The sequence below is a fragment of the Telluria sp. ZB4P34 genome, assembly GCF_059686055.1.
This window is the reverse complement of record NZ_JCASIF010000005.1, coordinates 166799-223451: the sequence shown is the minus strand read 5'-3', so window position 1 is coordinate 223451 and position 56653 is coordinate 166799. Positions and strand designations below refer to the sequence as shown.

Here is a 56653-nt window from a genome sequence, read left to right as displayed (position 1 = left end):
GTAACGCGGGTCTGGAGCTGCGACAGCACCAGCATCTGCCTGCCGTTCAGGTTCATGGCCGCTTCCTTCATCTCGCACGGCCAGTATTCATCCATGAAGCGCAGGCGCGACAGCTCGCCAAAGTAGTTCCGGGTGAACTCGCCGTACGAGCGGGTGTCGAGAATGCTGCGGTCCCAACGCTTGGCGATGTCGGCGGGCAGGACGCTCGCCTTCAGGTAGTCGTTCTCGACCTGGTAGTAAGGGAACAGCTCGTTGAAGCGGCCCACCGAATGCAGGGCCACGGTCTGGATGTCGACCGTGTCCAGGTCCTTGTAGCTGATGATCTTGTAGGCGGCGCCGTAGACGGCCAGCGAGGGCGACTGCACGTTGACCAGGTAGTTGCCGTTCGCATCCGCGTAATCGTTGGTGCCGTTGAAGTGCATGTGCCCGCCCACGTGCCAGCGCAGGCCAGTGGCCGCCACGCCCGCCGCGGTGGCGGCGTCCGGCACGCGCGCCGTCTGGAAGGCGCCCGGCTTGAAGGCCGCCTTCATGGCCTCGGTCTGGTTGGCATAGAAGTCCATGGTCGGGTAGTGCGAATAGGCCATCAGCTGCTTGCCTTCCGCCTTGGCGCGCGCGGTGACCGACTTGATCCAGTCGACCAGGTGCATCTTGTGGGTCAGGACCTTGTTCCAGCCCGCGTTGCCGGCGCCGTCGTAGCCGCTGAATTTCTTCGGGTTCAGCGGGTCGAACTTTGCGTTCGGCACGAACACGTTGGCATCGATCGCCAGCAGCCACAGACCCTTGACCGGCTCCACCAGGTAGCTCGAATCGACCATGGTCGCGCAGCGGGTATAGGGCTTGCCCAGCCTGGCCTCGCCGGCGGCCTTGTAGCTGCCGCCCGAGCCTTCGGCGCAAATCTCGAACTCGCGCTTGTTCGCGGCCGACTGCGCCGCGGCTTCGTCGTAGTTGTACTTGTTGCCCGTGTACTTCGTGAACGGCGTCTCCCAGTGCAGGTCGGCCTTGTTCGGGTTGAAGCCGAATTCGCCCAGCTTGGCCAGCAGCTTGTCGTAGCCCTGTTCCATCAGCTGGTCGGTGCAGACCACGGTCGGGTCCTTGGCGACGCAGGCAGGGTTCGAGGTGCCGTAGACCTTCTGCTCCTTGCCGTCCTTGGTAAGAAAATCGTTCTTGCCCGCCTCGAGGTCGTCGAAAGGCTCGTTCGGATCGTGGTTGCCCGGCGCCAGGAAGAAGCGCATGCCCTTGGCCTGGTATTCCTTCAGCACCTCGGCGATGCCGTCGATGTTCATCGGCTGGGCGTCGTCCGAGTAGTCGCCGGGGAAGGCCACATGGCGGATGCCCTTCGCATACGCGTCGTCGAGCGCGGCGCGGAAGGCGAAGTAGTTTTCGTTGAACAGCCGGGTCGAGGTCAGCTGCGCATACATCGTGCGGATGGTGGCGTTCTTCCCGTCCCTGGTGGGAATGCCGGCGAACTGGTTGCTCTTGAAGTCGCCGTACACGTTGTGGAAGTGGACGTCGGACATGAAGGCGACAGCGGTGTTGGCCTCGGCCACCGGCGGCGGTTGCTGGACGATGGGTGCGGTCTGCGCCGGGGTTACGGGATCGTCGCTGCCGCAGGCGGACAGCAGGGTCAGCACGGTGGCGCCGGCGAGTGCGCGGAAGAGTCGGGACATGCATTGCTCCGGTCATTGAAAAGTGCCGGCATGGTGGCACTCGAGAATGACCGGAACGTGACAGTTTCGACCTCTATGGAAACCTTACCAAGTTGACTGTTCCTGGCGCGCCGCGCGGATCCGGTCGCCGAACGATTCCTGCTCCAGCGCCTCGATGGCCTCGGCCAGCACCTGCGACAAAGGGGTGGGCAGTTGAGCATCCAGACGCGACGCCGCCGCCGCAGTCGCCTTCCAGCACGCCTCCAGGCGCGGCAACATGGCTTGGCCGGCCTCGCTCAGGCTGATCAGCCTCTGGCGTCCATCGTGCTTGCCTGCGCTGGCCTGCAGCAGGCCTTCCTTGACCATCAGCGCCACCGTCTGCGTGGCGGCTGGCTGGGTGATGCCCGCGTGCGCCGCGATCTCGCCGATGCTCAAGGGCGCGGAAGCTTGCAGGGCGCGCATCACGGGCGTGAAGCGCGGGCGGTAGGCCAGGCCAGCCTCGGCGTAGGACTGCTCGACCGCGCCGTCGAGCAGTTCGATCAGGTGGCGCAGCTGGGTGCCCAGTCCCTGTTTCATGCGCGCTTCTCCCTTGCCTGGCGACGCGTCACGATGTGGCCGGCACGGATCGCATGGCGCAACAGCAGGACGGCTGCCAGGCTCCACAGCGCGAAACTCACCACGGAGGCTTCCAGCCCGTAGACGCCCCCGGTCAGCCACTCCGGCCCGCTGAGCTGGCCCTGGATCAGCCCGCGCGCCGGATGGCCCGAGGTCGGCAGCGAGAAAACGCCGTCAGAAAGGAAATTCCAGGCGAAGTGCGCACCGATGGCCAGCCACAGGCGCCGCGTCGCCAGGTAGGCGGCCGCGAAGGCCAGGCCGGCGATGGCCGTGTTGGCGACCGCCAGCAACGTGACGCCTTCGTTCGGCAGGTGGGCCAGCGCAAAGACCAGCGAGGACAGGACCAGCGCCGCCCAGGTGCCGAGCGAACGCTCGGGAATGCGGAACAGCACCCCGCGGAACAGCACTTCCTCGATCAAGGCCACGAACACCATCTCGGTGAAGGACTTCACCAGCACGGTCCAGTCGCCGGCGCCGGTAAAGCGGTAGGCGCCGCTGGCGATCAAGATGCCGACCGTGGCGAGGAACAGGGTGGCGCCCAGCGCCAGTCCCATGCCGAGTTCGCGTACGGCGCGGGGGCCGCGCAGTTCGGACGGCGCGCGCGCCTCGATCCGGCGCAGGTACCACACATAGCCGGCGTAGCCAGCGACGGCAGCCAGTAGCGGCGGCCAGAACGCACGCAGCGACTTGTCCGGAATCTGGTTCGAGAGTATCAGCACCAGGGCTACCGGAAGACAGGTGGCAAGCAGGGCCAGCAGGGTGCGGACGGCCGTAAAACGCGCAGGTCCTTGGGAAGACGTGGAGACGTGTACAGGCAAGGCTGACGGGATAGGCATGGACTTCATGGTGGGCTCCTGGTAGCAGCCGGAACGACCGGCAAGGAAAGTATATAAGCACTTATATATTTTTCATAGCCCTATTTTTAATGCATGGGTTCCCGATAACTTCAAAAAATAGACCTGCCGTATGGGCTTGCAGTTCGCGCGTCATCGCGCTTATCATTGGCCGCTCAATCCAATCTGTTACCAATCAGACACTACGGCACACCTCGATAAACCTGCTGCGCGTTGCATTTTCGCTCTGCGATGCTCGCTGTACAGTCGTACAGCTGCGCTTCTCGACCGAAACCGCTGCCGCTCGCAACGGTTTCTCGAGGTGGCCTTCGGTTTTGACAACCGTCAAGTCCGCAAGCATGTATGATGCGCGGGCAAAAGCCACTTATATATAGAGCACCCGAGAAACACTATGACCAAATCCCTCATCATCGCCGAGAAGCCGTCGGTCGCGAACGACATCGCGAAGACGCTGGGCGGCTTTACCAAGCACGATGAGTATTTCGAATCCGACGAATACATCCTGTCGTCCGCCGTCGGCCACCTGCTCGAGATCGCGGTGCCCGAGGAGTACGACGTCAAGCGCGGCAAATGGAGCTTCGCGCACCTGCCGATGATCCCGCCGTACTTCGCGCTGAACCCGATCGCCAAGACCGAATCGCGCCTCAAGGTGCTGAACAGGCTGATCAAGCGCAAGGACGTGACGACCCTGATCAACGCATGTGACGCGGGGCGTGAAGGTGAACTGATCTTCCGCCTGATCGCGCAGAACGCAAAGGCAAAACAGCCGGTCAAGCGCCTGTGGCTGCAGTCGATGACGCCCGCCGCCATCCGCGACGGTTTCAAGCACCTGCGCACCGACGACGAAATGCTGCCGCTGGCCGATGCCGCGCGCTGCCGCTCGGAAGCGGACTGGCTGATCGGCATCAACGGCACCCGCGCCATGACCGCCTTCAACTCGAAAGAAGGCGGCTTCTACCTGACCACCGTGGGCCGGGTGCAGACCCCGACCCTGTCGATCGTGGTCGAGCGCGAAGAGAAGATCAAGAAGTTCATCCCGCGCGACTACTGGGAAGTGCGCGCCGAGTTCGTGTGCGCGGCCGGCATCTACGAAGGCCGCTGGCTCGACCAGAATTTCAAGAAGGACGAGAACGATCCGGAAAAGCGCGCCGAGCGCCTGTGGAGCAAGGCCGCCGCCGATTCGATCGTCGCCGCCTGCCGCGGCAAGCAGGGCGTCGTCACCGAGGAATCGAAGCCGACCACCTCGATGGCGCCGGCCCTGTTCGACCTGACCAGCCTGCAGCGCGAGGCCAACGGCCGCTTCGGCTTCTCGGCCAAGAACACGCTCGGCCTGGCCCAGGCGCTGTACGAGAAGCACAAGGTGCTGACCTACCCGCGTACCGATTCGCGCCACCTGCCGGAAGACTACATCGCCACCGTCAAGGACACGATGACGGCGCTGAACGATACCAACAACTACCAGCAGTTCTCGAAGCAGGTGCTGAAGAACGGCTGGGTCAAGCCGAACAAGCGCATTTTCGATAACACCAAGATCTCGGACCACTTCGCGATCATCCCGACCGGCGTCATCCCCAAGAATTTGACCGAGCCGGAACAAAAGCTGTATGACCTGGTGACGCGCCGCTTTCTGGCCGTGTTCTTCCCGCCGGCCGAGTTCCTGGTGACGACCCGCTTCACCGAAGTGTCGGGCCACCAGTTCAAGACCGAGGGCAAGGTGATGACCAACCCCGGCTGGCTGCAGATCTACGGCAAGGAAGCGCAGACCGACGACAAGGACGGCGCCAACCTGGTGCCGGTGCAGAAGGGCGAGAAGGTCCTTGCCGACAAGGTGACGCCGAACGGCCTGGTGACCAAGCCGCCCGCACGCTACACCGAAGCGACGCTGCTGTCGGCGATGGAAGGCGCGGGCAAGCTGGTCGACTCCGACGAGCTGCGCGACGCCATGGCCGGCAAGGGCCTGGGCACACCGGCGACGCGCGCGGCCATCATCGAGGGTCTGCTGACCGAAAAATACCTGCTGCGCGAAGGCCGCGAGCTGATCCCGACCGCGAAAGCGTCGCAGCTGATGACGCTGCTGCGCGGCCTGGGCGTGAACGAGCTGACCGCCCCCGAGCTGACCGGCGAATGGGAGTTCAAGCTGTCGCAGATGGAGAAGGGCAAGATCTCGCGCGACGAATTCATGCGCGAGATCCAGCAGATGACCCAGATCATCGTCAAGCGCGCCAAGGAATACGACAACGACACGATCCCCGGCGAGTACGCGACATTGACGACGCCGTGCCCGAACTGCGCCGCCGTGGTCAAGGAAAACTACCGTCGCTTCGCCTGCACCAAGTGCGACTTCTCGATGTCGAAGACGCCGGGCAGCCGCCAGTTCGAGATCAGCGAGGTCGAAGAGCTGCTGGAAAAGCGCACCATCGGTCCACTGCAGGGCTTCCGCTCGAAGATGGGCCGTCCGTTCGCGGCGATCCTGCGCATCGTGCGCGACGAAGACATCAAGAACTTCAAGCTCGAATTCGATTTCGGCCAGGACCAGGACGACGGCGAAGAGGGCGAGGGCGTCGACTTCACGGGCCAGACTGTGCTCGGGCCCTGCCCGAAGTGCAATGCGGGCGTGTACGAAATGGGCCTGGCCTACGTGTGCGAAAAAACCGTCGCCAGGCCGAAGGCCTGCGACTTCCGCAGCGGCCGCATCATCCTGCAGCAGGAGATCCTGCCCGAGCAGATGGCCAAGCTGCTGGTGGACGGCAAGACCGACCTGCTGCCGGGCTTCGTCTCGCAGCGCACGCGGCGCGCCTTCAAGGCTTTCCTGGTGCGCGGCAAGGACGGCAAGATCAGCTTCGAGTTCGAGGAGCGCAAGGCCAAGCCGGGCGCAAAAGCCAAGGCCGATGCCGCTGCCGAGGGTGCGGACGGTGCTGCCGCCGATGGCGCCGCGCCGGTGAAGGCGGCGGCGCGCAAAGCGCCTGCCAAGGCGGCGGCAAAGAAGGCGCCGGCCAAGTCGGCCGTGCGCAAGCCGGCGGCCAAGAAGATCGCGACTGCGGCGAAGAAGTAACTTTTTACCGCTTGGTAAAAAACGCGAACCCACGGGTTCGCGTTTTTTTTGCGCCGGCGACGTCAGCGCATCAGCACTTCGCTGCGAAAACGCCAGGCGTAGGTGTGGCCGACCTTGAGCTGCGCTGGATGTTCGCGCAATTCGACCGTGAAGCCGCCCAGTTCGTCGCGCCGCACGCGTGCGATGGCGCGCACGCACACCAGCGTGCCGCGCCGGATCTGCCAGAAGCGGTCCGGATCCAGGCCCGCCGCCAGGTCCTTGATCGGCATCCGGATCAGTCCTTCATCGGTGGCGCTGACCACGCGCGTGTAGCGCGTATCCGATTCGAAGAACAGCACTTCGTCGATCGGGAAGATCTTGATGACGTTGCCCGCGGTGCTGCTGATCCAGCGGATGCGTTCCTGCTGCTGTTCGGGCGGGCGCAGGCGGCGGTCGAGTTCCACCAGGGTCCGGGCAAGATCGGCGCTGCTTGCGCCGGCCTCGAGCTGCGCCCGCACCCGCGCCACGGCCTGCTCCAGCCGCGCCTGCGCGATCGGCTTGACCACGTAGTCGAGCGCGCCGAGGTCGAAGGCGTCGAGCGCGTGGCTGTCGTACGCGGTGGTAAACACGATGCGGCAGCGGCCCGCGCTTGCCCGCGCCACGTCGAGGCCGCTCATGCCGGGCATCCGGATGTCGAGGAAGGCCACGCTTGGGCGCAGGTCGGCGATGGCGGCCAGCGCTTCGTCGCCGTCTTCGCAGGTAGCGACGATCTCGAGTTCCGGCCAGGCCAGCGCCAGCAGGCGTTGCAGCTCGGCGCGCTGCAGGTCCTCGTCGTCGGCAATCACGGCGGTAGGCATATCAGGTGTCTCCATCCTGCATGAAGCGCAGCGGCAGCACGATGCCGGCCGCCACGCCGCCCGTATCGATCGCGCGCAGCGACAGCGCAGCCGCGCCGCCATACAGGTGCTTCAGGCGTTCGCGAATATTGCTCAGGCCAATGCCGCTGCCGGCCGCCGCGCCGAAGCCGACGCCGTCGTCCGTCACCGTTACCTCCAGCATGGCGGCGCCGTCGATGTCGGCGCGGGCGGCGGCCACCCGGATGGCGGCCGGTCCCTTCTTCGGTTCGATGCCGTGCTTGACGGCGTTCTCGACGAGGGAGATCAGCATCAGGGGAGGAATGGCGGCGCCGCGCAGCTCCGGCGCGCAGTCCACCTGCACGCCAAGCCGCGGCATGCGCGCCGCGATGACGCCGAGATAGGCCTGCACCGAGTCGAGCTGGGCGCCGAGCGGAACGACGCTGCTGGCCCGGTCGGCGCGCAGCTGCGGAATGGTGTAGCGCAGGTAGGCGATCAGGTGGTCGATCATGACGATGCCGCGCTCGGGGTCGGACAGCATGGCGGCGCGCACGCCGGACAGGGTATTGAACAGGAAGTGCGGTTCCACCTGGCTGGCCAGCACCGCCAGCTGCATTTCCACTTCGTTGCGCTCGTGCCTGTAGCGTTCCGCCTCCGCCTGCAAGGCAGCCTCGCGCAGCAGGCCGCGCTGGCGGAAGTAGGCGGCCAGGTCGAAGGGGCCGGCCAGCCACATCACCACGGGCAACCAGACGAGCATGTTGACGAGGCGGTTCTGGCGCGCCTCGTCGATCTCCTGTGCCGTGGGCGCGCGCCCCGCAGCCGGCTGCCCGCCGGTCCGGACGAAAGGGGTCAGCGCCATGGCCACGCACACGCCGAACAGCAGGGCGCAGACGATGCCGGCCGCCTCGCGCCGTGGGCTCCAGCGGCGCCGGTGCACCAGCACCGCCAGGCCGCGCCCGAGGGCAAGGGCGGTGGCCACCACCAGCCACATCGCCGGAAAAGTCAGATAGAAGCGCAGCTTGTCCGTTCCGGGGCCGGGCCCGGGAACCAGTGCCGCCAGCACCAGCACGACCAGTGCGAACATGAGCAGCGGGGCCCTGAACGAGCGCATGCGGTACACGAACCAGGTCTTGCTGAAGATGGGGTACTGCTGCGCACGCGCCGACCAGCCGGCCAGCTTTGTCGCCATGCCGGGCGGCAGCGGCGCTTCCAGGCCCGGGTCGGCGTGTGCTGTCTTTTCCATATAGCTATTTTACGCTGGCAGGTCTATTTAACCGTTGCCAGGATCCAGTCGCTGACCAGCGTGAGTGCGCCCGGCGCGAACGTTTCCTCGATCTCGAAGTACTCCGAGCCGGCCCCGGTGGTCGAGGTCTGGAACAGGTGGTTCAGCTGCGGCAGTTCCTTCACGACGGCGCGCGGGTTGTCCTTGAGCGCCGTGCGGATCGCGCCAAGGTTCATGGCCGGCGGCACCTGGTAATCGCGTTCGCCGTTCAGGGCCAGGACCGGCTGGCGCAGCGACCGCAGCACGGCGCCGGGCTCGTGCCGGAGAAAGGCGTGGAACCAGGGCGTCGCCAGCAGCTTCAGGCGCTGCGTGGCCGTCTCCGCCGGAAGCGTCGCGCTGCGCTCCGCCTCTTCCGCCACCAGGCGCGCCTTGGCGAAGGCCGCGTCCGGCGTCGGTTCCGAAGCCAGGGCCGCGAGCAGCGCACGGTTCACCGTGCGCTCCCTGGCGATCATTTCCTCGGGCATGCCGTTCACCTTGGCGCCCATGGCCAGTTGTTCGGCCATGAGCAGTTCGCCGCGCACCCCCGGCGCTGCCAGCATCACGACGAAGGCGAGGCGGGGATCGCGCGACGCCACCAGCGGCGCGATCACCCCGCCTTCCGAATGCCCGAGGATGCCGATGCGGCGCGGTTCGATCTCGGCGCGGCCGCGCAGGAAGCGCACGGCCGCCTCGGCGTCGCCGGCAAAGTCGAAGGTGGTGGCGCCCCCGTACAGGCCGGTCGACTTGCCGACGCCGCGCTTGTCGTAGCGCAGCACGGCGATGCCCTGGCGGGTCAGGTGGTCGGCCAGCACCAGGAACTGCTTGTGCTGGAACACGTTCTGGTCGCGGTCGAGCGGCCCGGAACCGTGCACCAGCACCACCGCCGGAAACGGCCCCTTGCCCTGCGGGACACTGAGGGTGCCCGCCAGCCTGACCTGGCCCGCGGGATTGTCGAAGCTGAGCTCAAGGCGCGTATAGGCCGGCTGCCGCGCCGCGATCGCCTCCACCTGCGGGCGCTTCGGCTGCTGGCCATCGGCTGCCGTGCGCTCGAGGGTCAAGGGGACGGACTGGCCGCCCTGGCTCCAGGTGCCGACCCAGGCCTTGGCGCCGGCATCCCAGCGCGCCGTGAACCCGGCCTTCAGCGGGTCCAGCCTGAAGCTGATCTGCTCGTCCGTCACGGCGAGCCCGTCCACTTTCGTTTTCAGGCCTTGTTGCGGCACGCTCAGCCTGCCTTCCCAGTTCCCGTCCGCCGCCTTGCTGAACTGCAGGAACACGTTCAGGGAATTCGCAATGCGGCCTTTCCAGTGGCCGGTGGCGTCTTCGGCCAGGGCAGGGGTGGCGCTCATCGCGACGGCAGCGCACCAGGCCAGGAGTGTCGATTTCATGCGGTGTCTCTCAAAGGTTCGGAAAGCTCGACTGTAACCGCGCTGCCGGCCGAGCGCATCCCGGCGGGATGAAATCCGGTTTTGTTGACATGAACTTGCGCTGACGTGTCATTGACCGGATGCCTTGGCCAGCCTCGAACATGTCCTATGCATAAGTGTGTCATGTGTATTCCGGAAGCACGAGAATTTGCTTTTCATTAAGCAATTGTCCGGTAATAATCGATCGACTGTTTTATTCCTGACGTTTCATCATTCGGTCCGCCTGCCCGCGCAGGCATCACTCTCTCACAACGAATCGACCCGTCTGAACCATGAAGCTCTCCGACCTGAAAATCGCCACCCGTCTCTACCTCGGCTACGGCATCCTGATGGGCATCACCGGCATCGTGGTGGCCATCGCCTACGCTACGTTCAGCGCCCTGGGCGCCGCCAACGACACCAGCCTGCGCAGCCACGAAACCCTGGCCGAGGTCGACGCGGCGCTGCTGGCGCTGGTGAACATCGAGACGGGCCAGCGCGGCTTCTCGCTGACGGGCCAGGATGCGTCGCTCGAACCCTACACGGCCGGCAAGCAGTCCTTCCAGCAGCACCTCGACAAGGCGCTGGCCCTCACCGCCGGGGACGACGCGCAGCAGGGCCGCCTCAAGGCGCTGGCCCGGCACCAGCGCGACTGGCTCTCCCAGGCCATCGATCCCGCCATCGCCCTGCGCCGCAGCGCCGTGGAGGGGGACCTCGCGCCGGTGGTGGTCGCCGAACAGGAGGGCAGGGGAAAGGCTGCGATGGACGCCATGCGCGGCATGATTGGCCAGCTCAAGGCCGAGGAGACTGCGGAACTGGCCCGCCACGCCGCCCGCACCGTCGAGCTGGAGTCGGCGATGCGCCGCGCCCTGGTCGGCGGCGGCGTGATCGCCGCCATCCTGTCGGTCTTCATGGCCTACCAGCTGGGCCGCAACGTCAGCATCCCGCTGCGCCGCGCGGTCCAGCTGGCCCGCAAGGTGGCCCAGGGCGACCTGACCACCGAGGTCAAGGTCCGCACGAAGGACGAAGCGGGCGAACTGATGGCGGCGCTGAAGGACATGAACGCATCGCTGGTGTCGATCGTGTCGCAGGTGCGCGCCGGCACCGGCACCATCGAGACAGCCGCCGCCGAGATCTCGGCCGGCAACCAGGACCTGTCGAGCCGCACCGAGCAGCAGGCCAGCTCGCTGGAGGAAACGGCGTCGTCGATGGAAGAGCTGACCTCGACCGTCAAGCAGAATGCCGACAATGCGCGCCAGGCCAACCAGCTGGCCGCCAGCGCCGCCCACACCGCCGCACGCGGCGGCGACGTGGTGGCCGAAGTGGTGACGACGATGGGCTCGATCAACGAAGCCTCGCGCAAGATCGCCGACATCATCACCGTGATCGACGGCATCGCCTTCCAGACCAACATCCTGGCGCTGAACGCGGCCGTCGAAGCGGCGCGCGCCGGCGAACAGGGCCGCGGCTTCGCGGTGGTGGCGGGCGAGGTGCGCAACCTGGCGCAGCGCTCGGCCGCGGCCGCGAAGGAAATCAAGGACCTGATCGGCGACTCGGTCGCGCGGGTGGAAGCGGGTTCGCGCCTCGCGGACCAGGCCGGGCATACGATGGAAGACGTGGTGGCGAGCGTGAAGCGCGTCTCGGGCATCATCAGCGAAATCGCGGCCGCGAGCGAGGAGCAGCGCGACGGCATCGAGCAGGTAAACGGGGCGATTGCGCAGATGGACCGGGTGACGCAGCAGAACGCGGCCCTGGTCGAGCAGGCTGCTGCTGCGGCGGAGGCCATGCGCGAGCAGGCGGGTGGCTTGGCGCGGCTGGTGGACACTTTCCAGCTGGCGGAAGGGGCACGCACGCCCGCTCAAGCGGTACAGGCGCTGCCGCGGCCGGCGGCTCGTCCAGCGTTGCCGCGCGGTCGCACGGCGGGGCGGGCCGGCAAGGCAAGGGTGCAGGCGGTGGAGGTGTCCGATATGGCCGAGGCGGAGTAGGGGCTTAGCGACACTCTCTTATGCTTGATGTTAGAAGCCGCGCGTCGAGTTACTCCAACATGCCGGCATCGGCGAAAAGCGGTCATCAATCGGTATGCATTGCCTACAAAGGATGAGAGATGCATGGAAAGGCGCAGACATTTAGTGTTGCCGGCGCAATGGTATTGCTCGCGTCCTGTGCCGTCGGCCCAAGTGCCATCAACGCTTATGATGGTCTAGGTGACAGTCTGTTGGCCAGTACGCTTCGCTACTCTCTTTTTTTGAGGGAAGGCGCAGTCACCCGTTCGGTGAATAAGCTGGTGAACACGGACGCGATCCTGGCTCACCAGGAACCAAGGCTAGAACTGATCCGTATTGGGTTTCGATGTGAACCACTTCCCAAGACGAATTGCCTCTACAACGGACACGCGACATCCGAGTTAAGCGCTCCAGATCGCTCTCAGAGCATCAAGGTCCTGACAATTGTTCATATCGCTCTCGAACTCGACACCAAACCATTTCAAATCGTTAGCAAAATCACTAGAGAGTCCAATTGATAGAGCGTGCTTCCGTAAGCGTTCGCTTCGGATCCGGTCTTTCGTGACAGTTCGCGAATTTTTGACCTGGAGGCACTGCCAGTGCGTGGAGTCACTACTGGTGCTGCCTACCGCGACGGCAGTTGTCGGCCAAACCAGATATTGACGGCTTATCGTCTTCTGGCCATCACGAAAAACTAAGCCGATACCCTTGAGCGTGATGCACCTGCCGTTCATCGCGCGCCGACGAGCCATTCGCGTGCTCAAGCCACCTGGCGTGTCTGCTACACTCGCTCGTTCAAGAAACCAGCGTAGCGCACCGATTGATCCAGACTCCCGTCCCCGAGGGCTTGCCGCCCGTGCTTGCAGGTCCCATCCTGCGTCGCCTCGAGCCGGACCGCCTGGTGCTATGGCTGGTCGGCAGCGCGCCGCTTGGCCTGACCCTCGTGCTGGTCCCGAACGCGGGCGCACCCCAGCGCCTGGCGCTCGACGCGCGCCACTGCCGCGTGATCCGCGTCGGCCGCCACGCCTGCGTGCACCTGATCGATGTCGCGCTGCCCGAGCCGCTGCCACAAGACACGGTCATCGAATACGACCTGCTCGTCACGCAAGACGACGGCAGCGAGGCCGGCATCGCGCAGTGGGCGCCGCACCTGCTGCATCAAGGCGCGGCGCGGCCGAACCTGGTGCTGCGCAGCCGCAGCGACAACATCCTGTTCGGCTCCTGCCGCAAGCCGCATTCCCCCGCGCGCGACGGCCTGGCGCGTGCCGACGCCTTGTTGGCCGACCACATCGAACGGGCGGAGGAACGGCCCGCCATGCTCATGCTGTGCGGCGACCAGGTGTATGCCGACGATGTGGCGGGGCCGATGCTGGCGGCGATCCACGCGCTGATCCGGCGCCTGGGCCTGTATGCCGAATGCCTGGAAGGCGCGGTGGTCGCCGACAGCGAGGCGCTGTACCGCCATCCGGCCGGCTACTACCGGCGCGAAGAGCTGCTGCCCGCCTTCAGGTCCAACGATGCGCTGCGCGACCGCTTCTTCGGCGGCAGCGAGAAGCCGATCTTCACCACCGCCAATGCGCACAACCACCTGGTCACCCTGGCCGAGGTGATGGCCATGTACCTGCTGGTCTGGTCGCCCGTGCCGTGGCAGCTGGTGGCGGATGCGCCGGCGCCCCCGTTCGGGCCAGGGCACGCGGAGCGCTGGCGGCGCGAGTCGAAGGCGCTGGCGGGCTTTTGCCGCGACCTGCCGCGCAGCGCGCGCCTGCTCGCGCACGTGCAGACCCTGATGATCTTCGACGACCACGACATCACCGACGACTGGAACCTGTCGGCCAAGTGGGAGAGCACTGTCTACGGGCACCCGTTCGCGCGCCGCATCGTGGGCAATGCGCTGGTCGCCTACATGCTGTGCCAGGGCTGGGGCAACCGCCCCGAGGTGTTCGGGCCGATGCTGGACGAGCTGGCGGCGCTGGCCGCTACGGCCGCGCGCGACGACCGGCTGGATGCACCGGCGCAGGACGCGCTGATCAGGCGCCTGCAGGCCTTCCACCAGTGGGAGTTCGTGCTACGCACGGCGCCCACGGTCATCGTGCTCGACACCCGCACGCGGCGCTGGCGCAACCGGCGCGTGCCCGGCCATCCGTCGGGCCTGATGGATTGGGAGTCCTTGTGCGAGCTGCAATACGAGCTGCTGGACGAAACAGCCGCCATCATCGTGTCGCCCACGCCCATGTTCGGGGTCAAGCTGATCGAGGTGATGCAGAGGATCGCCACCTTCGCCGGCCAGGCCCTGACCGTCGACGCCGAGAACTGGATGGCGCACCGCGGCGCGGCCAGCAGCATGCTGAATATCTTCCGCCATGCACGCAGCCCGCGCAATTACGTGGTCCTGTCGGGCGACGTGCACTACTCGTTCGCCTACGATGTGGAAGTACGCGACGCGGACCGCACGCCGCATATCTGGCAGATCACCAGCAGCGGCATCAAGAACGAATTCCCGCGCCGGCTGCTCGACTGGCTTGATCGCCTCAATCGCTGGCTGTATTCGCCGCGCTCGCCGCTGAACTGGTTCACCAAGCGCCGCGATCTCGCCCTCACGCCCTACCTGCCGGACCAGCGCCAGCACGGCGAGCGCGTCTGGAACGGCGCCGGCATCGGCCAGGTGTTGCTCGATGCGCATGGCAAGCCGGTGCGCATCATGCAGCACAACGCCGACGGCCGGCCGTCGACCCGCTTCCTGGCGCCGGAACAGGACGCGCCCCCGGCGACCGCCGAGCCAGTACGGAAGCACTGAGGATGCAATGAGCCATCGACGGCGGCAGCCGGGCCGGAAGCTGCGGGCCGCCGGTCCGGTTTTGTCGCATGTCGCACGTGAGCGTCCCGGCGTCTGCGTGTAAGATCGATGCTTCCTTCACCTGACACGGAGACCCGCATGTTCAGCCTCGACGATTTCGCGCAGCTGCAGTTCCTGGAAGGCCGCTGGAAGGGCAATGCCCCGGACGGCAAGGAATTCTTCGAAGAGTACGACCGGCCGGAACCCACCGTGTTCCAGTCGCGGCGCTTCCCGGATGGCGGTTTCACCGGGCATACCGACGGCGCCACCATCAGCCTCGAGGACGGCGAGGTAATCTCGCAGTGGGGCGACTTCACCTGGAAGGCGACCAGCATCGGCGCCGACAGCGCAGCCTTCGAGCCCGTCAATGCGCCCAGCCAGTTCGTCTGGCGCCGGGTCGACGAGGCCACGCTGGAAGCCCGGCAGCGCTGGATGGTGGACGGCAAGGAGCAGGAATACACGCTGCGCCTGACGAAGCTGGGCTGATCCTGTCCCAGCGCGGTCCGGCTGCATGCACAAGTCCTTGGGCGTCCTCCTGTTGCTGGCCATGGGCGGCTACGCGGCTGCCTGCCTGGCGCTGTTCTTCCTGCAGCGCTCGCTGATCTATTATCCGCCGCCGGCCGCCGCCTACCCGGCGCCGCACACCTCGACCCTGGCCGTGCCCGGCGCCAACGTCAAGGTGTCGGAGCGGCCGCTGGCGGGCGAGCGCGCCCTGATCTACCTGGGCGGGAACGCCGAGGATGTCAGCGCCAGCCTGCCGCTGCTGGACCAGGCTTTCCCGGACCGCGCCCTGTACCTGCTGCACTACCGCGGCTATGCGGGCAGCACCGGCACGCCGTCCGAACAGGCGCTGGTGGCCGATGCGCTGGTCCTGTTCGACCAGGTCGCACGCCGGCACCGCGACGTCGTGGTGCTCGGGCGCAGCCTCGGCACCGGCGTGGCGGTGCAGCTGGCCAGCCAGCGGCCGCTCAAGCGGCTGGTGCTGGTCACGCCCTATGACAGCCTGGCCGGCCTGGCGGCGCGGCAGTTTCCCTATTTTCCGGTACGCTGGCTGCTGCGCGACCGCTACGACTCGGCGCGGCATGCGCCGCGCGTGACGGCGCCCACGCTGCTGCTGGCGGCCGAGCACGACGAGATCATTCCCGGGGCCAGCACCGCGCTGCTGCTGTCGCGCTTTGCGCCGGGCGTGGCCAGCCTGCGCACCATCCGGGGCGCCGGACACAACTCGATTTCCGACAGTAGCGAATACATCCCCTCGCTCCAATGGGCGAGATAAGCATCAGAAAGGAGTCTTATGCCTGCCAATGCCATGCTGCGCCATGTCGTCCTGTTCGCGTTCCGGGAGAATGCGAGCCGGGAAGCCATCGAATCCGTCATTGCGGATTTCGGCCGCCTGCCGGGCGAGATCCCCGCCATCGCCGCCTACGAATGGGGGACCAACGTGAGCCCGGAAGGCCTCGACAACGGGTTCACCCATTGCTTCACGCTGACATTCGCCGGCGACGCGGAGCGCGACGCCTACCTGGTGCATCCGGCCCACGAGCGCTTCGTTTCCACCCTCGGCAGCTGCCTGGAACGTTCACTGGTTCTGGATTACTGGACGCAGCCGTAGCCGCGCCCCAATGAAAAAACCGCGGCATGCCGCGGTTTTTGTGTCCATCGAGCGGACTGCCCGAGCGCTTGTCCCTGCGCTTATTCTTGCCATTCCTTCATCGCGCAGATGGCCGCTTCGCCATTGCGGATCGCCTTCACGCGGCGCACCACTTCCTTGCGCCAGGCTTCGTCGGCATCCTCGTCCTGGCCGTCGATGTCCTCGAGCAGCATGCGCAGCAGCGCGTGCTTTTCATCGACGTTCAGCATCTGGATCTTTTCAGCAATGTCTGCAACCAGGTTCGACATGTGTCCCCTCCAGTAATATATTTGAAATAATAACTTTACTTTTCAACGTTGTCGACAGGAAGCATGTTGTCCGTTGGTTTCCTGTCAATCAGCTTGTTATCGGGGTCGATGCCGGCGCGCGCGGGGCGTGCGTTGACCACCAGCGTGACGGTCTGGCTGGCCCCGTCGACCAGGCGCCGCTCGCGCACCAGCGGGTTGCCGTTGCGGTCGTCCACGCCGAACTCGATGAAGTCGCGCAGCGGCGCCGGCTTTTCGTCGCCCAGTTCGCCGGCGCGCACCTTGCCCGCATGTGCGCGGATCGTCACGTCGAACTTCCCGTCCGGGCGCCGGCGCGCGGTGGCGCTCTCGGCGCGGTTCTCGTACAGGACGATGTGCTCGAACAGGTCGTCGATCAGGTAGGCCTTGTCCGGCGGCGTGACGGCGCGCAGGGCGTCGACCAGCGCCAGCGCGGTCGGGTAGGGCGCGCCCTTGAATGCATATTCCTTCAGCAGGGAGCGCAGCACGCCGTTCACGGTGTCCTCGCCCAGCAGGTCTGCCAGCAGGTACAGGGCCAGGCTACCCTTGCGGTAATGGACGTAGTCCTGGTTTTCGTTCTGCGCCAGCGGCAGCTCCTTGCGGCGCTCGGTGGCGCGGCCCATCAGGTAGGCGTCGAGGTTGTAGCGCAGGAAGCGGCGCATTTTCTGGCCGCCCACCGCACGCTTCATGACCATCAGCGCCGTGTATTCGGACAGGCTCTCCGACAGCGCGGTGGCGCCGCGCGTGTTGGCGCCCACTACCTGGTGCCCCCACCACTGGTGCGCCGTCTCGTGGGCGCTGATGTAGAACGGGTAGTCGATGTCCTTCGGCGAATCGTCGTCGATGCGGGCGATGAAGCCCATGCTTTCCGAAATCGGGATGGTGCCCGGGAAGGCCTGCGCGTAGGTGGCGTAGCGCGGGAACTCGACGATGCGCAGCTCGCGGAAGGGGTAGGGGCCATAGTTGCTCGAGGCATAGCCGAGGCCCGCCTGCATGCCGCGGATCATGCGTTCGACGTTGACCTCGTGGCCCGGGTGGTAATAGACGTCGAGCGTCACGTCCTGCCAGCGGTCGTGCCGCACTTCGTAGCGCGCCGACTGGAACGAATAGAAATTCAGGATCGGCCTGTCCATCCGGTAGTGGAAATACCGGTTGCCCTTGTCGACCCATTCCCTTTGCAGGGTGCCCGGCGCGATCGCGATCTGGTCCGGAGAGGTGGAGACCACGGCGTCGAAATCGATCCAGTCCGCATCCACGCCCAGGCCGTTGTTGGCGCGCGCGGCCAGGTCGTCGCGTGCGGCCATTGCTTCCTTCGGTCCCAGGCCGCGGCGCTTACGGTCGATGTCGTCGGTCAGCTCCACCGAGGGCTGGTAGCCGATGCGCGGCATGACCTCGTTCGTGAAGAAGCTGCCGTTGCCGACCACCGGGGTGTCGCTGCCCAGGCCGAGCAGGCCGCCCGGTGCGTAGTCGAGGCGGAAGGCGAGCGTCATGCGCGCGCCCGGCTGCAAGGGCTGGGCCAGGCGGTAGTGGTAGAAGCCGCGCTCCGGATCGGACAGCAGGGTGCGCGCGGGTTGCGGGAAGCTGGGTTGGAAGCGGGCGCCGCGCTGCTGGTACAGCACCAGGTCGGACACCGGCACCCCGCTGCGGTTCTCCAGCACATAGGAACCCTTCACGAGCAGGCTGCGCTCTCCGGGCCGGATATCGACCTGCAGCCGGACGGCGGCGATGCGCGGCTGCGGCAGCCTGGCGAAGCGGCGGTAGCGCAGCTCGTATTCGGCGCGCGCACGCTCCTGCTGCGCGCTGGTCTGGTAGCCGCCGGCATGCAGTTCGTAGGCCAGCAGGGCGCCCAGGCCGGCAAAGACCAGCAGGCCGGCGGCGAATCCCGCCAGCACCGTTCGTGACAGGTTGCGGCGCGCCAGGCGCAGGCGCTCGCGCCAGCCGCTGTCGACGCCGCGCGCCCACAGCACGCGCGCCGCCACCAGCAGCATCAGGGCCAGGCCGCCCCAGTACAGCTGGAACAGGTGCTCGCGCACCAGGAAATGGCCGAAACCGTTCATCGCCGAATAACGGAAGGACGGGGTGCTGGCGTAGACCAGCATCGGGTGGTCGTAGCCCATGCCTTCCGCGGTGGTGAAGACCAGGTACAGGGCGATCAGGATGAAATAGGCCAGGTAGCGGTTGTTGACGATCACCTGCATCGCCACGGCCAGCGCGGCCAGCAGCGCATATTGCGGCAGCAGCACGGTGAACAGGAAGCGCAGGTACAGGCCCGGCTCGAGGCTGAACCAGCCCTTGAACAGCTGGATCAGCATGCCGACCACCATCGCCATCGCCAGCAGCAGGGCCTGTAGGCCGACCAGGGCCAGCGTCTTGCCCGCCAGCGGCAGCCAGGTCGGCGCGGGCATGGCATCGAGCATCTGCGCCATGCGCGCCTCGCGTTCGCGCCACACCATCTCGCCGGCGAACAGGGTGGTCACCACCAGCATGTACAGCGAGAACACGTCGCGGATCAGTTCCAGCACCATGTAGGTGACCGGATAGGTAGTGGTGCCGTAGATCGAGCCCAGGTCGAGCGAGCTGGCCACGAGGATCAGGACGCCCGCGACGGCGAGCGCCAGGAAGTACACGTTCTTGCTCGCCTCGCGCATGTTGTACCAGACCGACTTCCCAAGCAGGAAAGCCAGGCTGCGGCGCTCGAAATCGGGCGCTTCGCGGGTGTCGGCGGCAGCCTGGGACAGCGGCGCCGGCACGTCGTCCACCGGTTGCTGGCCCTTGCGGTGGCGCGGATCGAGGTTGCCGACCGTATGGAAGCGCCAGTAGCCGAGCAGCAGGACCACCAGCCCGAAGCCCATCCAGATCAGGCGGTTCACCACGTACACGCCTTCGAGCGTGACGAGGCGGGTGTTGCGCTCGGCGATCGGCCAGTATTCGGTGAGGCGGATCAGGGCCGTGGTGCCGAACGGGTCGATCAGGGCGGCCAGGGTCTTGTAGTCGAGGTCGCGCGCCAGCGAAGGAGCGACGATGTAGCCGATCATCATGACGATGCTGGCCACGTAGACCGGCAGCATGCGGCGCGAGAGCGCGGCCAGCACGAAGAACAGGGAGCCGAAGATGAAGGTATTGGGCAGCAGCGTGAACAGGTAGGGCAGGAGATAGCTGGACCAGCCGTCCGGTCCCAGGCGGGCCGGGTCGATGCCCGGGATGAAGCTGCCGAGCCAGGAACCCAGGATGATGCTCGACAGGATGATCGCCAGCGTGGCGAAGGCGCCCAGGAAGCGGCCCGCCACGTAGTGAAGCTTGCGGATCGGCGCGCTGAAGAAGAAGTGCTGCATCTCGTATTCGAAATCCTGCTGCACCGAGCGGCCCATCACGGCCGCCACCACGACCACGCCGAAGCAGCCGAGGAAGGAGGCGGTCAGCGCGATCTGGCGCGGCGCATTGATCAGGACCCGGCCGCCGAAGGTGACGACGGCGTCGCGGAAGGCGCCGCCCGCGGCCGCCATCCACAGCATCGCCAGCGCCAGGAAGATGCCGAAATAGATCCAGGTCGACAGCAGCTTGAGCCGCTGCCGCGCCTCGAAGCGGGCGATCGCGAATAAGGGGCTCATTGGCAGGCAGGCCTTGGTCAGCAGTTACCCGCCGCGGCGCGGGGGGACACGAAGGCGCGTCCGGCGATGGTGGCGAAGTACACGTCTTCCAGGCTGGCGCGGGCCGGCTCGAAGCCGTCGCCGGGGTCGGTCTCGGAATACACGTGGATCAGGGTGCGGCCGGTGAGCAGGCGGGTCGAGATGACCTGGTGGCGCTTCTGGAACACCGGCAGTTCCTGCTTGGTGACGAAGCGCGCCCAGATGTAGTCTTCGATCTCGTAGGTCAGTTCCTGCGGGTCGCCGCACAGCAGCACATGGCCCTTGTGGATGATGGCCATGTTGGCGCACAGGTCGGCCACGTCCGACACGATGTGGGTGGACAGGATCACGGTCTTGTCTTCGCCGATGTCGGACAGCAGGTTATGGAAGCGCACCCGTTCCTGCGGATCGAGGCCGGCGGTGGGCTCGTCGACGATGATCAGGCGCGGATCGCCCAGCAGGGCCTGGGCGATGCCGAAACGCTGGCGCATGCCGCCCGAGAAGGTGCCGAGGCGCTGGTTGCGCACTTCCCATAAATTGGTTTGCTGGAGCAGGCCGTCGACCACCTCGCGCCGGCGGTGCTTGTGCGACAGGCCCTTGAGCTGGGCGAAATGGTCGAGCAGTTCGTAAGCGGTCACTTTCGGGTAGACGCCGAAATCCTGCGGCAGGTAGCCGAGCATGCGGCGCACTTCATCCTTTTCGTCGAGGACGTCGATATCGTCCAGGAACACGGAGCCGGAATCGCACTCCTGCAGGGTGGCGAGGATCCGCATCAGGGTCGATTTGCCGGCGCCGTTCGGACCGAGCAGCCCGAACATCCCGGCCGGGATGTTCAGCGTGACACGGTCGAGCGCGACCACGCCATTGGCGTAAGTCTTCGACAAATTGCGGATTTTTAATTCCATGCGCTGCCCCCGAACGTGCATATCAAGCTCTTCAACACTTGCATTGTATTAAATTGTCCGGGGGTCTGTGGCAAGTCTGCGACGCGCGGACAGTTCCGCGGTCCAGACTGCATAATACGAGGACAAGCCGGTGACGGTATGCATCATATATTTCTGTAGATAAACATTGGTCGATCCCGCATGGAAACGTGGATAATGGCGGCATGAACAAGCTCATCCAGGACAAGCTGCTGGCATTGATGCGCGAAGGACGCGACCGCGGCGAATCGACCGACTGGTTCCGGGTCGGGCTGGGACTGTTCTACCTGGCGGCGCTGATGACGGAGGAAGCCATCGATTTCAAGAAGGTCGACCGCGAGTTCAACCGCTTCATCTACCACACGCTGGGCAAGGGACATACCATCACCAGCGTGCTGCAGTACATGAGCGGCGCCAAGGTGATGCCGACCGTCGAATCGGCCCGTTTCATGGATGCCTTCCGGCGCCACTGCCCGGAAGTGCCGCCGGCATCGATTCCCTTCCTGCTCGAACTGAACCTCGGGGTGGCCAAGAACATCTCGGGCCTGGAGCCAAGCGGTCCGCTGGCCGACTGGATCGCCCGCAGCAAGCTGCAGGCCGAGGCGACCGGGCCGGGCGCTCCATCGCCGGGGCAGGACCTATAATGGCGTTTTCGTCCATCGCATCGAGAACATCATGAGTGCATACCGTTCCAACTCCTCCCTCGACGGCCTGATCGCCGGCTTCGACAAGGCCTTGCGCGTGGTCGGCGGCGTCGCGGCATCCTCGCGCCCGAACCCGGGCGTGCATGCCACCGACTGCGAACTGAGCGACGACGAGCGCCGCCATAGCGCCGGCCTGATGCGGGTGAACCATGTCGGCGAAGTGTGCGCCCAGGCGCTCTACGATTCGCAGGCGCGCTTCGGCAAGAGCCCGGCGATCCGCGCGCAGTTCGCGACGTCGGCGCGCGAGGAAGAAGACCACCTGGCCTGGACGGCCGAGCGCCTGTCCGAGCTGGGCTCGCAGCCCAGCCTGCTCAATCCGCTGTGGTATGCCGGTTCGTATGTCCTGGGCAGCATCGCGGCCAAGCTGGGCGACCCGCACAGCCTGGGCTTCGTGGTCGAGACCGAGCGCCAGGTCGAGGCGCACCTGAGCCAACACTTGCAGGACCTGCCGCCGCAGGACGCGAAGTCGCGCGCCATCGTGGAGCAGATGCGGGTCGATGAAATCGCCCACGGCGCATCGGCGCAGGCGCTGGGCGCGGCGGATACGCCGCTGCCGGTGAAGATGCTGATGACGGCGATGTCGAAGGTGATGACCACCACGGCATATCGCATCTGATCTTGTAGGGTGGTCGGCTCTGCCGACCGCGCGTTCAAACTACTTTTGCATTCACGCGGCGCGACTGCGCATGCGCTTGTTGAACGCGCGGTCGGCGAAGCCGACCACCCTACAACTGCCGTCAAGACCAGTCAAACCTCGACGATCTCCACCGTATGCGTGATCTCGGCCGTCTTGGCCAGCATGATCGACGCCGAGCAGTACTTGTCGTGCGACAGGGTGACGGCGCGTTCCACCGCCGCGGGCTTCAGGTTGCGGCCCGTGACCGTGAAGTGGAAGTTAATTTTGGTGAACACCTTCGGATCGCTGTCGGCGCGCTCGGCCTGCAGCGTCACGTCGCAACCGCGCACGTCCTCGCGGCCGCGCTTGAGGATCAGCACGACGTCGTAGGCGGTGCAGCCGCCGGTGCCGACCAGCACCATCTCCATCGGACGCGGCGCCAGGTTGTGGCCGCCGCCCTCGGGCGCGCCGTCCATCGCCACCATGTGGCCGCTGCCGGTCTCGGCGCGGAAACTCATGCCCGAGGGGCCGTTCCAGCTGACTTTCACTTCCATGTATGTTCTCCGCTGAGGTCTGTTGCCGCTGCATTGTAAAACACAAAGGGCGCCCTTGCCGGCGCCCTTTCTCACTACGATGACCCGGCAGGCCTCAGACAGCCAGCACGTAGCGTTCGCTCTTCATGCGCCAGCTGGCGAAGGCGATGATCAGGAGGGCCGGAATGGCCGCGCACAGGAAGGTCAGCAGGAAGGGCATCGCGCCGATGTCGCCGGCCTTGGACATTTCCTTGACCAGGGTCTGGTTCGACAACATCGGCAGGGCGTACATCCAGTCGGCCGTCTTCAGGTCCATTAACGACACCGCGAAGCCCGGCACCATCGGCAGCAGCACCACGAAGGTGGTCATGGTCTGCGCCTCCTTGAAGGTCTTGGAATTCATCGCCACCGCGATATGCAGCGCGCCGCCCAGCAGCGACAGCGGCACGGTCACCAGGCAGACCAGCAGCAGGCCGCCCCAGCCCAGGCTCCACGACATGCTGAGTTCCTCCAGCGGCAGCCAGCTCAGGATCACGTGCGCCAGCATCAGTTCGAGGGTCACGCCGACGATGCCGAGGGTGCTGGCGGCCAGCCACTTGCCGCCGATGAGTTCCCAGGTCTTGGCCGGCTGCGCCATCAATACCTCGAGCGAGCGGCGTTCACGCTCGCCGGCCGTGCTGTCCACCGCTGCCGACAGGCTCAGCATGAAGGCGGGGAAGAACAGGATGCCCATGATGCTGCCGACCATGACGGCCGAGCGCGCGGCATTGGTGCCGGTGTCGTAGCGCTGCACCTGGATCGGCGACAGCGCGGCCGGCGACACGCCATGCGCCAGCAGGCGCGCGCTGGCGATGTTGGCGTTGTAGGCCTTCAGCACATCTTCCACGTCGTTGCGCTGGCGGTCGCGGTCCGAGGCCGTGTCGTACCAGATCTCGACGCGCGCCGGACGCATCGCGTAGTAGTTCTCGGTGAAGTCTTCCGGCAGGCGCAGCACGGCCGCCACCTTCTTGGCGCGCAGCAGTTCGCCGATCGCTTCCTCGTCCATCGGCTGGGTGGGCTTGACGGTGATGTTCCTCTGGCCCAGCTGCGCCATCAGGGTCGGGGCCTTGTCGGCGCCGATCACCGCCAGCTCGATGCCTTCGCGCTCGGTCTTGGTGCTCTTGTTGATCCCCTGGTGCAGCATGAAGCCGATCAGGGCAGGGTACAGCAGCGTGAACATGGCGAGCATGGTGAGCGTGCGCTTGTCGCGCAGGGTTTCGCGCAGCTCTTTCCAGTAAACGACCCACAGCTTGGTTTTCATGCGATTCCTTCCTCGGTGCCGACCAGGCTCACGAACGCGTCTTCTAGGTTGGCGATGCCGGTGCGCTGGCACAATTCTTCGGGCGAGCCCTGGGCCACGGTGTGGCCGCCGGCGATCACGATCACGTCCTCGCACAGGGCAGTCACTTCCTGCATCACGTGGGTGGCCATGATCACGCAGCAGCCGTCGGCGCGCAGGGCGTTCAGCGCGGTGCGCAGGGCGCGCGTGCTCATCACGTCCAGGCCGCGGCTCGGTTCGTCGAGCAGCAGGTGGCGCGGACGGTGCAGCAGCGTGCGCGCCAGCGCCACCTTGATGCGCTGCCCCTGCGAGAAGCCCTTGGCGCGGCGCGCCAGGATGTCTTCCATGCCGAGCAGCTCGGAGACCTCGTCGATGCGCTTGTCGAGCGCGGCGCGCGGCATGCCGTTCAGCTCCCCGAAATACACGAGGTATTCGCGGGTGCTCAGGCGCTCGTACAGCCCGAACTGGTCGGTGAGGAAGCCGATATTGCGGCGCACTTCCATCGGATCCTTTTCCGGATCGACGCCGTCGATCGCGATCGTGCCGTGGTCGCGCTTGAGCAGGCCGACCAGGGTGCGCAGCAGGGTGGTCTTGCCGGCGCCGTTGGGGCCGAGCAGCGCGGTGATCTGGCCGTCGCGCGCGGTGAAGCTGACGCCGCCCAGCGCCTGGACGGCGCCGAACTTCTTGCGTACATCGTGGACTTCAATCATGTTCTATGCCTTATGGTTGCGGGCCGGCGCTGCCGAGCTGGAAGGTCGGGGGCGGAATCTCTTTCAGGCAGGCGGCGTCGAGCTTGTCCTGCGGCTTGTCGAGGAAGCTGCGCAGCAGGCGCGCCGAGCAGCCGATCTGCGACACACCGTGGCCGGCGTTCTCCACCACCACGTGCTGGGCGCGCGGCATGAATTTCGCCGCCGTGACGGCGCGGTGCGGCGGCGTGACCGGGTCGAGCGCGCCGGACAGCAGCAGGGCGGGCGCCTCGATGGTTGTCGGCGCCTTGTACGGCACGGCCGGCACGTTCATGGACTTGCAGATGGCAGGAATCTTGTCGGCCAGCGTCTTGGTCAGCTTGCCGGTGTCGGAAGCCAGCAGCTCGGGCGTCAGGCGCGGGATGTCCTCAGCGCAGACCACGGCGAAGTGCAGCAGCAGCGCGATATGGCCCTGCATGCCGAAGTCGCTCGCGATGTTCTGGCGCGCGATGAAGGGCTGCCAGCGTCCCTGCGCGGCGCTATGCACCAGGAAGGGCAGGCGGCGCGCGTCGGCCGGCGAATACAGGATGTTGTGCACGGTGCCGAGGAAGCGCGACGCGGTCATGGTGAACTCGGCCGGCTGCGCGGTGCGCGGATCGGCCATCGACAGCTTGATGGGCGCCGCTTCGAGCTTGTTCACCAGGCCGTCGAATTCGGCGCGCAAATTCGGGAAGGCCTTGTTGCACGAGGCCTCGGCGGCGCATTGCGCGAACAGCTTGTCGAGCGCGGCCTGGCCATCGCGGGCGCCGGCCGGAATCACCTGGTCGGGCGCGGCCACGCCGTCGAGCACGAGGCTGCGCACGCTGGATGGATACAGGCGCGCATAGGCCTGGCCCAGGCGGGTGCCGTAGGAGCCGCCGAACACGTTGACGGCGCCGTAGCCGAGCGCGCGGCGCACCAGTTCGGTGTCGCGGGCTGCGGCCTCGGTGGTATAGGCGCCGAACGGGGCCTTGCTGGCGGCGATGCAGGCGCGCAGCTCCGCTTCCAGCTGGTCTTCGCTCATGCGCTCGTGTTCCGGCCTGCTCTGGCAATCGAGCTTGCCCGAGCGGCCGGTGCCGCGCTGGTCGATGAACACAATGTCGCGGGTGGCGCGCACGCGGCTGAAAGCGGTGGGCAGCATGCCCACCACGTCGCTGCCGGCCTCGCCGGGGCCGCCGGCCAGCACGAACAGCGGGTCGCTGCGCTTGCCGTCGCGGTGCGCCGGGGCCACCGTGACGTGCAGCTTCAGCTTGGCGCCGTCCGGCCTGGCATGGTCCAGCGGGACGTCGAGGGTGACGCAGCGCAGCGAGGCCACGACGCCGGGGAGGTGGCAGTTGCGGGCAGCAGCAGGGCGCTTGCCCTCGGCCGCGGCCGGGGCTGGCGCCGCGGCGCCGGCGGTCGATGCCGCCAGAAGGAGGGCGGCGGGGAGTAACGATCTTGTCTTCACACAATCTCCTCAAAGGATGCGTGCATACTAGATTGGCATCGTTTTGATGGTCAATCGATAGTTGCACCATCGCATGAAATTATGCGGACAGGGAGGGATTTGTTCCATTTGAAAAACGCGCTCAAGCCGGGAGCGTGGAAAATGCTACAGCAAGGTTCAGGCGGATTGACGAGGTGGCTGCTGTTCGGCTATCATCGTGGGCTTTCCCTTTGCTCGGGGAAGATAATAAGGCAGAGTCCGCTGCAGCAAGGGCGGAACCACCACAGTGAGCATTTAACTTATTAGGAAGTCAACATGAAAACTTTTTCCGCTAAGGGCCATGAAGTCCAGCGCGACTGGTTTGTGATTGACGCGACGGACTTGGTCCTCGGACGTGTTGCCAGCGAAGTGGCACTCCGACTGCGCGGCAAACACAAGCCGGAATTCACTCCGCACGTCGATACCGGTGACTTTATCGTCGTCATCAACGCAGGCAAGCTGCGCGTGACCGGCACCAAGGCCACCCAGAAGACCTACTACCGTCACTCGGGCTACCCGGGCGGTATCTACGAAACCAACTTCCTGAAGATGCAACAGCGCTTCCCGGGCCGCGCCCTGGAAAAGGCTGTCAAAGGCATGCTGCCGAAGGGCCCGCTGGGCTATGCAATGATCAAGAAGCTGAAAGTGTACGCGGAAGGTTCGCACCCGCACGCAGCACAGCAACCACAAGCACTGACCCTCTAAGGAACTGACATGATCGGTAACTACAACTACGGCACTGGCCGTCGCAAGAGTGCAGTCGCTCGCGTGTTCATCAAAGCCGGCACCGGCCTGATCGTCGTGAACGGCAAGCCTGCGAACGAATACTTCTCGCGCGAAACCGGCCTGATGGTGATCCGTCAGCCGCTGGAACTGACCGGCAACGTTGAGCGTTTCGACATCAAGGTCAACGTGCACGGTGGTGGTGAGTCGGGCCAGGCAGGCGCCGTCCGCCACGGCATCACCCGCGCCCTGATCGACTATGACGCAGGCCTCAAGGGCGACCTGGCGCGTGCCGGTTTCGTCACCCGTGACGCCCGTGAAGTCGAGCGTAAGAAAGTCGGCCTGCGTAAAGCACGCCGCGCAAAGCAGTTCTCGAAGCGTTAATTCGTTTCTGCTGCCACCAGCGCTTAAGGGCGCTGGGTGCGAAAGCCGCCCTCCGCAAAGTGGGCGGCTTTTTGTTTTTTGGGCGATCCGGATGTGCCGGATTAGCAACTCGGCAGTGTAAGCAGTGCGCCGGATGCGGCTCAGGCGGTTCACAATCACGCATCCCACTCCTCGACGGGCGGTTGCCATGAAAGCGCTATCTGCCGGTGCGTACGCGGCCTTTGTCTTGATTCTCTCCCCTCCCGCCGCGGCGCAGACAGCGCCGCAGCCCCGCATCGAGATCACCGTCTTCGACACCCGAAGCGAGCTTCGCAGCCTGTCGGGCGAGCTGTTGCCGCTTGCGTCGGCGATCGGGCAGCAGCGCCATGGCCTGAACGCGCGCACGTATAGCGAGCTGACCATGGCCATCGATGACCACCAGGACGCGGCGCTCGACTCGACAAGCCACGTCGAGGTCGCCGAGGGCGCAGGCTATTCCCGGCTGACGGTCGACCAGATCATGGGAGACATGTACGCCGTGGCCGGTTTCACGGGACCATCGGCGGATTGGGCAACGAGTGACTTTTCGTACAGCAGCAACGTGGTGCTGACGCTGCCGGCACGTTCGGTGCTGACCCTGACGGGGAAAATCGATGTAAAGAGTGAAGTCCCGCATGAAATGAACTACGCAGGTTTCCAGAGCAGGCTGATACCGGTCGCGGACGGCAGCACGGGTGGTGTATTCGTGCTTGATCCCTGGGCGCCGCAGGAAAGCTTCAGCATCTCCGCGATCAATCCTCTGGGCGAGGAGGCCACGTTCTACTATCACTCGAGTTTGGGCGGCTTCGCATTTTCCGTGGTCGCCGTGCCCGAACCTTCGTCGGCCGCAATGGCCGCCGCCGGCATGCTGCTGATGGGGGCCATGCTGCGCCGTCGGCGGCGCAGGCCCGCCCTGTAGCCCAAGGTTTTCGACGCGTTCATTCTTTTCACTGTCATCGGCGCCAATGGGCGCCGCAGCAAAAGCCGTTCTCCGCAAGGTGGGCGGTTTTTTTGTTTTTCACGGCCGGTCGCGGCTGCTTTCATGCGCCGCGCATGGCGCGCAGCCGGATTCACGTTTATTCGCCGATATTCATCTTTCAAGTCCTGCATGAATCCCCAAGAATACGGCTTTTCCATCTACTTTCAGGAGGAGGCGACATGAATTTTGGCGAAAGACTCAAAGAACTCAGGACCGACAGGGGATTGACCCAGCCCCAGTTCGCGGCGCTGGCCGGCATCGAGCAGTCCTATTTGTCGAAACTGGAAAACGACAAGTCGATACCCTCGGCCGAGATGTTCGACACCATCGTTGCGGCCCTGGGAGTGGACGCGGCCACCTTTCTGCAGGAGATGGACAGGGAGGTGATCGACACGACCTTGCGGCATGTCCCTGCCGTTACCCAGTTCAAGAATCAGGCCGTGACCGAACAGGTGCACCAGACCAAACGCTGGCTGTTCGGTTCGGCAGGTGCATGGTTGCTCGGCTTTGCCATCATGCTGGCGGCGAACGACGGCATCTTTTTCCCCAACAATCTGTATGTGTACCGATCACCAGGCGTACTCTCGCCGGGCGAGGCGGAAAACATTTTCAGCAACTATCCGAAGATTCTTGGCCTGCAGCAGAGCGCCAAACTCATCACGAATGAGGAGGCTTCCAGGCAGTTGGCCGAGTTCACGCTCAAGCGCGAGCGTCCGCTCACCGCAGAGTGGCCGGAAAGCCGCGGCACCGTCTATTACGAAGCTGCCGGCAACGGCAAGCGCCGCTTCGAGCTGGCCAGCATCAAGAGCATGCAGAGCACCGGCAATCGCCTGTTGCAATATATCGGCGCCCTTGTCCTTGCCTGCGGCTTCGCCGGCATCTTCATCGAGTGGCGCCTGCGCCGCCTCAAGACCAGGCTCGCCAAATAACCGCAGCGTGCTCGCCCTCGACCCGCAGCGTGCCGATGCGGCCAGGGACCTGAAGGCGCACGCGCCCTGATCGCCAAGGAGGCCTTGCATGGAATATTAGCAGCCAGGCCGGCTGAGGCAAATATCCTTTGCACGGTATCCCAGGCGCTGCGCGTATCGACAGGCGGCGCACGCATTTTTCACCGCTGTTAAAATGCAGCCTCGTCCTGAAAAGCTCATTCTTACATCACGAAGGAACAGAACATGATCAAAGTTGGCATCGTTGGCGGAACCGGATACACGGGCGTGGAATTGCTGCGGCTGTTGGCCGTGCACCCCGACGTGCAGCTGACCGCGATCACCTCGCGCAAGGAAGATGGCCTGCCCGTGGCCGACATGTTCCCCTCGCTGCGCGGCGTCGTCGACCTGGCTTTCTCGAGCCCGGACAAGGCCGACCTGAGCCAGTGCAACGTGGTGTTCTTCGCCACCCCGCACGGCGTTGCCATGGCCCAGGCTCCGGCGCTGCTGGCGGCCGGCGTCAAGGTGATCGACCTGGCGGCCGACTTCCGCCTGAAGGACCAGGCCACTTTTGAAAAGTGGTACAAGATCCCGCACACCGCCCCGGAACTGATCGAGGAAGCCGTGTACGGCCTGCCGGAACTGAACCGCGACGATATCAAGGGCGCGCGCCTGATCGCCAACCCGGGCTGCTACCCGACCACCATGCAGCTCGGCTTCGTGCCGCTGCTCAAGGCCGGCATCATCGACGCGGGCAACCTGATCGCCGACTGCAAGTCGGGCGTCTCCGGCGCCGGCCGCAAGGCCGAGATCGGCACGCTGTTCTCGGAAGCGAGCGACAATTTCAAGGCCTACGGCGTGCATGGCCACCGCCACACCCCGGAAACCTCGGCCCAGCTGGCCCGTTTCACCGACCAGAAGGTCGGCCTGATCTTCACCCCGCACCTGGTGCCGATGATCCGCGGCATGCACGCGACCCTGTACGCGCGCCTGACGAAAGACATCGACGACGCAGCGCTGCAGGCCCTGTTCGAGGACGCATACAAGGACAGCGAGTTCGTGGATGTGATGCCCTTCGGCGCGCACCCGGAAACCCGCTCGACCCGCGGCTCGAACATGCTGCGCCTGGCGCTGCACCGTCCGGACGGCGGCAATACCGTCGTGATCCTGGTGGTGCAGGACAACCTCATGAAGGGCGCGGCCGGCCAGGCCGTGCAGTGCATGAACCTGATGTTCGGCCTCGACGAAACCACTGGGCTGAAGCAGGTCGCGCTGCTGCCCTGAGCGTTCCCGCAGACACAGGGACGGCCGCGCTCGACGCGGCCGTTTTTTTCTCCGCGGCTTTTATTCTTCTGCCGGCGCCTGGCCGGCGCCGGCATCGCTGCCCCGGCGCTTGGGGCGCGCCAGGTGGGGCGCCAGCACGAAGGCGCAGCTGAGCAGCTGGGTGCGCTGCGGCGTGCGAGGCTGGCTCATCAGGGCGCACAGGCGCTCCAGCAAGGCATTCGCTTCCGCCAGTTCGTCCTCGCTCAGCCAGGCCTTGTTGCGCGCCGCCCATAGCTGGCGCCCAGGTCCTGAAGTGACGATGCCCGACATCCCGAGCGCAGCGTCGAAATCTTCTTGCGCCACTTTCAGCATGGCATGTGTGAACTTGCTCAAGGCACGCTTGCCCGGCTCGCTGCCGGTGGGATAAGCGAGCCGCAGCGCCAGCGTCCCGCTACCCGGCAGCGCGTAGCGGCGAGCCTCGTCTTCGCCATCCACCGACTCCACGATCAATCCGGCTTTGCCGAGCAGGCCCAGGTGGTAGTACAGGCCGTCCACGTGCCGGCCGAGCTGAAGGGCAAGCTCGGCCGCGCTGACCGGCCCGCCCAAGGCCCCCAGCGTGTCGACGATTTCCTGGCGAATCGGCGAAGCCAGCAATTCAATCAATGCCGGTTGATCTACTTGCCAATATTCATACGGCATCATTTTTCCTCGATATCCGTTTGTGTTGAAAAAACAGTATATTATTTCAACAGATAATAAACAACCGAAAGCGTACATGACGATCCTGGCCCGCTGCTTGTTTCCCTGCTTCCTGTCCCTGGCCTTGCTGGCGCCGCTTGTCGGCGCGGCCGAGGCGCCGCAGCGCCTTACTGCCGCCCAGTTCCGCGAGGATCTTGCCTTCGTCCGCGAGAAGATCGCGCGCATGCATCCCGATCCCGCTTTCTCGGCCGATCCGCAGGCCATGCAGGCCGCGTTCGAGCGGGCCGGCCAGGACCTTCCTCCCGCGCTGGACCGCGATGAAGCCTGGCAGCGCCTCGCCGGACTCAACCCAGTGTTTGCCGACGCCCATTTCTTTGTCGGCTACCCTGACTGGCGTGCCGACACGCGGGCCTGGCTCGCCGCCGGCAACAGCCTGTTTCCCCTCGACGTCGATGTCGGTCCCGACGGCCGGCTGTCCGTCGCCGGTGGGACGGCCTTGGCGGGGGCGCGCATCGTTTCCGTCAATGACGTGGATGCCGCCACCCTGGTGCCGGCGCTGCTGGCGAAGATGCACGGCGATACGCCGGTGTTTCGTGCCGATTTGCTGGCGCGCCGCTGGTGGCTGTACTACTGGAAGAACTTCCGCGCGCCCGAACGCTACCGCCTGGTGCTGGAGCGGGACGGCCGCCGGCAGACGCTCGAGCTACCGGGCAGCCGCGCCTTGCCCGCGCTCATGCGCGAGGAAGCGCGCACCCCGTTCCGGCTGACGATCGGCCCGGCCAGGGTAGCCGTGCTCGGCATCGATACCTTCAGCCAGCCGGACTTCGCCCCCTTCATCGCTTATACGCGCGATGCTTTTGCCCGCATCCGGCAGGAGGGCGTGGACACCCTGGTCATCGATATCACCCGTAACGGCGGCGGTGACGATGGGATGTGGCTGGATGGCCTCATGCCTTACCTCGCCACCGAGCCCTATCGCACGGGCTCGAGCTACCGTGCGTTCATGCGCAACAAGCCGGACCAGGTCGCCGATGGCGAGATCTCCACCTGGCGCCAGCCACAGCCGGACCATCCCTTGCGTTTCAGCGGCAAGGTATTCGTGCGCATCGGCCCGGGGACGTATTCCTCCGCCATCCTGTTCGCGAATGTCATGCAGGATTTCGGCTTCGGCACGCTGGTCGGTACGGGCGCGGCGGCACGGCGCTCGCAATCGGGCGGCACACGCGACCTGAGGCTGCCGCACACGGGACTGATGCTCACCTTGCCCCGCTTTATCCTCGATCCCCCCGCAGGTCGCTCGCCCGGGGCCTTGCTCCAGGCGGAAGCGGTGCCAGGCGCGCTCCTGCCGGCGCTGGTGAAGGCGGACGCGGACGCGGCCGGCCTGTGAATACGCATTCTTGCCAAACCGATCTAGATCAAGGCCACTCTTGTTGAGCGCGGTAAATTGACCGATGCACAGGTTGATTTCAGCGCTAGGCGATGAAACGCCAGCGTCCTACTGGAGGGGGTAAAACATGTTCGGTCGACAAGTAAAAAGCGAAATTGACAGCCTGGTCGGCATCTCGGCCCGGATCGAGGGCGACCTGTGCTTTACCGGAGGGCTGCGCATCGACGGCGAAGTGCACGGCAACGTGGTCGCGGCGGAAGGCGCCGACAGCATGCTGATCGTGTCGGAGCATGCCCGCATCGAGGGCGAGGTGCGCTGCGCCAGCCTGGTGGTCAACGGCTACATCGCCGGCTCGGTGCATTCGTCGGAACTCCTTGAATTACAGCCGAAAGGCCGCATACATGGTGATGTACATTACCGCTTGCTCGAGATGCACGGCGGGGCCCTCGTGACCGGGAAACTGACCCACGAACCCGCCGGTGAGCCAGTGTTTCATCTGGCCGACGCCGAGCCGTCCCTGACGGCCGGGTAGCCAACATGAGTTGCGCCAAGGGTCTATAATGGGCGAACAGCGTAATTCACGTATTTCACCAGGAGTGTTTCATGACCGCAGTCGCCGAAGTGCAAGAGCACGACACGATCCCCGTCCCGATCAACTTCACCGACAGCGCCGCACAGAAAGTTGCACAGCTGATCGAGGAAGAGGGCAATCCCGACCTCAAGCTGCGCGTCTTCGTGCAGGGCGGCGGTTGCTCCGGCTTCCAGTACGGCTTCACCTTTGACGAAATCGTCAACGAAGACGACACCACGATGGAAAAGAACGGCGTCCAGCTGCTGATCGACTCGATGAGCTACCAGTACCTGGTCGGCGCCGAGATCGACTACAAGGACGACCTCGAAGGCGCCCAGTTCGTGATCAAGAACCCGAACGCGCAATCGACCTGCGGTTGCGGTTCGTCGTTCTCCGCCTGACTTTCCCCCAGGCAGCCCGGTAGTCCGGGCAGTCGACGGCCCGGTTCATCCGGGCCGTTCCTTTTTGTGGCCGCCGATACGGCGCCGTCGGTGTGGCCGTCGGTAGGCGTAGTCCAGTCCAGTGGACTGGACTACGCTTTGCCGACCGCGCGTTCAACTGCATGGTGAGAGCCAGCATATCGTCAATATTCGCGCCGCGCGCTCAACTGTATGGTGAGAGCCGGCATATCGTCAATATTCGCGCTGGTTGAACGCGCGCACGGCGACGCCGGCTACGCGCCCCGGTGCACCCTACGCGGGATACAGGGCGCCGAGGATGCGCGGCCCGCGGGCCCCGGTGACGGCCGCCAGGTTGCCGGGTGCACGCTGCAGAAAGCGGTAGCCCAGCCAGGCGAAGGCCAGCGCCTCGACCCGGTTCGGCGCGATGCCGAGCGCCGCCGTCGATTCCACCCGGACGCCGCCCAGCGCCGCGCCGATCTCGCGCAGCAGGCTGGCGTTGTAGGCGCCGCCGCCGCACACGTACACCGCATCTACCGCCGCATGTTCGGCGCGGATCGCGTCGGCGATCGTCACGGCCGTCAGGCGCGTGAGCGTCGCCATCACGTCCTGGGGCGCGAGTCCGGCGAAGGCGGCCAGCCTGGCGTCCAGCCAGGCATCGTGGAACAGGTCGCGGCCGGTGCTCTTGGGCGCCGGCTGGCGGAAATAGGGCTCGTCGAGCAGCGCGTCCAGCAGCGGCCCGTGCACCTGGCCGCCTGCAGCCCAGGCGCCGTCCTCGTCGTAGGGCTTGCCCAGGTGGCGGGCGATCCACAAATCCATCAGCACATTGCCCGGGCCAGTGTCGAAGCCGGTGACGCGGCCGTCGCCGTGCAGCACGCTGATGTTGCCGATGCCGCCGATGTTGACCACCACGCGCGCCAGCCCCGGCTCGCCGAAGGCGGCCTCGTGGAAGGCGGGCACCAGCGGCGCACCCTGGCCGCCGGCGGCGATGTCGCGGCTGCGGAAGTCGGCGATGACGTCCACCCCGGCCAGTTCAGCCAGCAGGGCGGGGTTGTTGGTCTGGCGCGTGAAGCCCAGTTCCGGGCGATGGCGGATGGTCTGGCCATGGACGGCCACCGCCGCCACCGGTCCGCCGGCCTCCGGCAGCAGCTGGTGCACGCAATCGGCGTAGCAGCGGGCCAGGCCGTTGGCGGCCAGTGCCTCGCGCTCGAGTTCGTTGTCGCTGGCGGCCTGCAGCGCCATCAGCTCGGTCCGCAGCGCGGGAGGGAAGGGCGTGAAGGCAGCCGCGACGGTGCGGATGCCGCCGCCGGCAAAGTCGGCCAGCACGCCGTCGACGCCGTCGAGGCTGGTGCCGGACATCAGGCCGATGATCAGGGATGGGGTCTCGCTCATGTTCTCTCTGTGCATGGGGGCGGCAGCCCTGGCGTGGGCGTGCCGGCCCTGCAGTCTAAACGGTCGGGGCAAAAAGCGGAAGCTGCCCGGCCCGCGCCGTCTGTGCAAGGATTCGTGGATTTTGCGGGTGAGGGGCCGTGGTATCTTGTCCTTTTGTCGATCCTTCAATAAAAATGAACCTGACCTTACCTTCCGTCCTCGCGCTTGCCCTGGGTTTCGCCACCTTCGACGCGAGTGCCCAGGCTGCCAAATCGCAGGCGGGCGGGCGAAACACGACTACCTACAGCTGCGGCGCCAGCCCGGCCGGCGCCTGCGCCTTCCTCCTGTACACCTCGGATTGCAAGGAAGCGGGCGTCAAGAATGGTCATCCTTCGCTGGTCTGCACCCATGAGGTATTTGCCGCCTTCACCTTGAAGCCAGGCGAATCGAAGACCTTCGACAGGATGCCGGCCGGCGTCAAGCAATGCCAGCCCCGCGACGGCAGGCTGGTCTTCCCGGAATGCATGCGCTAAGGCATGGACGAGCAGGTTTTGCTGGGCAGGCTGGCTTTCCTGAAAGCAGCCGAGGCGCTCAGGGACACGCTGCGCAGCAGCCACACCTCGAGCGGACGCCGCGAAAGCACGGCGGAGCATAGCTGGCGCCTGTGCCTGCTGGCCATGGCCTTCGAAGATGGCCTGGCCGGCGTGGACATGCTCAAGCTGCTCGAGCTGTGCATCGTGCACGACCTCGGTGAGGCGATTCACGGCGACATTCCCGCGGTCGCCAGGTAGACCGGGATGCGAAACAGGCCCGGGAGCGCGCTGACATGCTGCAACTGACGGCGCCACTGGACGGCCCGATGCGTGAACAAATCCTGTCGCTCTGGGAAGAGTATGAGGAAGCGCGCTCTCCAGAGGAGAAATTGGCCAAGGCCCTGGACAAGCTGGAAACGGTGCTGCAGCACAACCAGGGCACGAACCCGCCCGGCTTCGATTATGGCTTCAACCTGGCTTATGGCCAGTACTACACCGCAGCCCATCCGCTGACGGGGGCCATTCGGGCGGTGTTCGACCGTGAGACTCGCGAATGGATGAGCAGCGGGGAATAGAAGTGCTTATAAGATATTCTAGTTGCTCTGACGGCGAGAGCCCACTACGGTGAGCCGTACTGGCAGTGCGCTATAGGCCAGAAGCGGACCTATTCTTCCGCAAGGACAACGTGCCGCGAAATTGCGTGTATCGTCAACTTGTCTACTCGAGACTGCCGTGACAATCAGCGTACCTTTAGATCAGTGAGAGTGATAACTTGTCATCAATTTGGGTGAACGGACGGCTGCTACTGCCATGGCATTTACTAAACTAGGACTCGCGACTGCCTTGGTCTTGATCACGTGTAGCTGCATAGCTCAGGACACACTACAGGTACACGAGGCAGTGTCATTGAAAGAAGAACATGAAGTAGGCGGAGTCGAGTTCACCGCCGACGGCGTACAGCTGGTAGCTATGGCCGGTGCTTATTCGCGCGACGCACATGTATGGGACTGGCGAAAGAGGGAACGGGTCGCGACGTTACAGAACGCGTATGCGGTTTCCACGGTTCGCACCCCAAGCAGGGCCAGCCCCGATGGGAGATTCTGGGCCAGATGCGGCATCGGAATCACAGTTTGGGATACGACAACATGGCAGGTTGTAATTCAGCTTCCAGGCACTCAAGGTAGGGAGTGGCCGAACAAGGACGGTCGCCTTTGCCGAGGAATCGCTTTTTCGCCTACTGGAAGTCCTATGACCGTTCTGCACCTTGGAGGTAAGGGTTTCCCGACAATCATAAACTATGAGACGGCTACCTGGCAGCCCCAGTGGAGTGTGGAAACCACCCCATTTCACGTAAAAAGCGTGGCTTATTCTCCTGATGGCAAGAGCGTTGCTTTTGGTGGTCAAGTAGGTAGCGCAGGGGACTTACCAATCGAAACGAAAACTTCAGTATTTGGTCTAACTCTGCCGCCAGCCGGCGGTCTAGTCGTCATTATGGACCTTGAGACAAAGCTGATAAGGCAAACAATTCGAACCCGAGATGTGAATATTTTCTCGAGCGAAGACATTGCATGGGGGCACAACGGTAAGACAATGACATACGCGGGTCATGCGAGTATTCAGACGTTCCAGGTCTCGGACGGTAAGCACGTAAGCACCATCTCAACGGAAGATTCAGTCGCTAGTCCCAGACTGTTCGCCTCGCCGAATGGAAAATTTCGGATAGAGACGGGGCATGGAAAGAGAAGCGAGATCGTGCGGGTCGTTGACATGCGTGTATCGCCACCAAAGATCCTTCACGAAATCAGTGCAAAACCATCGCACGTTGCTTGGGCACCGGACAATAAGCACTTCGCGATAGCGGGAGCTGCAGTCTCAATCGCTAGTTTGAACCCCTTGCTCGCTCTACTAGCACCAAGTTCTGGAAAAATTGTCGTTTATGAACTTCGTTAGCTAAATGAAGGCGCTTTGATTAGGTCCGAGCGACCGCTTTGGGTCGGCTGCTGCCGTACAATGACCGGCCGAACGGCCAGAAGCGGACGTTTGTAGGGAGGCGTGTTGCGCAACTATCATGACAGAAAGACGACAATTGGGCCAAACAGCGTCGTTATAATCTTTCATTACGTAAATTCCTGCCGACCGATCCTCATGCTGCGCATCTTATTACTCGCTTTATTTACCGCTTCTGCAGTCGGATTGTCTGGTTGCGCCAGCCTCCCCGCCGCAGAAATGAGCCTCCCCGCATCTATTGCCGCACAACGCGCTGAAACCGTGCAGGGCCTTGGAGGGGGGCGGAACGGCAGCTTCTCGCTGTCTCCGGAGATGGGCACGTTCAGCCGCGGGCGCGATCGTATCGACCTGTTCTCTGTGGCGAACTGGAACAGTGTCTCGACGCGCTACTCGCTTGTGCTAGCGGATGGCAGTCGCACCGAAGCGGCCTGCAGCGGCAAGCTGGTCGAGGTGACGTGGAAGGCCATCGCAGCCGACGTAAAACCGTTCTCGTTCGACTGTGAGTGGCGTGGGTCGCGAAGCGCGCAGCTGAAGATGAACGCCCCCGTGGTCAGCCTGACGATGAAAGCCGAGCGTAGCGGCCAATTCTCGATGGGAGGGACCACGCTCGAGGTGCAATCGGTCCACGAGGTGCGGGGCTCATCGCTGCCGCTCGAGGCACCAATCGGGTATGTATTCAGGCATGACGGGAAAGCGGTCGGCGCCATTGAACTCAATGGCCTGACGCCGCGCCTTTGGCGTCCAGCGTCCGGAAATGCATTGCGCGAGCCGGTCACCTTGGCCGCGCTTGCGCTCGCGTTGTTGTGGGATCCCTCGACTTAATCGCCTTCATGGGCCGAGGTTCCTTGCGCTGAGCTATAGATAAACACCGGCCTGGTTTGATCGAGCTGACAGTCCGCGCTTCAGGCCCTTGCACCCTGCCATGCTGAGCTAGACGGCCGGGTTCGGCCAGAAGCGGACGTTCAACTACAAACTGCTTCACCACAGACGACCGGCATGAACATGGACGAATTTGAAGCCTTAGTGCATAGAGGCCTTGCTGGGCAGCTGCAATTAGACGATGTTGCACCAACAATTTTTGACCTCCCTCAACTATCGCCAGAGCAAACACAAGTATGGCACCAGCTATATCACTTCCTAATGGACAGGGACTTGCGAAGTGAAGATGCGCAGTACGATGAAATGCAGCGGAGAGATATCTTGGAAATGCTTGCTACTCTCAGTGCGGCGAAGCAAACTTCGTGAGGCGATCGGACAAGTCCGCTTCGGGTCGATAACGGACCTACACCGCTTCAATCCAGCATTGAGATAACTTTGCTGGCTTATTTTTTCGGCCGCGGCTGCGGATTCTCTTCCGCCGACCAGATTACCGCAGCAATCTTCCACCCGTCTTCGGTGCGAACCATCTGCCAGCTTTCCTTGCCCCAGTTGTTGCGGTAGTTACCTACCATGAAGCTGTAGTCGAACAGCACCTGGGCCATCTCGCCGTCGGTATCGATGCGGACGTTGTCGAAGGTTTCGGTGCGCGCTTCCGGGGCACGGGCGATGGACTCGATGAACTTGCGCGGGCTGCCGGCTTCCGCCTTCGGGGTCGGCGGCTTCGGATCCTTCAGGCTGGCGCGGTAGCGCGCCACGCTGGCGTCGGTGTATACCCCGACCCAGGTAATGTCCTCGCGCAGGAACAGGCGCATGAAGCCCTCCTTGTCCTTGTCGACGAGGGCCTTGCCGAAGGCCTGGATCACCGCTTCGATCTTCTGCCGGCTGTCCGCCGGGTTTTCGGCGAAAGCATACTGAGGCGTGCTTGCGGACAGGGCCAGGCACAGGGCGGTGGCGAGAACGGGTTTCATCGGGTCTCCTCTTCTATGTAGTATGGGTGGATGGCGTGCGCTCACGGACGCGCCGCAAAAAACTTGCTCTCGACACTGTGGCGCGGCATGCCGAGCTGTTCGGGCTTTTTCATCAGGTAGTCGAAGCCGCCGCGCTCGCCCTTCAGGGCGCCGTTCAGGAAATTCAGGACATACCTGCCGGCCAGGGCATACGACTGGGCGATTTCGTCGCGGGTGTAGTCGCCGAAGTCGAGCGGATCGAGGCGCAGGTAGCTGGTGCCGAAATAAACATGCTCCATCGCGTACATCGTCACCAGGTAGACGTCGGCGCCCGTCATCTTCTGCAGGATGGAGCCGGAATGGTCCGGCTTGAACTTGAGTCCGCGCTCGAAGGGCGGCGGGCGCTGGGCCAGGTAGAGCAGGGGAGTGCGCAGCTGTTCCGGCTTCAGGTAAGGCACTTTCTCCAGCATGGCGTGGCGGTAGCGCACGGTACCGTCCAGGCACACCAGGGCCTTGATGCGTTCGTCCTGGGCCGCGGCCAGCACATTGGCCATGCCGCCGAAGGAGAAACCGGCCACGGCCAGTCGGCTGACGTCGGCCTGCGGCAGCGATTGCGCATAATTCACCAGGAAGCGGATATCGGCCGCCTGGGCTTCGGCGTGCGCCAGATCGCCTTTCTGCCAGCGTCCGTCGACGCCGAGGGCCGGGCTGGCAATGACGAGGTAGCCGTGGCTGGCCAGGAATTCCATCATCTCGGCATTCTCGAAAACATTACTGCTCAGGCTAGGGGAGTAAATCACCACCGGATACGTGCCCCGCAGCGCCTTCGCATCGCGCACGGCCCAGCGCACATCTCGACGCTCCACAGCGATCTGTTCGGCAGGTTTGTTCTCGGTAACGATCTTCAGCCACTCTGCGAGGACCTTCTCCCGTTCCGCAGGGGAGCGGGTGAAATCGTCGTCCCAGCCCAACAGCTGGAGGTAGTCGTCGTAGCGCATCGGCTTCCCGCCTTTCACGGCCGGATACCAGATGGCGGTCTGGATCGGGCGCGGCTTGCGGGCATCCTGCGGCGCGGTCGAAGGATAACTGCGGCTCGGGTCCACCTGCTCGACCACGCGGAAGCCGACGGCAAAACTGCCTGGCTTGTTCAGGAAGGGAAACGCCTGCTGGGCGCTCGCTGGAGGGTCGATCAGGAGGAGCAGGATGAAGCCGAGAAGCCTGAGCATGGTGTGTCTCCTTGTATTGTTGATCTCCTTTTACTCTAGCATCGAATCAGTAATAAAAGTGCCATCTAATAGCAATTATTTTTCCTTTAAGTGGAATCTATGGTGTCTGCATAACGGAAGGGTCGCGACAGTGTGCGCGGCTGAGGAATGCCACGGTAAACGGGGAGAGCAGAAAGCAAACGCCCCGCGGCATGCACGATGCGGCGGGGCGTTGAGGGGAGAGCGGTAGGGCTTAGCGAGCGGCCATTGCGTTGCCGCTCGGTGCGAGCAGCGAGAAGCGGTGGTTCATCTCGGCAGCGGCCATGCGGAAGCGCGTCAGCTCCGCCTGGCTCAGCGGCTGCTGGGCCAGCGACTTGAACTTGTCCGGGTTCTGCGCCTGGCCTGCAACGCGGAATTCGTAGTGCAGGTGCGGACCGGTCGACCAGCCGGTCGAGCCGACGTAGCCGATCACCTGGCCCTGGCTGACTTTGCTGCCCTTGCGCATGCCCGGCGCGAAGCGGCTCATGTGGGCGTAGGCGGTGCTGTATTTCGACCAGTGCTTGACGACGACCTGGTTGCCGTAGCCGCCGCTGTTGCCGGCGAAATCGATGACGCCATCGGCCACCGCGCGGATCGGGGTGCCGGTCGAGGCGGCGTAGTCGACGCCCTTGTGCGCCTTCCACTTGCCCGAGAGCGGGTGCACGCGCATCGAGAAGCCCGACGAGATGCGCGAGAATTCCAGCGGCGACTTGAGGAAGGCTTTTTTCAGCGCCTTGCCGTCCAGGCTGTAATAACCGCCTTGCTTGGTGACCGGATCTTCGTACCAGACCGACTGGTAGGCGACGCCGCGGTTGATGAATTCGCCTGCCAGGATGCGGCCAGTCTTGACCAGTTCGCCGTCGAGCCAGAAGGTTTCGTAGACGACATTGAAACGGTCGCCGCGCTTGATGTCGGAACGGAAGTCGATGTTGGTCGAAAACATCTCGATCATCTGGCCGACCACTGAGTCCGGCATGCTGCCGCCGTCCACGTTGGAGTCGGTTGCCGAATACAGCGAGGTGGTGATTTCGCGCGAACGCATCTCGACGCGGCGCTCCAGCTTGGCCGGCGCGTCGATGGCGACGAACTTCTCGCCGCGGCGCTCGACCGTGATCTGGCGTGCATCGCCGGCCTTGCCGTCGGCGATGGTGGCGCGCAGCGACAGCAGCAGGCCATGTTCATCGGTTTCGGCCTGGATGCGCTTGCCGGTCTTGAGCGACAGCAGGCGGCGGGCGGTCTTGTCAGTGCGGACGAATTTCTGGGCGTCGGCGTCGCTGACGCCAAGGCGGTTGAAGAGGGAGCCGAGCGAATCGCCGGGGCGAATGCGCTCCTCGTGGATGAATTGCTGCTCGTCTTGCTGGAGGGCGGCGATCTGGTCTGCGAGGTTCGGCAGTGCCAGGTCTTGCTCGATCGACTTGACCGGCAGGTCGGAAGCGTCGGGAGCGATCGGGGCCACGCCGACGGCGCCGAAGGCGCACATGCTCAGGAACGCGGCGCCGGCGCTGAGGATACGCGCCTTGCGGGTTCGTGGCACCAGCTGGAGCAGGCTCTTACGGGTGATTTTTTGTGTAGGGTTCATGCAATCAGTTAAAATTTGCGGCTGAACTTCCAGGTCCCGTCTTCATCTATTTTTATTATCGTTATGTAAAGTTATCCACGGGAAACATAAAAACGATCGTGAATTATACCAAAAGATGTGGTCCTACAACCGTCTTAGATAATTTCCTACACGCATATCCCATACGCATATGACTTCTCAAGTTTCGTCCGGCAGCGGTGCTCCGGTAAATAATTCCGCCCCCCTGCCGTTGACGGACAAGGTGCTCGAGGCGCTGGCCGTGACCAGGCGCGGTGTCGATGAACTGCTGATCGAAGCCGAATTCGCCCAGAAGCTGGCGCGTTCGGAACAGAGCGGCGCGCCGCTGCGCATCAAGCTGGGCCTGGACCCGACCGCGCCCGACCTGCACCTTGGCCACACCGTGGTGCTGAACAAGATGCGCCAGCTGCAGGACCTGGGTCACCAGGTGATTTTCCTGATCGGCGACTTCACCTCGATGATCGGCGACCCTTCGGGCCGCAATGCCACGCGTCCGCCGCTGACCCGCGAGCAGGTCGAGGAAAACGCGATGACCTACTTCCGCCAGGCTTCCCTGGTGCTGGACGCCGCACGCACGGAGATCCGCTACAACTCCGAATGGTGCGACCCGCTGGGCGCGCGCGGGATGATCCAGCTCGCCTCGCGTTACACCGTGGCCCGGATGATGGAGCGCGACGATTTCACCAAGCGCTACAAGAGTGGGACCCCGATCGCAGTGCATGAGTTCCTTTACCCTTTGATGCAGGGCTATGATTCGGTCGCTTTGAAGGCAGACCTGGAACTTGGCGGCACCGACCAGAAGTTCAACCTGCTTGTTGGCCGTGAGTTGCAGAAAGATTATGGCCAGGAGCAGCAATGCATCCTGACCATGCCCCTGCTCGAGGGCCTGGATGGTGTGGAAAAAATGTCGAAGTCGAAGAATAACTACATCGGCATTACCGAAGCGCCCAATACGATGTTCGGCAAGCTGATGAGCATTTCGGACGACATGATGTGGAAGTACTTCGATTTGCTGTCCTTCCGTTCGATCGCCGACATCGGGCAGCTCAAGGCCGAGGTCGCCGGCGGCGCCAATCCCCGCGATGCAAAAGTTGCGCTGGGCAAGGAGATCGTCGCACGCTTCCATTCGGGCCAGGCTGCCGAGGATGCGCTGGCCGACTTCGTCAACCGCTCCAGGGGCGGCATCCCGGACGACGTGCCGGAAGTGAGTCTTTCCGGCGCGCCGCTGGGCGTGGCCCAGCTGCTCAAGGCTGCCGGCCTGTGCGCGTCGAGCTCGGAAGCCATGCGCATGGTCGACCAGGGCGGCGTGCGCATCGACGGCGCCGTCGTCAGCGACAAGGGCCTGCAGGTCGAGGCGGGCACCTTCGTGATCCAGGTGGGCAAGCGCAAGTTCGCCCGCGTGACCTTGAGCGGTTCGCCGCAGCGATGATCGGTCTCCGATGATCGGCTTGCTACAACGCGTGAGCGAGGCCAGCGTGCGCGTCGACGGCGAGGTCGTCGGCGCGATTGGCGCCGGCCTGATGGTGCTCGTATGCGCCGAGAAAGGCGACACCGAGCGCGAAGCCGAGGCCCTGCTCACCAAGCTCCTGGCTTACCGCGTGTTTTCCGATGACGCCGGCAAGATGAACCGCAGCATCACGGATACGCGAGGGGGCGTGCTGCTGGTGCCGCAGTTCACGCTGGCTGCGGACACGAAATCGGGCACCCGTCCCTCGTTCTCGCCGGCGGCGGCGCCTGAAGACGGACGGCGCCTGTTCGATCATGTCGTGCGCCAGGCCCGTGAACGCCATGGCATTGTCGAGACCGGCAGATTCGGCGCGGACATGAAAGTTTCAATCGTCAACGATGGTCCGGTCACTTTCTGGCTGCGGGTTGATCCTGTCGCAGTAGGGTTGCGCAGCGCTGAAACCCCTGCCTTCATCAAGGGTCATAGCAAGTAGCGCTGGGAGGACGTATGCGTATCTGGAGCGATTCATTTAGCGAGGGCGGGCCGATCCCGCCGCATTGTGCGTTTGCGGTGCCTGACCCCGACAGCCACGTGAAGCTGTCCAGCAATCGCAGTCCGCACCTGGCCTGGGACGACGTGCCTGCGGGTACGCAGTCCCTGGTGCTGATCTGCCACGATCCCGACGTGCCGTCCGTGGGCGACGACGTCAACCAGGAAGGCAAGACCGTCCCTGTTTCGCTGCCGCGGGTGGACTTTTTCCACTGGACGCTGGTGGACATCCTGGTCTGCCTGAAGTCGCTGGCCGAGGGCATGTTCTCCGACATGGTCACGCCGCACGGCAAGGCGGGGCCGCTGGTGCCGTTCACGATCAAGAACGGCACCGAACACCAGCTGCGCCAGGGCATCAACGACTATACCGGCTGGTTCGCGGGCGACCCCGACATGGCCGGCGAATACTACGGCTACGACGGCCCGTGTCCGCCCTGGAACGACGAACGGGTGCATACTTATGTGTTTACCGTGTATGCGCTCGACATCCCGCGCCTGCCCTTGGTAGGGCGCTTCACCGGCGCCGAGCTGCGCCTGGCGATCCGGGGCCATATCCTGGACGAAGCGCGTACCTTCGGCACCTATACCCTGAACCCGGACCTGATCCCGGTTTGAACAATGAACACGCCCCGAGGTTCGGGCAAACGAACCTCATGCTTTCGCACAAACAGCTTGCACCCGCCGCCAAGGCGACGACCATCCTCCTGATCCGCCACGGCGAAACCGCCTGGAATGCCGAAAAACGGCTGCAGGGCCACCTCGACATCGCCCTGAATGCCGAAGGCGAGCGCCAGGCGGCCCTGCTCGGCGCCGCGCTCGCGGCCGAGGCGGTTGATCACATCATTTCCAGTGACTTGCTGCGCGCGCGCCAGACTGCCGAAGCCATCGCCCGCGGACGCGGCGCACGGGTCGAGGTCGACACACGGCTGCGCGAGCGCTGCTATGGCGGTTTTGAAGGTTTGCTGTACAGCGACATCGCGGCCCGTTTCCCGCGCGAGTTCGCGGCCTGGCAGGCGCGCGACGTCGACGGCGTCTTGCCGCCCGGGGCGAACCGGGGCGAAAGCTTCCGCCAGTTCTACGAGCGCGCAACGGGCGCCATCGCGGCGCATGCGGCCGCCCATCCGGGCATGACGATCGCACTGGTGGCGCATGGCGGCGTGCTCGAGTGCGCCTACCGCCAGGCGCTCGGGCTGTCGCTGGAGACGCCGCGCGATTTCAAGGTCTTGAATGCAAGCGTGAACCGGTTTGTGCTGGAGGAGGGACGCTTGCGGCTGATTAGCTGGGGCGAGGTGGGGCACCTCCAGCCGGCCGTGCTGGATGATGTCGGGTAAGGGTTCGCCACTGCCTACCCCCACTCTTCACCCCTGCCAATATCACACACGCAACAATCGCCAAAAATTCTGCCGCTATTTTGAGCAGCGATTGAGGTAAAATAATAGGTTCCCCGAGAAACTTTCGAGACTTTTCCCCTGTGCAAATCGGTCCCTACCTCCTGCGAAACAACGTCTTCGTCGCCCCCATGGCCGGGGTGACCGACCGGCCGTTCCGCCAGCTGTGCAAGCAGCTGGGCGCAGGTTATGCCGTGTCTGAAATGGCCGCCTCGAATCCGCGCCTGTGGGCCAGCGAAAAGACCTCGCGCCGCATCGACCACGCCGGGGAAATGGAACCGAAGGCCGTCCAGATCGCCGGCGCCGACCCCAAGGACCTGGCCGACTGCGCCAGGTTCAACGTCGAGCGCGGCGCCCAGATCATCGACATCAACATGGGCTGCCCGGTAAAGAAGGTGTGCAACAGCTGGTGCGGATCGGCGCTGCTGCAGCACGAAGACCTGGTTGAACGCATCCTGCACGCCGTGGTCGAGGCGGTGGACGTGCCCGTCACCCTGAAATTCCGTACGGGCTGGGATCGCCAGAACAGGAATGCCTTGCGCATTGCCCGCATGGCCGAACAGGCCGGCATCCAGATGCTGACCCTGCACGGCCGCACCCGCGCCGACGGCTACAAGGGCGAGGCCGAGTACGACACCATCCGCGCCGTCAAGGCCGCGGTGGGCATCCCGGTGGTGGCCAACGGCGACATCACCACGCCGGAAAAAGCGAAGTTCGTGCTCGACTATACCGGCGCCGATGCCGTCATGATCGGCCGCGCCGCCCAGGGCCGTCCCTGGATCTGCCGCGAGATCGACCATTTCCTGCGCACGGGCCAGCATTTGCCGGCCCCGCTGGTCGAGGAAGTGCGCGCGCTGATGAACGAACACCTGCCGGCGCATTACGCTTTCTATGGCGAATACGTCGGCGTGCGCACCGCCCGTAAACATATCGGGTGGTATGTGCAGGATCTGCCGGGCGGGGAAGAGTTCCGCCAACGTATGAACCTGCTGGAATCGACTGCCGAGCAGCTGGCGGCGGTCGACACGTTTTTCAAATCGCAACTCCGGCATGGCGAGCGGTTACAATACCGGCCCGCGCATGCCGCCGCGAATGTGGACGACGCGGCGATGGCAGCATAAATAGCAGCAGCATCAGCAGCATGCACATATAAGAATTAGAACAGACGGGGACACGCTGCACCAGCGGCGAGCAATCATTAACCAGGATAAGCAGCAGAGAACATGAGCAAAGAAAGTATCCAGGAAGTCGTCCAGAAAAGCCTCGAGGACTATTTCAACGATCTGGGCGAGCAGAAACCGACGAACATCTACGACATGATGGTCCTGACGGTCGAAAAGCCGGTCCTTGAAGTGGTCATGACGCGCGCCGACGGCAACCAGTCGCACGCGGCGCAGATGCTGGGCATCAACCGGAACACTTTGCGCAAGAAGCTGCAGGAGCACGGGCTCCTCTAAAGCCCTGACATGGCGTGGCCGTGTCCTTGCGCGCGGCCTGCATGTACATGCGCAGGTCCGCGCGCCCGGACGCCAGAATTCTCAACCACAGGCCTCACCATGATCAAACAAGCACTGATTTCCGTTTCCGACAAAACCGGCGTCCTCGATTTCGCGAAGGCCCTGTCCGGCCTCGGCGTCAATATCCTGTCCACCGGCGGCACCGCTAAGCTGCTGCAGGAAAATGGCGTGCAAGTCACTGAAGTTGCCGATTACACCGGTTTCCCGGAAATGCTCGACGGCCGGGTCAAGACCCTGCACCCGAAGGTCCACGGCGGCATCCTGGCGCGCCGGGACTTGCCGGAGCACGTCGCCAAGCTGGACGAGCACGGCATCCCGCAGATCGACATGGTCGTGGTCAACCTGTACCCGTTCCAGCAGACCGTCGCCAAGGATCAGTGCTCGCTGGAAGACGCGATCGAGAACATCGACATCGGCGGGCCGACCATGCTGCGCTCGGCCGCCAAGAACCACCGCGACGTGGTGGTGATCGTCGACCCGGCCGACTATGGCCCCGTGCTGGCGGAGATGAAAGGCACCGGTACCGACGCCGGTCCGGTCAGCTACGAGACCAAGTTCCGCCTGGCCAAGAAAGTATTTGCCCACACGGCCCAGTACGACGGTGCGATCACCAACTACCTCACCAGCCTGGGCGAAGACCGCCTGCATGCGACCCGCTCCAGCTATCCGCAGACCCTGAACATGAGCTTCGAGAAGGTCCAGGACATGCGCTACGGCGAAAACCCGCACCAGGGCGCCGCCTTCTACCGCGACCCCGTCGCCACCCCGGGCGCGCTGGCCAACTACCGCCAGCTGCAGGGCAAGGAACTCTCGTACAACAACATCGCCGACGCCGACGCGGCCTGGGAATGCGTCAAGTCGCTCGGCGGCCTGGGCCAGCCGGCCGGCTGCGTGATCGTCAAGCACGCCAATCCCTGCGGCGTGGCGATCGGCGTCGATGCGCTGGACGCCTACAACCGCGCGCTGCAGACCGACCCGACTTCGGCCTTCGGCGGCATCATCGCCTTCAACGTGGAAGTCGACGGCCGTGCGGCGGAAGCGGTGTCGAAGCTGTTCGTCGAGGTGCTGATCGCGCCGTCGTTCACGCCTGAGGCACGCCAGATCATGTCGGCCAAGCAGAACGTGCGCCTGCTCGAGATTCCGCTGGGCGAAGGCCAGAACGCCTGGGACCTCAAGCGCGTCGGCGGTGGCGTGCTGGTGCAGGCGCCGGATGCGAAGAACGTGGGCCTGGGCGAACTGCGTGTGGTCAGCAAGAAGCAGCCGACCCAGCAGCAGCTGCAGGACCTGATGTTCGCCTGGCGCGTGGCCAAGTTCGTCAAGTCGAACGCGATCGTGTTCTGCGCCAACGGCATGACCCTTGGCGTGGGCGCCGGCCAGATGAGCCGCATCGACTCGGCGCGCATCGCCTCGATCAAGGCGCAGAATGCGGGCCTGTCCCTGAGCGGTTCGGCGGTGGCGTCGGATGCCTTCTTCCCGTTCCGCGACGGGCTGGACGTGGTGGTGGATGCGGGCGCGACCTGCGTGATCCATCCGGGCGGCTCGATGCGTGACCAGGAAGTGATCGATGCGGCGGATGAGCGCGGCGTGGTGATGCTGTACACGGGTACCCGTCACTTCCGCCATTAAACGGCTTGTCGTCATCGTAGGGTGGTCGGCTCTGCCGACCGCGCGTCCAACCAGCTTGGGTATGGACGCGCTGTGTTTTTCATACCTTGTTTGAACGCGCGGTCGGCGAAGCCGGCTGCGCGCCCCGGACCACCCTACGTGGTAAGCTTTGTAGCACACTGTGTTTTTGCACAGTATTTTTCCCACGAACACCCTCCAGCCGTATATCATTCCACAATGATTATTCTCGGCATCGACCCGGGCCTGCGTACGACGGGGTTTGGCGTCATTGAAAAACACGGCAGCAAGCTGCGCTACATCGCGTCCGGCACCATCAAGACCGGCACCGAGGGTGCGCTGCCCCCGCGCCTCAAGGAGATCCTGAACGGCGTCGGCGAAATCGTCGCCGCCTATGCGCCCACCTGCGCGGCCATCGAAAAAGTGTTTGTGAACGTGAACCCGCAGTCCACGCTGCTGCTGGGCCAGGCGCGCGGCGCCGCCATCACGGCGCTGGTCGGCGCCGACCTCGACGTGGCCGAATACACGGCCGTGCAGGTCAAGCAGGCCGTGGTCGGCACCGGCAAGGCCGCCAAGGCGCAGGTGCAGGACATGGTGTCGCGCCTGTTGAAGCTCCCCGGCCTGCCGGGCACCGATGCAGCGGACGCGCTCGGCGTCGCCATCTGCCATGCCCACAGCATCGACACGCTGTCGATGATCGGCGCGCTGTCCCCGAGCGCGCCACCGCTGCGCATGAAACGCAGCCGCCTCGTTTAAGCATCGAAGAAAAACAAGGAACCACGATGATCGGTCGTCTCTCCGGAACCCTGCTCGAAAAAGCGCCGCCGCATGTGCTGGTGGACTGCAACGGCGTCGGCTATGAAGTCGACGTGCCGATGAGCACCTTCTACAACCTGCCGCATACCGGCGAAAAGGTGGTGCTGTTCACCCACCTGATCGTGCGCGAGGATGCGCACCTGCTGTTCGGCTTCGGCACGGCATCCGAGCGGGCCTTGTTCCGCCAGCTCATCAAGATCACCGGCATCGGCGCGCGCATGGCCTTGTCGATCCTGTCGGGCATGACGGTGGCCGACCTGTCGCAGGCCGTCACGCTGCAGGAAACCGGCCGCCTGGTGAAGATTCCCGGCATCGGCAAGAAGACCGCCGAACGCCTGCTGCTCGAACTGAAGGGCAAGCTGGGCGCCGACATCGGCGTGGTCGGAGGCAGCCCGCGCGACGACGCGCAGGCGGACGTGCTCAATGCGCTGCTCGCTTTGGGGTATTCTGACAAGGAAGCGCTCCTCGCGATCAAGAACATGCCGGCCGGCGCCACGGTGTCCGACGGCATCAAGTTCGCGCTGAAGGCGCTGTCGAAAGCCTAAGGGTTAAACAAGCAGCATGAGCATCCAGACCGACAACTTCACCGAGCACCGCGTCATCGACGCCGCGCCCGCCTCGCCCAACGAGGAGGCGATCGAACGCGCCCTGCGCCCCAAGCAGCTGGACGAATACGTCGGCCAGTCGAAGATCCGCGACCAGCTCGAGATCTTCATCAGCGCCGCGCGCAAGCGCCGCGAGGCGCTCGACCACACGCTGCTGTTCGGCCCGCCGGGTCTCGGTAAGACCACGCTGGCCCACATCATCGCGCGCGAGATGGGCGTGAACCTGCGCCAGACCTCGGGCCCGGTGCTGGAGCGTCCGGGCGACCTGGCCGCGCTGCTGACCAACCTCGAGCCGAACGACGTGCTGTTCATCGACGAGATCCACCGCCTGTCGCCGGTGGTCGAGGAAATCCTGTACCCGGCGCTCGAGGACTACCAGATCGACATCATGATCGGCGAAGGCCCGGCCGCGCGTTCCGTGAAGCTCGACCTGCAGCCCTTCACCCTGGTGGGCGCCACCACCCGCGCCGGCATGCTCACCAATCCGCTGCGCGACCGCTTCGGCATCGTGGCGCGCCTCGAGTTCTATAATGTCGAGGAGCTGACCAAGATTGTCCTGCGCAGCGCCGCGCTGCTGGCGGCCCCGATCAACGAGGCCGGCGCGCGCGAGGTGGCCAAGCGCGCCCGCGGCACGCCGCGGATCGCCAACCGCCTGCTGCGCCGCGTGCGCGACTATGCGGAAGTGAAGGGGAACGGCGAGATCACCGTGGACATGGCCGACCGGGCCCTGAAGATGCTCGACGTCGACACCGTCGGCTTCGACGTCATGGACCGCAAGCTGCTCGAAGCGGTGCTGTTCAAGTTCGCCGGCGGCCCAGTGGGCATCGGCAACCTGGCGGCGGCGATCGGCGAGGCCGCCGACACCATCGAGGACGTGCTGGAACCCTACCTGATCCAGCAGGGCTACCTGCAGCGCACCCCGCGCGGCCGCATTGCCACGCCGCTGGCCTACCAGCACTTCGGCGTCACCGCACCGCGCATCAGCCCGACGGGCGATTTGTGGGATAACCTGCCGCAAGCGTGATCCTGGCGCCACTTGATCCGGCAGGAGGGCGCAAGGCCTTCGTCATGGGGGCTTGACGGCGCCCGCATCGATCGGCGCCATTGTCGTTCCTGCGTACATTGTCGTTCCTGCGTAACCGCGCTTATCCTCCCAACACCTCACGGATCCGTTGCGCCAGCTGTTTTTGATCATACGGCTTGCTGAGCAACTGGACTCCTTCCCTGAGCCGTCCGTCGGTCGTGAGCGCATCTCGTGTATAGCCCGAGGTAAACAAGACAGCCAGGTCCGGTTGCAGGACCTTGGCGCGCGCTGCCAGTTCCGGCCCGGTAACGCTGCCCGGCATCACCACATCACTGAACAGCAAATCGACGTGGGCGCCGCTTTCCAGGATATGGAGTCCACCTTCACCGTCGGACGCCTGCAGGACCTGGTATCCGAGCATCGACAGGTTGGCCACGACTGAAAGGCGGACATCCTCGTCGTCTTCGACAACGAGGATGGTTTCACTGCCTGTTGCTACTGCCAGCGCCACCGGCGATACAGCCGGATTTTCAAGTTGATGAGTTCGCGGCAGATAAATCGTCACGGTCGTACCGCGACCGAGTGTGCTGGAAATCTCGATATGGCCATTGCTTTGCTTGACCATGCCATACGCCATGCTCAAGCCGAGCCCTGTCCCCTGACCGACCGGCTTGGTCGTGAAAAAGGGTTCGAACGCCTGCGCCATGACTTCGGGACTCATGCCCGCCCCGGTATCCGTCATGGAGAGGATGACGTATTCCCCCGCTGAAAGACCAGGGCGTCTATGCGCATCGGCTTCGTCCAGGCAGGCGTTGCCGAGACTGATCCTCAGTTCTCCCCCAGCCGGCATCGCATCACGCGCATTGATCGCCAGGTTCAGGATCACGTTCTCGAACTGCCCCGGGTCCACCTGTGTATTCCAGAGGCCCTCTTCGGAGAACAGATAAAACTTTACAGTCTCTCCAAGAGCGCGCTGCAATAAGTCCTCCATATTTTGCAGGAGCCGCATGATATTCACCGCAACCGGTTGCAGTGGCTGGCGGCGCGCGAAGGCGAGCAGTTGTGAAGACAGTTTGGCGCCGCGCTGGACTGCGCCCCTGATGCTTTCCAGCCGCTTCTGCATCCCGGCGTCGTCGCGAGCGTGCATCTGCAACAAGGCCAGGTTGCCTGTAATGACCTGCAAGACGTTGTTGAAATCGTGCGCGACGCCTCCAGTAAGCTTGCCTACTGCTTCCAGCTTTTGCGCATGATGAAGTGCGTTTCGGGCCTCCTCGAGTGCTCGACTGCGCTCCGTGTCGAGTTGCTGCGCCGCTTTGCGTTCGCTGATATTTCGTATGAAAGCCGTGACGATATAGCCAGAACCCTGGGGTACGCCTGCGAACGCAAGTTCGACGGGAATCAAGCGGCCGGTACGATGCAAGGCTTCGAGTTCAACAATGTTTCCTGCCGCTCTACCTGTCCCCACGAATCGTTGGAATCCAGCATTGTGCTGCGCTCGAAACTGCTCCGGGATGATCATGCTAGCCAGGTCCTTGCCGATCGCTTCGCAGGCCGTCCAGCCAAACAGTTCCTCAGCCTTGGCATTCCAGTCGTGAATTGTTCCGTCGGGAAGCACGGCAACGAATGCATCGTGGGAATGCTTCAGAATCACCTTGATCCGGTGCTGTTCCTCTCGCAATCGCTCATTGGCGGCCTGCAAAGCCTGTTCATCGTGTTTTGAATCGGTAATGTCGGTATGGGTACCGATGAGCCGTAGCGGCTTGCCCACCTGGTCCCGGCTGACGGCAGCGCCCCGGGTGACGATCCATTTCCAGCTTCCATCCTTGCAGCGCAGGCGGAACTGGGCCAGTAGTGGTCCCTCCGTACTTTCCAGATAGCGCTGCATGTGCGCCCTCGTGGCGGAGAGGTCGTCAGGATGGATCCGGGACTCCCATTCGGAAAGGCTGTTGCCGATCTCCTTGCCCTGGTAGCCGAGCATGGTCTTCCATTGCTCCGAATAGAACACGTCGCCGGTGGCGATGTTCCAGTCCCACACGCCGTCGCCGGCGCCTTCCAGCGCATATTTCCACCGGAATTCGCTTTCGCGCAACTGGTGCGTCATTTCCCTTGCCAGCGATAGCGCGCGCTTGCGTCCCGAGGCCAGCAACCACACGAGCAGGGCGATCATCGTGCTCAGCGCACTGCCGATGATCGCGATGAGCCGGGGACGGTCGGTGACAATGCGTTGCTCGAATGCTGGGGACGACTGGATGTCGAGCGTCCATGGACGGCCCGCGACCGATATCTGCTTGACGACGCGGAATCGGGGCGGAGACAGCCTGGGCGTGTGCATCAGGCGGGAGGAATACAGGCGCGACTCCTCGGAGACAGCCGTACCGTCGTAAATGGCGAGCATGATGTCTCCCGACCGTTCTCCCCCCAGGCCGGCCATGAGATCGTCCATCCGGAACGGCGCACCGATCCATCCAGCCAGGCTCTGGCGACGCTGCGCGACGCTGTCCGTCGGCATACCGCGCTGGTAGACAGGCAGATACATGACCAGGCCGGACTGCACGTTCCTGCCATCTTCCTGGATCAGTCGTACCTTGCCCGATGCAGCCGCATACCCGGTATCGCGGGCGCGCTCCATTGCGGCGCGACGGTTCGGCTCCGACAGCATGTCGAAACCAAGCGCACGCAGGTTCAGGCCCGTGAATGGCTCGATCTGGATGATCGATGAATAGAGGTGTCGTTCGCCCGCGGGAGTGATGCGGTAGCCGCTCAAGCCTTCGCGCCGCATCGCTGCTACATGCTCGGCCAAGCGCGCTGGAGCGATGACCTCGACCAGCGCGATCCCCTGAATTCCAGGAAATTTCTCTTGCAGACGCAATGAAGCGACAAAGAGGCTGAAGTCCGCACGGTTCACCTTGGTGGAACCGAGCAGAAAAGCCTGGGTGCTGCGCGCGGCGCCCTCGTAGGTTGTCATGCGTTGCTCGATGCGCCGGACAGCTTGCCGCACTTCGAAACTGAACTCCGTTTCGTTGAGCCGCACCGCTTCCTGACTTGCCAGCGTCCATGCGACATACGTCGATGCGAGAGACAGGAGGAGGGTCCCAAGCGCGAGCAGGATTGGAGCGTTTTTTCTAAGCAGGAATAAGCTCATGAGAAATGTCGGCCGTGTTCCGTATCCCAGATGTACGGCGAATCGCGGCGATGCGTGGCCTCCAGGCATCATTGTAGCGGCTTACTGCTCGAGACCTCGTTCAAGAATAGCATTCGTCAGCCTGATCCGCGATAGCGCCCCTGAGGGGCGGACAACTTTACCACCGCGAGAGCGAAACGCCGCTGTTGAGCCGCTAGCGCTTCACGAAAGGAGGGGCAAATGCGGGTCAGGCTGCTTGCTGAGCTGATCGAGAGAAAGACGAAGCCTCAGGCGGCAGGTCGCCGCGCGGAGCGGCAAGGGGAGTCACAGTGGCTTCCGGGCCCGCATGACAATTGTCATGACAAACCGATGGCGCCTGCCTCTATCGGCGCCATCGGCTTTTCCGCATACTGGCTGCACATTCACCCCTGCGAGGAAACCATGAAGTCCACCGTCCTGACCACCCTGTCCAGCGCCGCCATCCTGCTGCTGGCCGCGTCCGCCTCCGCCGCCCCGACCCTGGTGCAGGACGTGCGCGTGTTCGACGGCGAGCGCGTGCACGAGCGCCGCTCGGTCCTGTTCGACAAGGGTGTGATCGTCGACGCCGACTTCCGCGGCGCCGTCCCGGCGGGCGCGCGCGTGGTCAGCGGCGCCGGCCGCACGCTGTTGCCGGGCCTGATCGACGCCCACACGCACGCCTTCCGCGCGCACGAACTGCCGGTGCTGTTCGGCGTGACCACGCAGATCGACATGTTCACCGACATCCCGTCGATGAAGAAGGCCAAGGCGGCGATGGCCGCGGGAGGCAACGCAAGGCATGCCGACCTGTTCTCGGCCGGCACCCTGGTCACCGCGCCGGGCGGCCACGGCACCCAGTTCGGCATCGCCATCCCCACCATCACGAAACCGGAAGACGCCCAGGCCTTCGTCGACGCCCGCATCGCCGAAGGCTCGGACTTCATCAAGATCGTCATGGAAGGCGGCTATGGCTTCAAGTCGCTCGACCTGGCGACCACCAGGGCCGTGATCGAGGCCGCCCACAAGCGCGGCAAGCTGGCGGTGGTCCATATCAGCAATGAGAAGGATGCGCGCGCCGTGCTCGACGCCGGCGCCGACGGCCTGGTGCACCTGTTCACCGGCGACGCGGCCGATGCCGAGGGACTGGCGAAGCTGGCGCGCAGCCGCGGCGCCTTCGTGATCCCGACCTTCGCGGTACTGGAGAGCATGGCGGCTTTGCGCGGCGACGACCTGCTGGCCAACCCGGACTTCGCCGCGCTGCTCGACAAGGACGCGCAGGCCCCGCTCAAGGCGCGCTACGGCAACGCCGTGAAGCCGGCCATCCTGGCGGCGCCCAAGGCGGTGACGGCCGCCATGGTCAAGGCCGGCGTGCCGGTGCTGGCCGGGACCGACGCCGGCAACCCCGGCACCCAGTACGGCATCAGCATGCACCGCGAACTGGCGGCCCTGGTGGAAGCGGGATTGAGCCCGTCGCAGGCGCTGACCGCCGCCACCAGCGCGCCGGCGAAAGCCTTCAGACTCGGCCAGCGCGGCCGCATCGACAAGGGCTACAAGGCCGACCTGCTGCTGGTCGAGGGCAACCCCGCCAGCGACATCCTGGCCACCCGCCGCATCGTGGAAGTCTGGAAGGATGGCGAGAGCGCCAACGGCCTGCGCGACGGCCAGCGCCAGCTGGTGGCCAAGGCCGCGCGGGAAGCGCAGAACGCTCCCGGCCAGGCCCTGCCGGCCGACGGCCGCATCAGCCAGTTCAGCGACAAGCGCCTGGGCAGTCCCTTCGGCATGGGATGGGGACCGTCCACCGACAGCTTCGCCGGCGGCAAGTCGACCGTGAAGCTGGCGGCGGGGCCGGCACTGCGCGACGGCCAGGTGCCGCTGGCGATCGACGCCAAGGTGGCGCCGGGCCTGCCCTTCGCCTGGGCCGGCGTGGCCTTCATGCCCGGCAGCCAGCCGATGCAGCCGGCGAACCTGAGCGCCGCCAAGGTGGTGCGCTTCAAGGTGCGCGGCGACGGCAAGGCCTACCAGCTGATGGCGATGTCGCAGGGCGTGCAGATGCCGGGTGCGAAAAGCTTCACCGCCGGCCCCGAATGGACCGAGGTGGCGATTCCCTTCAGCGAACTCAAAGGCATCGATCCGGCGGCGATCACCATGTTAGGATTCAACGCCGGGCCGCAGCCGGGCGACTACCGCTTCGAGATCGCCGACGTGCGCCTCGCGGCAAACTAATCAATGCCGCGATAGGACATGAACCAGATCAAGCAGATCCTGGCGGGGCCCTGGCTCCCGCCGGAACAGGGC

At 64.5% G+C, this 56653-nt stretch carries 51 protein-coding genes and 1 pseudogene (2 of these 52 cut by a window edge); 33 read left to right on the top strand and 19 right to left on the bottom strand.

Annotated features, from left to right (window positions below):
- From AC56KL_RS11825 to AC56KL_RS11815, 3 genes are all read right to left on the bottom strand, one after another.
- Nucleotides 1-1667, bottom strand: the 5' portion of a protein-coding gene (locus AC56KL_RS11825; RefSeq protein ID WP_497180350.1) for a metallophosphoesterase. The gene continues 502 nt to the left of window position 1, outside the view; 1667 of the gene's 2169 nt are visible here — the first part of the coding sequence; it begins with the start codon at nt 1665-1667; its stop codon lies off the left edge, out of view.
- An 84-nt stretch (nt 1668-1751) separates the two neighbouring features.
- The gene (locus AC56KL_RS11820; RefSeq protein WP_497180349.1) at nt 1752-2222 is read right to left on the bottom strand and encodes a MarR family winged helix-turn-helix transcriptional regulator; all 471 of its coding nucleotides are present in this window, start codon (nt 2220-2222) and stop codon (nt 1752-1754) included.
- Nucleotides 2219-3106 carry a CPBP family intramembrane glutamic endopeptidase gene (locus AC56KL_RS11815; protein WP_497180348.1) on the bottom strand — a complete coding sequence of 296 codons (888 nt, stop codon included), beginning with the start codon at nt 3104-3106 and terminating at the stop codon, nt 2219-2221. The genes AC56KL_RS11820 and AC56KL_RS11815 overlap by 4 nt, the downstream gene beginning before the upstream one ends.
- Nucleotides 3107-3506: 400 nt before the next feature.
- On the opposite strand from AC56KL_RS11815, the gene AC56KL_RS11810 reads away from it, so the two are divergent.
- The gene (locus AC56KL_RS11810) at nt 3507-6167 is read left to right on the top strand and encodes a DNA topoisomerase III (protein ID WP_497180347.1); all 2661 of its coding nucleotides are present in this window, start codon (nt 3507-3509) and stop codon (nt 6165-6167) included.
- A 62-nt stretch (nt 6168-6229) separates the two neighbouring features.
- Here AC56KL_RS11810 and AC56KL_RS11805 read toward each other — a convergent pair whose 3' ends face one another.
- The 3 genes from AC56KL_RS11805 to AC56KL_RS11795 are packed head-to-tail and all read right to left on the bottom strand — an operon-like array spanning nt 6230 to nt 9646.
- The gene (locus AC56KL_RS11805) at nt 6230-7003 is read right to left on the bottom strand and encodes a LytR/AlgR family response regulator transcription factor (RefSeq protein WP_497180346.1); all 774 of its coding nucleotides are present in this window, start codon (nt 7001-7003) and stop codon (nt 6230-6232) included.
- Between the two features lies 1 nt (nt 7004).
- On the bottom strand, nt 7005-8243 hold the full coding sequence (locus AC56KL_RS11800) for a sensor histidine kinase (protein WP_497180345.1): 1239 nt from the start codon (nt 8241-8243) through the stop codon (nt 7005-7007).
- 23 nt (nt 8244-8266) lie between these two features.
- Nucleotides 8267-9646 carry an alpha/beta hydrolase family protein gene (locus tag AC56KL_RS11795; protein ID WP_497180344.1) on the bottom strand — a complete coding sequence of 460 codons (1380 nt, stop codon included), beginning with the start codon at nt 9644-9646 and terminating at the stop codon, nt 8267-8269.
- 311 nt (nt 9647-9957) lie between these two features.
- Here AC56KL_RS11795 and AC56KL_RS11790 point away from each other — a divergent pair, with 311 nt between their 5' ends.
- The 5 genes from AC56KL_RS11790 to AC56KL_RS11770 all read left to right on the top strand — a co-directional run bounded on the left by AC56KL_RS11790 (nt 9958) and on the right by AC56KL_RS11770 (nt 16112).
- Entirely contained in the window at nt 9958-11649 is a 1692-nt protein-coding gene (locus tag AC56KL_RS11790) for a methyl-accepting chemotaxis protein (protein WP_497180343.1), read from the top strand.
- Nucleotides 11650-12523: 874 nt separating this feature from the next.
- Nucleotides 12524-14461, top strand: a complete 1938-nt coding sequence (locus AC56KL_RS11785; protein ID WP_497180418.1) for a metallophosphoesterase family protein — start codon at nt 12524-12526, stop codon at nt 14459-14461.
- A 138-nt stretch (nt 14462-14599) separates the two neighbouring features.
- Entirely contained in the window at nt 14600-14986 is a 387-nt protein-coding gene (locus AC56KL_RS11780) for a hypothetical protein (RefSeq protein ID WP_497180342.1), read from the top strand.
- 25 nt (nt 14987-15011) lie between these two features.
- Nucleotides 15012-15776 (top strand): alpha/beta hydrolase, encoded by a 765-nt coding sequence (locus AC56KL_RS11775; protein ID WP_497180341.1) that lies wholly within the window; start codon nt 15012-15014, stop codon nt 15774-15776.
- Between the two features lie 18 nt (nt 15777-15794).
- The gene (locus tag AC56KL_RS11770) at nt 15795-16112 is read left to right on the top strand and encodes a Dabb family protein (protein WP_497180340.1); all 318 of its coding nucleotides are present in this window, start codon (nt 15795-15797) and stop codon (nt 16110-16112) included.
- A gap of 80 nt (nt 16113-16192) precedes the next feature.
- Here the strand turns inward: AC56KL_RS11770 and AC56KL_RS11765 are convergent, their stop codons facing one another.
- Genes AC56KL_RS11765 through AC56KL_RS11755 form a run of 3 tightly spaced genes read right to left on the bottom strand, consistent with a single transcriptional unit; the run spans nt 16193 to nt 20945 of the window.
- Complete coding sequence (locus AC56KL_RS11765) at nt 16193-16399, bottom strand: addiction module protein (RefSeq protein WP_497180339.1); 207 nt, start codon at nt 16397-16399, stop codon at nt 16193-16195.
- Nucleotides 16400-16434: 35 nt separating this feature from the next.
- Nucleotides 16435-20022: an ABC transporter permease/M1 family aminopeptidase gene (locus AC56KL_RS11760; RefSeq protein WP_497180338.1), complete on the bottom strand. Its 3588-nt coding sequence runs from the start codon at nt 20020-20022 to the stop codon at nt 16435-16437.
- A gap of 17 nt (nt 20023-20039) precedes the next feature.
- Entirely contained in the window at nt 20040-20945 is a 906-nt protein-coding gene (locus AC56KL_RS11755; RefSeq protein WP_497180337.1) for an ABC transporter ATP-binding protein, read from the bottom strand.
- A 203-nt stretch (nt 20946-21148) separates the two neighbouring features.
- On the opposite strand from AC56KL_RS11755, the gene AC56KL_RS11750 reads away from it, so the two are divergent.
- Both AC56KL_RS11750 and coq7 read left to right on the top strand, forming a co-directional pair.
- On the top strand, nt 21149-21607 hold the full coding sequence (locus tag AC56KL_RS11750) for a hypothetical protein (RefSeq protein ID WP_497180336.1): 459 nt from the start codon (nt 21149-21151) through the stop codon (nt 21605-21607).
- A gap of 31 nt (nt 21608-21638) precedes the next feature.
- A complete protein-coding gene (gene coq7 / locus AC56KL_RS11745; RefSeq protein WP_497180335.1) occupies nt 21639-22283 on the top strand; it encodes a 2-polyprenyl-3-methyl-6-methoxy-1,4-benzoquinone monooxygenase in 645 nt (214 codons plus the stop codon).
- Between the two features lie 131 nt (nt 22284-22414).
- Here the strand turns inward: coq7 and AC56KL_RS11740 are convergent, their stop codons facing one another.
- From AC56KL_RS11740 to AC56KL_RS11725, 4 genes are all read right to left on the bottom strand, one after another.
- Nucleotides 22415-22837, bottom strand: coding sequence for an OsmC family protein (locus tag AC56KL_RS11740; protein WP_497180334.1), 423 nt, complete (start codon nt 22835-22837; stop codon nt 22415-22417).
- 94 nt (nt 22838-22931) lie between these two features.
- On the bottom strand, nt 22932-24116 hold the full coding sequence (locus AC56KL_RS11735) for an ABC transporter permease (RefSeq protein ID WP_497180333.1): 1185 nt from the start codon (nt 24114-24116) through the stop codon (nt 22932-22934).
- Nucleotides 24113-24844 (bottom strand): ABC transporter ATP-binding protein, encoded by a 732-nt coding sequence (locus AC56KL_RS11730; protein ID WP_497180332.1) that lies wholly within the window; start codon nt 24842-24844, stop codon nt 24113-24115. Before AC56KL_RS11730 ends, AC56KL_RS11735 begins: the two co-directional genes overlap by 4 nt.
- A gap of 10 nt (nt 24845-24854) precedes the next feature.
- Nucleotides 24855-26306 carry an alpha/beta fold hydrolase gene (locus AC56KL_RS11725; protein WP_497180331.1) on the bottom strand — a complete coding sequence of 484 codons (1452 nt, stop codon included), beginning with the start codon at nt 26304-26306 and terminating at the stop codon, nt 24855-24857.
- 294 nt (nt 26307-26600) lie between these two features.
- On the opposite strand from AC56KL_RS11725, the gene rplM reads away from it, so the two are divergent.
- From rplM to argC, 5 genes are all read left to right on the top strand, one after another.
- On the top strand, nt 26601-27029 hold the full coding sequence (rplM, locus tag AC56KL_RS11720) for a 50S ribosomal protein L13 (protein ID WP_227799873.1): 429 nt from the start codon (nt 26601-26603) through the stop codon (nt 27027-27029).
- A gap of 9 nt (nt 27030-27038) precedes the next feature.
- Entirely contained in the window at nt 27039-27431 is a 393-nt protein-coding gene (rpsI, locus tag AC56KL_RS11715; RefSeq protein WP_027865814.1) for a 30S ribosomal protein S9, read from the top strand.
- A gap of 187 nt (nt 27432-27618) precedes the next feature.
- Nucleotides 27619-28368: a PEP-CTERM sorting domain-containing protein gene (locus AC56KL_RS11710; protein ID WP_497180330.1), complete on the top strand. Its 750-nt coding sequence runs from the start codon at nt 27619-27621 to the stop codon at nt 28366-28368.
- Nucleotides 28369-28607: 239 nt separating this feature from the next.
- On the top strand, nt 28608-29357 hold the full coding sequence (locus tag AC56KL_RS11705; RefSeq protein ID WP_497180329.1) for a helix-turn-helix domain-containing protein: 750 nt from the start codon (nt 28608-28610) through the stop codon (nt 29355-29357).
- A gap of 243 nt (nt 29358-29600) precedes the next feature.
- Nucleotides 29601-30638: an N-acetyl-gamma-glutamyl-phosphate reductase gene (argC, locus tag AC56KL_RS11700; RefSeq protein ID WP_497180328.1), complete on the top strand. Its 1038-nt coding sequence runs from the start codon at nt 29601-29603 to the stop codon at nt 30636-30638.
- A 60-nt stretch (nt 30639-30698) separates the two neighbouring features.
- Here argC and AC56KL_RS11695 read toward each other — a convergent pair whose 3' ends face one another.
- A complete protein-coding gene (locus AC56KL_RS11695; RefSeq protein WP_497180327.1) occupies nt 30699-31280 on the bottom strand; it encodes a helix-turn-helix domain-containing protein in 582 nt (193 codons plus the stop codon).
- A gap of 112 nt (nt 31281-31392) precedes the next feature.
- On the opposite strand from AC56KL_RS11695, the gene AC56KL_RS11690 reads away from it, so the two are divergent.
- From AC56KL_RS11690 to erpA, 3 genes are all read left to right on the top strand, one after another.
- On the top strand, nt 31393-32703 hold the full coding sequence (locus tag AC56KL_RS11690; RefSeq protein ID WP_497180326.1) for a S41 family peptidase: 1311 nt from the start codon (nt 31393-31395) through the stop codon (nt 32701-32703).
- Nucleotides 32704-32830: 127 nt separating this feature from the next.
- Nucleotides 32831-33235 carry a bactofilin family protein gene (locus tag AC56KL_RS11685; RefSeq protein WP_497180325.1) on the top strand — a complete coding sequence of 135 codons (405 nt, stop codon included), beginning with the start codon at nt 32831-32833 and terminating at the stop codon, nt 33233-33235.
- Between the two features lie 71 nt (nt 33236-33306).
- Nucleotides 33307-33675, top strand: a complete 369-nt coding sequence (gene erpA / locus AC56KL_RS11680) for an iron-sulfur cluster insertion protein ErpA (protein ID WP_497180324.1) — start codon at nt 33307-33309, stop codon at nt 33673-33675.
- Nucleotides 33676-33966: 291 nt separating this feature from the next.
- Here erpA and AC56KL_RS11675 read toward each other — a convergent pair whose 3' ends face one another.
- The gene (locus tag AC56KL_RS11675; RefSeq protein ID WP_497180323.1) at nt 33967-35064 is read right to left on the bottom strand and encodes an anhydro-N-acetylmuramic acid kinase; all 1098 of its coding nucleotides are present in this window, start codon (nt 35062-35064) and stop codon (nt 33967-33969) included.
- Between the two features lie 173 nt (nt 35065-35237).
- On the opposite strand from AC56KL_RS11675, the gene AC56KL_RS11670 reads away from it, so the two are divergent.
- From AC56KL_RS11670 to AC56KL_RS11650, 5 genes and pseudogenes are all read left to right on the top strand, one after another.
- Nucleotides 35238-35576: a hypothetical protein gene (locus AC56KL_RS11670; protein WP_497180322.1), complete on the top strand. Its 339-nt coding sequence runs from the start codon at nt 35238-35240 to the stop codon at nt 35574-35576.
- A 3-nt stretch (nt 35577-35579) separates the two neighbouring features.
- Nucleotides 35580-36151, top strand: a pseudogene (locus tag AC56KL_RS11665) (HD domain-containing protein).
- Between the two features lie 673 nt (nt 36152-36824).
- On the top strand, nt 36825-37526 hold the full coding sequence (locus AC56KL_RS11660; protein ID WP_497180321.1) for a WD40 repeat domain-containing protein: 702 nt from the start codon (nt 36825-36827) through the stop codon (nt 37524-37526).
- Nucleotides 37527-37721: 195 nt separating this feature from the next.
- Nucleotides 37722-38405, top strand: coding sequence for a hypothetical protein (locus AC56KL_RS11655; protein WP_497180320.1), 684 nt, complete (start codon nt 37722-37724; stop codon nt 38403-38405).
- Nucleotides 38406-38579: 174 nt separating this feature from the next.
- On the top strand, nt 38580-38828 hold the full coding sequence (locus AC56KL_RS11650) for a hypothetical protein (RefSeq protein ID WP_497180319.1): 249 nt from the start codon (nt 38580-38582) through the stop codon (nt 38826-38828).
- A gap of 77 nt (nt 38829-38905) precedes the next feature.
- Here the strand turns inward: AC56KL_RS11650 and AC56KL_RS11645 are convergent, their stop codons facing one another.
- The 3 genes from AC56KL_RS11645 to AC56KL_RS11635 all read right to left on the bottom strand — a co-directional run bounded on the left by AC56KL_RS11645 (nt 38906) and on the right by AC56KL_RS11635 (nt 42232).
- Entirely contained in the window at nt 38906-39430 is a 525-nt protein-coding gene (locus AC56KL_RS11645; protein ID WP_497180318.1) for a YybH family protein, read from the bottom strand.
- 41 nt (nt 39431-39471) lie between these two features.
- Nucleotides 39472-40635: a dienelactone hydrolase family protein gene (locus AC56KL_RS11640; protein WP_497180317.1), complete on the bottom strand. Its 1164-nt coding sequence runs from the start codon at nt 40633-40635 to the stop codon at nt 39472-39474.
- 232 nt (nt 40636-40867) lie between these two features.
- Nucleotides 40868-42232, bottom strand: coding sequence for a M23 family metallopeptidase (locus AC56KL_RS11635; protein ID WP_497180316.1), 1365 nt, complete (start codon nt 42230-42232; stop codon nt 40868-40870).
- Nucleotides 42233-42401: 169 nt separating this feature from the next.
- Between AC56KL_RS11635 and tyrS the strand changes: the two genes are divergently transcribed.
- The 10 genes from tyrS (at nt 42402) to ruvB (ending at nt 51219) form a co-directional block, all read left to right on the top strand.
- Nucleotides 42402-43679 carry a tyrosine--tRNA ligase gene (tyrS, locus tag AC56KL_RS11630; protein ID WP_497180315.1) on the top strand — a complete coding sequence of 426 codons (1278 nt, stop codon included), beginning with the start codon at nt 42402-42404 and terminating at the stop codon, nt 43677-43679.
- 10 nt (nt 43680-43689) lie between these two features.
- The gene (gene dtd, locus AC56KL_RS11625) at nt 43690-44190 is read left to right on the top strand and encodes a D-aminoacyl-tRNA deacylase (RefSeq protein WP_497180314.1); all 501 of its coding nucleotides are present in this window, start codon (nt 43690-43692) and stop codon (nt 44188-44190) included.
- 14 nt (nt 44191-44204) lie between these two features.
- Entirely contained in the window at nt 44205-44861 is a 657-nt protein-coding gene (locus tag AC56KL_RS11620) for a YbhB/YbcL family Raf kinase inhibitor-like protein (protein ID WP_497180313.1), read from the top strand.
- 38 nt (nt 44862-44899) lie between these two features.
- Entirely contained in the window at nt 44900-45577 is a 678-nt protein-coding gene (locus AC56KL_RS11615) for a histidine phosphatase family protein (RefSeq protein ID WP_497180312.1), read from the top strand.
- 140 nt (nt 45578-45717) lie between these two features.
- Nucleotides 45718-46755, top strand: coding sequence for a tRNA dihydrouridine synthase DusB (gene dusB / locus AC56KL_RS11610; protein ID WP_497180311.1), 1038 nt, complete (start codon nt 45718-45720; stop codon nt 46753-46755).
- 102 nt (nt 46756-46857) lie between these two features.
- Nucleotides 46858-47091, top strand: a complete 234-nt coding sequence (locus AC56KL_RS11605) for a helix-turn-helix domain-containing protein (RefSeq protein ID WP_027865797.1) — start codon at nt 46858-46860, stop codon at nt 47089-47091.
- 99 nt (nt 47092-47190) lie between these two features.
- A complete protein-coding gene (gene purH / locus AC56KL_RS11600; protein ID WP_497180310.1) occupies nt 47191-48777 on the top strand; it encodes a bifunctional phosphoribosylaminoimidazolecarboxamide formyltransferase/IMP cyclohydrolase in 1587 nt (528 codons plus the stop codon).
- A gap of 216 nt (nt 48778-48993) precedes the next feature.
- Complete coding sequence (gene ruvC, locus AC56KL_RS11595) at nt 48994-49530, top strand: crossover junction endodeoxyribonuclease RuvC (RefSeq protein WP_497180309.1); 537 nt, start codon at nt 48994-48996, stop codon at nt 49528-49530.
- A 26-nt stretch (nt 49531-49556) separates the two neighbouring features.
- Nucleotides 49557-50135, top strand: coding sequence for a Holliday junction branch migration protein RuvA (ruvA, locus tag AC56KL_RS11590; protein ID WP_497180308.1), 579 nt, complete (start codon nt 49557-49559; stop codon nt 50133-50135).
- A 16-nt stretch (nt 50136-50151) separates the two neighbouring features.
- Entirely contained in the window at nt 50152-51219 is a 1068-nt protein-coding gene (gene ruvB, locus AC56KL_RS11585; RefSeq protein WP_497180307.1) for a Holliday junction branch migration DNA helicase RuvB, read from the top strand.
- 121 nt (nt 51220-51340) lie between these two features.
- Here ruvB and AC56KL_RS11580 read toward each other — a convergent pair whose 3' ends face one another.
- Nucleotides 51341-54361 (bottom strand): CHASE domain-containing protein, encoded by a 3021-nt coding sequence (locus AC56KL_RS11580; protein WP_497180306.1) that lies wholly within the window; start codon nt 54359-54361, stop codon nt 51341-51343.
- A 420-nt stretch (nt 54362-54781) separates the two neighbouring features.
- On the opposite strand from AC56KL_RS11580, the gene AC56KL_RS11575 reads away from it, so the two are divergent.
- The gene (locus AC56KL_RS11575; protein ID WP_497180305.1) at nt 54782-56581 is read left to right on the top strand and encodes a CIA30 family protein; all 1800 of its coding nucleotides are present in this window, start codon (nt 54782-54784) and stop codon (nt 56579-56581) included.
- A gap of 18 nt (nt 56582-56599) precedes the next feature.
- A protein-coding gene (locus AC56KL_RS11570) for a sensor histidine kinase (RefSeq protein WP_497180304.1) crosses the window boundary here: on the top strand, nt 56600-56653 show its 5' end (the start). The gene runs 1071 nt beyond the window's last position; 54 of the gene's 1125 nt are visible here — the first part of the coding sequence; its start codon is at nt 56600-56602; the stop codon falls past the right edge of the window.

Excerpts from the sequence above, each read along its gene's own strand:
- ruvC (WP_497180309.1), top strand. The coding sequence starts at position 48,994 with ATGATTATTCTCGGCATCGACCCGGGCCTGCGTACGACGGGGTTTGGC.
- AC56KL_RS11675 (WP_497180323.1), bottom strand. The coding sequence starts at position 35,064 with ATGAGCGAGACCCCATCCCTGATCATCGGCCTGATGTCCGGCACCAGC.
- purH (WP_497180310.1), top strand. The coding sequence starts at position 47,191 with ATGATCAAACAAGCACTGATTTCCGTTTCCGACAAAACCGGCGTCCTC.
- AC56KL_RS11770 (WP_497180340.1), top strand. The coding sequence starts at position 15,795 with ATGCCTGCCAATGCCATGCTGCGCCATGTCGTCCTGTTCGCGTTCCGG.
- dtd (WP_497180314.1), top strand. The coding sequence starts at position 43,690 with ATGATCGGCTTGCTACAACGCGTGAGCGAGGCCAGCGTGCGCGTCGAC.
- AC56KL_RS11620 (WP_497180313.1), top strand. The coding sequence starts at position 44,205 with ATGCGTATCTGGAGCGATTCATTTAGCGAGGGCGGGCCGATCCCGCCG.
- rplM (WP_227799873.1), top strand. The coding sequence starts at position 26,601 with ATGAAAACTTTTTCCGCTAAGGGCCATGAAGTCCAGCGCGACTGGTTT.
- erpA (WP_497180324.1), top strand. The coding sequence starts at position 33,307 with ATGACCGCAGTCGCCGAAGTGCAAGAGCACGACACGATCCCCGTCCCG.
- AC56KL_RS11780 (WP_497180342.1), top strand. The coding sequence starts at position 14,600 with ATGTTCAGCCTCGACGATTTCGCGCAGCTGCAGTTCCTGGAAGGCCGC.
- AC56KL_RS11580 (WP_497180306.1), bottom strand. The coding sequence starts at position 54,361 with ATGAGCTTATTCCTGCTTAGAAAAAACGCTCCAATCCTGCTCGCGCTT.
- AC56KL_RS11765 (WP_497180339.1), bottom strand. The coding sequence starts at position 16,399 with ATGTCGAACCTGGTTGCAGACATTGCTGAAAAGATCCAGATGCTGAAC.
- AC56KL_RS11650 (WP_497180319.1), top strand. The coding sequence starts at position 38,580 with ATGAACATGGACGAATTTGAAGCCTTAGTGCATAGAGGCCTTGCTGGG.
- coq7 (WP_497180335.1), top strand. The coding sequence starts at position 21,639 with ATGAGTGCATACCGTTCCAACTCCTCCCTCGACGGCCTGATCGCCGGC.
- AC56KL_RS11575 (WP_497180305.1), top strand. The coding sequence starts at position 54,782 with ATGAAGTCCACCGTCCTGACCACCCTGTCCAGCGCCGCCATCCTGCTG.
- AC56KL_RS11645 (WP_497180318.1), bottom strand. The coding sequence starts at position 39,430 with ATGAAACCCGTTCTCGCCACCGCCCTGTGCCTGGCCCTGTCCGCAAGC.
- AC56KL_RS11810 (WP_497180347.1), top strand. The coding sequence starts at position 3,507 with ATGACCAAATCCCTCATCATCGCCGAGAAGCCGTCGGTCGCGAACGAC.
- AC56KL_RS11635 (WP_497180316.1), bottom strand. The coding sequence starts at position 42,232 with ATGAACCCTACACAAAAAATCACCCGTAAGAGCCTGCTCCAGCTGGTG.
- AC56KL_RS11805 (WP_497180346.1), bottom strand. The coding sequence starts at position 7,003 with ATGCCTACCGCCGTGATTGCCGACGACGAGGACCTGCAGCGCGCCGAG.
- AC56KL_RS11790 (WP_497180343.1), top strand. The coding sequence starts at position 9,958 with ATGAAGCTCTCCGACCTGAAAATCGCCACCCGTCTCTACCTCGGCTAC.
- AC56KL_RS11800 (WP_497180345.1), bottom strand. The coding sequence starts at position 8,243 with ATGGAAAAGACAGCACACGCCGACCCGGGCCTGGAAGCGCCGCTGCCG.
- ruvB (WP_497180307.1), top strand. The coding sequence starts at position 50,152 with ATGAGCATCCAGACCGACAACTTCACCGAGCACCGCGTCATCGACGCC.
- AC56KL_RS11605 (WP_027865797.1), top strand. The coding sequence starts at position 46,858 with ATGAGCAAAGAAAGTATCCAGGAAGTCGTCCAGAAAAGCCTCGAGGAC.
- AC56KL_RS11795 (WP_497180344.1), bottom strand. The coding sequence starts at position 9,646 with ATGAAATCGACACTCCTGGCCTGGTGCGCTGCCGTCGCGATGAGCGCC.
- AC56KL_RS11755 (WP_497180337.1), bottom strand. The coding sequence starts at position 20,945 with ATGGAATTAAAAATCCGCAATTTGTCGAAGACTTACGCCAATGGCGTG.
- AC56KL_RS11760 (WP_497180338.1), bottom strand. The coding sequence starts at position 20,022 with ATGAGCCCCTTATTCGCGATCGCCCGCTTCGAGGCGCGGCAGCGGCTC.
- AC56KL_RS11740 (WP_497180334.1), bottom strand. The coding sequence starts at position 22,837 with ATGGAAGTGAAAGTCAGCTGGAACGGCCCCTCGGGCATGAGTTTCCGC.
- AC56KL_RS11750 (WP_497180336.1), top strand. The coding sequence starts at position 21,149 with ATGAACAAGCTCATCCAGGACAAGCTGCTGGCATTGATGCGCGAAGGA.
- tyrS (WP_497180315.1), top strand. The coding sequence starts at position 42,402 with ATGACTTCTCAAGTTTCGTCCGGCAGCGGTGCTCCGGTAAATAATTCC.
- AC56KL_RS11640 (WP_497180317.1), bottom strand. The coding sequence starts at position 40,635 with ATGCTCAGGCTTCTCGGCTTCATCCTGCTCCTCCTGATCGACCCTCCA.
- AC56KL_RS11660 (WP_497180321.1), top strand. The coding sequence starts at position 36,825 with ATGACCGTTCTGCACCTTGGAGGTAAGGGTTTCCCGACAATCATAAAC.
- ruvA (WP_497180308.1), top strand. The coding sequence starts at position 49,557 with ATGATCGGTCGTCTCTCCGGAACCCTGCTCGAAAAAGCGCCGCCGCAT.
- AC56KL_RS11775 (WP_497180341.1), top strand. The coding sequence starts at position 15,012 with ATGCACAAGTCCTTGGGCGTCCTCCTGTTGCTGGCCATGGGCGGCTAC.
- AC56KL_RS11730 (WP_497180332.1), bottom strand. The coding sequence starts at position 24,844 with ATGATTGAAGTCCACGATGTACGCAAGAAGTTCGGCGCCGTCCAGGCG.
- rpsI (WP_027865814.1), top strand. The coding sequence starts at position 27,039 with ATGATCGGTAACTACAACTACGGCACTGGCCGTCGCAAGAGTGCAGTC.
- AC56KL_RS11655 (WP_497180320.1), top strand. The coding sequence starts at position 37,722 with ATGCTGCGCATCTTATTACTCGCTTTATTTACCGCTTCTGCAGTCGGA.
- argC (WP_497180328.1), top strand. The coding sequence starts at position 29,601 with ATGATCAAAGTTGGCATCGTTGGCGGAACCGGATACACGGGCGTGGAA.
- AC56KL_RS11735 (WP_497180333.1), bottom strand. The coding sequence starts at position 24,116 with ATGAAAACCAAGCTGTGGGTCGTTTACTGGAAAGAGCTGCGCGAAACC.
- AC56KL_RS11670 (WP_497180322.1), top strand. The coding sequence starts at position 35,238 with ATGAACCTGACCTTACCTTCCGTCCTCGCGCTTGCCCTGGGTTTCGCC.
- AC56KL_RS11690 (WP_497180326.1), top strand. The coding sequence starts at position 31,393 with ATGACGATCCTGGCCCGCTGCTTGTTTCCCTGCTTCCTGTCCCTGGCC.
- AC56KL_RS11820 (WP_497180349.1), bottom strand. The coding sequence starts at position 2,222 with ATGAAACAGGGACTGGGCACCCAGCTGCGCCACCTGATCGAACTGCTC.
- AC56KL_RS11710 (WP_497180330.1), top strand. The coding sequence starts at position 27,619 with ATGAAAGCGCTATCTGCCGGTGCGTACGCGGCCTTTGTCTTGATTCTC.
- AC56KL_RS11615 (WP_497180312.1), top strand. The coding sequence starts at position 44,900 with ATGCTTTCGCACAAACAGCTTGCACCCGCCGCCAAGGCGACGACCATC.
- AC56KL_RS11815 (WP_497180348.1), bottom strand. The coding sequence starts at position 3,106 with ATGAAGTCCATGCCTATCCCGTCAGCCTTGCCTGTACACGTCTCCACG.
- AC56KL_RS11705 (WP_497180329.1), top strand. The coding sequence starts at position 28,608 with ATGAATTTTGGCGAAAGACTCAAAGAACTCAGGACCGACAGGGGATTG.
- AC56KL_RS11685 (WP_497180325.1), top strand. The coding sequence starts at position 32,831 with ATGTTCGGTCGACAAGTAAAAAGCGAAATTGACAGCCTGGTCGGCATC.